This window comes from Micromonospora sp. NPDC048986, from assembly GCF_040649335.1.
Lineage (GTDB): Bacteria > Actinomycetota > Actinomycetes > Mycobacteriales > Micromonosporaceae > Micromonospora > Micromonospora alfalfae.
Genome location: NZ_JBEZFJ010000008.1, coordinates 1 through 56,564 on the forward strand (window position 1 = coordinate 1; position 56,564 = coordinate 56,564).

Annotated in this window: 51 protein-coding genes and 1 rRNA gene (1 of these 52 running past the window's edge); 36 read left to right on the forward strand and 16 right to left on the reverse strand. The window is 71.7% G+C overall.

Annotated elements, in window-relative coordinates; genetic code table 11:
* Positions 1-89: ribosomal RNA gene (rrf, locus tag AB0B94_RS17405) — 5S ribosomal RNA — on the forward strand; the annotation flags it as partial.
* 283 nt (positions 90-372) lie between these two features.
* On the opposite strand, the gene AB0B94_RS17410 is transcribed toward rrf, so the two are convergent.
* Positions 373-1,059, reverse strand: coding sequence for a hypothetical protein (locus AB0B94_RS17410; protein ID WP_357280264.1), 687 nt, complete (start codon positions 1,057-1,059; stop codon positions 373-375).
* 69 nt (positions 1,060-1,128) lie between these two features.
* Here AB0B94_RS17410 and AB0B94_RS17415 point away from each other — a divergent pair, with 69 nt between their 5' ends.
* The 3 genes from AB0B94_RS17415 to AB0B94_RS17425 are packed head-to-tail and all read left to right on the forward strand — an operon-like array spanning position 1,129 to position 5,509.
* Positions 1,129-3,747, forward strand: a complete 2,619-nt coding sequence (locus tag AB0B94_RS17415; RefSeq protein ID WP_357280270.1) for a valine--tRNA ligase — start codon at positions 1,129-1,131, stop codon at positions 3,745-3,747.
* Positions 3,744-5,078, forward strand: a complete 1,335-nt coding sequence (locus AB0B94_RS17420; protein ID WP_357280275.1) for a folylpolyglutamate synthase/dihydrofolate synthase family protein — start codon at positions 3,744-3,746, stop codon at positions 5,076-5,078. The genes AB0B94_RS17415 and AB0B94_RS17420 overlap by 4 nt, the downstream gene beginning before the upstream one ends.
* Complete coding sequence (locus AB0B94_RS17425) at positions 5,075-5,509, forward strand: DUF4233 domain-containing protein (RefSeq protein ID WP_357280280.1); 435 nt, start codon at positions 5,075-5,077, stop codon at positions 5,507-5,509. Before AB0B94_RS17420 ends, AB0B94_RS17425 begins: the two co-directional genes overlap by 4 nt.
* A gap of 38 nt (positions 5,510-5,547) precedes the next feature.
* Here AB0B94_RS17425 and AB0B94_RS17430 read toward each other — a convergent pair whose 3' ends face one another.
* Positions 5,548-7,011: a VOC family protein gene (locus AB0B94_RS17430; protein ID WP_357280286.1), complete on the reverse strand. Its 1,464-nt coding sequence runs from the start codon at positions 7,009-7,011 to the stop codon at positions 5,548-5,550.
* 141 nt (positions 7,012-7,152) lie between these two features.
* On the opposite strand from AB0B94_RS17430, the gene ndk reads away from it, so the two are divergent.
* Positions 7,153-7,578: a nucleoside-diphosphate kinase gene (ndk, locus tag AB0B94_RS17435; RefSeq protein WP_141910817.1), complete on the forward strand. Its 426-nt coding sequence runs from the start codon at positions 7,153-7,155 to the stop codon at positions 7,576-7,578.
* A gap of 36 nt (positions 7,579-7,614) precedes the next feature.
* Here ndk and AB0B94_RS17440 read toward each other — a convergent pair whose 3' ends face one another.
* Positions 7,615-8,490 (reverse strand): RNA polymerase sigma-70 factor, encoded by an 876-nt coding sequence (locus tag AB0B94_RS17440; protein WP_357280290.1) that lies wholly within the window; start codon positions 8,488-8,490, stop codon positions 7,615-7,617.
* Positions 8,487-8,930, reverse strand: coding sequence for a carboxymuconolactone decarboxylase family protein (locus AB0B94_RS17445; RefSeq protein ID WP_357280293.1), 444 nt, complete (start codon positions 8,928-8,930; stop codon positions 8,487-8,489). The genes AB0B94_RS17440 and AB0B94_RS17445 overlap by 4 nt, the downstream gene beginning before the upstream one ends.
* A gap of 210 nt (positions 8,931-9,140) precedes the next feature.
* On the opposite strand from AB0B94_RS17445, the gene AB0B94_RS17450 reads away from it, so the two are divergent.
* Entirely contained in the window at positions 9,141-10,691 is a 1,551-nt protein-coding gene (locus tag AB0B94_RS17450; RefSeq protein ID WP_357280297.1) for an alkaline phosphatase D family protein, read from the forward strand.
* Between the two features lie 320 nt (positions 10,692-11,011).
* Here AB0B94_RS17450 and AB0B94_RS17455 read toward each other — a convergent pair whose 3' ends face one another.
* Entirely contained in the window at positions 11,012-12,031 is a 1,020-nt protein-coding gene (locus tag AB0B94_RS17455) for an ArsR family transcriptional regulator (protein WP_357280302.1), read from the reverse strand.
* Between the two features lie 310 nt (positions 12,032-12,341).
* Between AB0B94_RS17455 and ileS the strand changes: the two genes are divergently transcribed.
* Positions 12,342-15,512 carry an isoleucine--tRNA ligase gene (ileS, locus tag AB0B94_RS17460; RefSeq protein ID WP_357280306.1) on the forward strand — a complete coding sequence of 1,057 codons (3,171 nt, stop codon included), beginning with the start codon at positions 12,342-12,344 and terminating at the stop codon, positions 15,510-15,512.
* A gap of 103 nt (positions 15,513-15,615) precedes the next feature.
* On the forward strand, positions 15,616-16,305 hold the full coding sequence (locus AB0B94_RS17465) for a lysophospholipid acyltransferase family protein (RefSeq protein WP_357280310.1): 690 nt from the start codon (positions 15,616-15,618) through the stop codon (positions 16,303-16,305).
* Positions 16,306-16,389: 84 nt separating this feature from the next.
* Here AB0B94_RS17465 and AB0B94_RS17470 read toward each other — a convergent pair whose 3' ends face one another.
* Positions 16,390-17,649, reverse strand: a complete 1,260-nt coding sequence (locus AB0B94_RS17470) for a hypothetical protein (RefSeq protein WP_357280314.1) — start codon at positions 17,647-17,649, stop codon at positions 16,390-16,392.
* A gap of 107 nt (positions 17,650-17,756) precedes the next feature.
* Here AB0B94_RS17470 and AB0B94_RS17475 point away from each other — a divergent pair, with 107 nt between their 5' ends.
* From AB0B94_RS17475 to AB0B94_RS17525, 11 genes are all read left to right on the forward strand, one after another.
* The gene (locus AB0B94_RS17475) at positions 17,757-19,811 is read left to right on the forward strand and encodes a TIGR03960 family B12-binding radical SAM protein (RefSeq protein WP_357280317.1); all 2,055 of its coding nucleotides are present in this window, start codon (positions 17,757-17,759) and stop codon (positions 19,809-19,811) included.
* Between the two features lie 262 nt (positions 19,812-20,073).
* Positions 20,074-20,514 (forward strand): hypothetical protein, encoded by a 441-nt coding sequence (locus AB0B94_RS17480; protein WP_238670879.1) that lies wholly within the window; start codon positions 20,074-20,076, stop codon positions 20,512-20,514.
* A gap of 10 nt (positions 20,515-20,524) precedes the next feature.
* Entirely contained in the window at positions 20,525-22,006 is a 1,482-nt protein-coding gene (locus tag AB0B94_RS17485) for a hypothetical protein (RefSeq protein ID WP_357280322.1), read from the forward strand.
* A gap of 10 nt (positions 22,007-22,016) precedes the next feature.
* Positions 22,017-23,444 (forward strand): type VII secretion-associated serine protease mycosin, encoded by a 1,428-nt coding sequence (mycP, locus tag AB0B94_RS17490; protein ID WP_357280327.1) that lies wholly within the window; start codon positions 22,017-22,019, stop codon positions 23,442-23,444.
* A 160-nt stretch (positions 23,445-23,604) separates the two neighbouring features.
* Positions 23,605-24,417, forward strand: coding sequence for a TIGR03936 family radical SAM-associated protein (locus tag AB0B94_RS17495; RefSeq protein ID WP_357280330.1), 813 nt, complete (start codon positions 23,605-23,607; stop codon positions 24,415-24,417).
* Between the two features lie 131 nt (positions 24,418-24,548).
* Positions 24,549-27,671: an Rne/Rng family ribonuclease gene (locus tag AB0B94_RS17500; RefSeq protein ID WP_357280335.1), complete on the forward strand. Its 3,123-nt coding sequence runs from the start codon at positions 24,549-24,551 to the stop codon at positions 27,669-27,671.
* 116 nt (positions 27,672-27,787) lie between these two features.
* Complete coding sequence (locus tag AB0B94_RS17505; RefSeq protein WP_357280338.1) at positions 27,788-28,270, forward strand: hypothetical protein; 483 nt, start codon at positions 27,788-27,790, stop codon at positions 28,268-28,270.
* A gap of 166 nt (positions 28,271-28,436) precedes the next feature.
* A complete protein-coding gene (gene rplU / locus AB0B94_RS17510) occupies positions 28,437-28,751 on the forward strand; it encodes a 50S ribosomal protein L21 (protein ID WP_007464063.1) in 315 nt (104 codons plus the stop codon).
* An 11-nt stretch (positions 28,752-28,762) separates the two neighbouring features.
* Positions 28,763-29,017: a 50S ribosomal protein L27 gene (rpmA, locus tag AB0B94_RS17515; RefSeq protein WP_007464062.1), complete on the forward strand. Its 255-nt coding sequence runs from the start codon at positions 28,763-28,765 to the stop codon at positions 29,015-29,017.
* 95 nt (positions 29,018-29,112) lie between these two features.
* A complete protein-coding gene (gene obgE / locus AB0B94_RS17520; RefSeq protein ID WP_357280345.1) occupies positions 29,113-30,579 on the forward strand; it encodes a GTPase ObgE in 1,467 nt (488 codons plus the stop codon).
* Between the two features lie 70 nt (positions 30,580-30,649).
* The gene (locus tag AB0B94_RS17525) at positions 30,650-31,099 is read left to right on the forward strand and encodes a GNAT family N-acetyltransferase (protein ID WP_357280348.1); all 450 of its coding nucleotides are present in this window, start codon (positions 30,650-30,652) and stop codon (positions 31,097-31,099) included.
* 16 nt (positions 31,100-31,115) lie between these two features.
* Here the strand turns inward: AB0B94_RS17525 and AB0B94_RS17530 are convergent, their stop codons facing one another.
* Positions 31,116-31,775, reverse strand: coding sequence for a DUF6766 family protein (locus AB0B94_RS17530; protein WP_357280351.1), 660 nt, complete (start codon positions 31,773-31,775; stop codon positions 31,116-31,118).
* Positions 31,776-31,831: 56 nt separating this feature from the next.
* A complete protein-coding gene (locus tag AB0B94_RS17535) occupies positions 31,832-32,323 on the reverse strand; it encodes a DUF4383 domain-containing protein (protein ID WP_357280356.1) in 492 nt (163 codons plus the stop codon).
* A 229-nt stretch (positions 32,324-32,552) separates the two neighbouring features.
* Here AB0B94_RS17535 and AB0B94_RS17540 point away from each other — a divergent pair, with 229 nt between their 5' ends.
* Genes AB0B94_RS17540 through AB0B94_RS17550 form a run of 3 tightly spaced genes read left to right on the forward strand, consistent with a single transcriptional unit; the run spans position 32,553 to position 34,511 of the window.
* Positions 32,553-33,398 carry a hypothetical protein gene (locus tag AB0B94_RS17540; RefSeq protein ID WP_357280360.1) on the forward strand — a complete coding sequence of 282 codons (846 nt, stop codon included), beginning with the start codon at positions 32,553-32,555 and terminating at the stop codon, positions 33,396-33,398.
* Between the two features lie 31 nt (positions 33,399-33,429).
* Positions 33,430-33,897 carry a phage holin family protein gene (locus tag AB0B94_RS17545; RefSeq protein ID WP_357280365.1) on the forward strand — a complete coding sequence of 156 codons (468 nt, stop codon included), beginning with the start codon at positions 33,430-33,432 and terminating at the stop codon, positions 33,895-33,897.
* On the forward strand, positions 33,894-34,511 hold the full coding sequence (locus tag AB0B94_RS17550; protein WP_357280368.1) for a DUF3618 domain-containing protein: 618 nt from the start codon (positions 33,894-33,896) through the stop codon (positions 34,509-34,511). Before AB0B94_RS17545 ends, AB0B94_RS17550 begins: the two co-directional genes overlap by 4 nt.
* A gap of 105 nt (positions 34,512-34,616) precedes the next feature.
* Here the strand turns inward: AB0B94_RS17550 and AB0B94_RS17555 are convergent, their stop codons facing one another.
* Both AB0B94_RS17555 and AB0B94_RS17560 read right to left on the reverse strand, forming a co-directional pair.
* Entirely contained in the window at positions 34,617-35,600 is a 984-nt protein-coding gene (locus AB0B94_RS17555) for a glycosyltransferase family 2 protein (protein ID WP_357280371.1), read from the reverse strand.
* Between the two features lie 73 nt (positions 35,601-35,673).
* Positions 35,674-36,921 (reverse strand): cytochrome P450, encoded by a 1,248-nt coding sequence (locus AB0B94_RS17560; protein ID WP_357280377.1) that lies wholly within the window; start codon positions 36,919-36,921, stop codon positions 35,674-35,676.
* A gap of 181 nt (positions 36,922-37,102) precedes the next feature.
* Between AB0B94_RS17560 and AB0B94_RS17565 the strand changes: the two genes are divergently transcribed.
* A complete protein-coding gene (locus tag AB0B94_RS17565; RefSeq protein WP_238670895.1) occupies positions 37,103-37,492 on the forward strand; it encodes a hypothetical protein in 390 nt (129 codons plus the stop codon).
* 120 nt (positions 37,493-37,612) lie between these two features.
* On the opposite strand, the gene AB0B94_RS17570 is transcribed toward AB0B94_RS17565, so the two are convergent.
* Positions 37,613-37,831: a DUF397 domain-containing protein gene (locus AB0B94_RS17570; protein WP_124817462.1), complete on the reverse strand. Its 219-nt coding sequence runs from the start codon at positions 37,829-37,831 to the stop codon at positions 37,613-37,615.
* Between the two features lie 69 nt (positions 37,832-37,900).
* Between AB0B94_RS17570 and pepN the strand changes: the two genes are divergently transcribed.
* Positions 37,901-40,417, forward strand: coding sequence for an aminopeptidase N (pepN, locus tag AB0B94_RS17575; RefSeq protein ID WP_357280386.1), 2,517 nt, complete (start codon positions 37,901-37,903; stop codon positions 40,415-40,417).
* A gap of 88 nt (positions 40,418-40,505) precedes the next feature.
* Here pepN and AB0B94_RS17580 read toward each other — a convergent pair whose 3' ends face one another.
* Together AB0B94_RS17580 and AB0B94_RS17585 are read right to left on the reverse strand one after the other, a co-directional pair.
* Positions 40,506-41,711, reverse strand: coding sequence for an NAD(P)/FAD-dependent oxidoreductase (locus AB0B94_RS17580; RefSeq protein ID WP_357280389.1), 1,206 nt, complete (start codon positions 41,709-41,711; stop codon positions 40,506-40,508).
* A gap of 160 nt (positions 41,712-41,871) precedes the next feature.
* A complete protein-coding gene (locus AB0B94_RS17585; RefSeq protein ID WP_357280392.1) occupies positions 41,872-42,615 on the reverse strand; it encodes a PadR family transcriptional regulator in 744 nt (247 codons plus the stop codon).
* A 140-nt stretch (positions 42,616-42,755) separates the two neighbouring features.
* On the opposite strand from AB0B94_RS17585, the gene nadD reads away from it, so the two are divergent.
* From nadD to AB0B94_RS17610, 5 genes are all read left to right on the forward strand, one after another.
* Positions 42,756-43,352 carry a nicotinate-nucleotide adenylyltransferase gene (nadD, locus tag AB0B94_RS17590; RefSeq protein ID WP_030336528.1) on the forward strand — a complete coding sequence of 199 codons (597 nt, stop codon included), beginning with the start codon at positions 42,756-42,758 and terminating at the stop codon, positions 43,350-43,352.
* A gap of 110 nt (positions 43,353-43,462) precedes the next feature.
* On the forward strand, positions 43,463-43,870 hold the full coding sequence (gene rsfS / locus AB0B94_RS17595; protein WP_357280396.1) for a ribosome silencing factor: 408 nt from the start codon (positions 43,463-43,465) through the stop codon (positions 43,868-43,870).
* Positions 43,867-44,526: a histidine phosphatase family protein gene (locus AB0B94_RS17600; protein ID WP_357280399.1), complete on the forward strand. Its 660-nt coding sequence runs from the start codon at positions 43,867-43,869 to the stop codon at positions 44,524-44,526. The genes rsfS and AB0B94_RS17600 overlap by 4 nt, the downstream gene beginning before the upstream one ends.
* Before the next feature lie 48 nt (positions 44,527-44,574).
* Positions 44,575-45,429, forward strand: a complete 855-nt coding sequence (locus AB0B94_RS17605; RefSeq protein WP_357280402.1) for a DegV family protein — start codon at positions 44,575-44,577, stop codon at positions 45,427-45,429.
* Positions 45,430-45,432: 3 nt separating this feature from the next.
* Entirely contained in the window at positions 45,433-46,206 is a 774-nt protein-coding gene (locus AB0B94_RS17610) for an SDR family oxidoreductase (RefSeq protein WP_357280407.1), read from the forward strand.
* A gap of 31 nt (positions 46,207-46,237) precedes the next feature.
* Here AB0B94_RS17610 and AB0B94_RS17615 read toward each other — a convergent pair whose 3' ends face one another.
* On the reverse strand, positions 46,238-46,459 hold the full coding sequence (locus tag AB0B94_RS17615) for a GntR family transcriptional regulator (RefSeq protein WP_091409860.1): 222 nt from the start codon (positions 46,457-46,459) through the stop codon (positions 46,238-46,240).
* 681 nt (positions 46,460-47,140) lie between these two features.
* On the opposite strand from AB0B94_RS17615, the gene AB0B94_RS17620 reads away from it, so the two are divergent.
* The 5 genes from AB0B94_RS17620 to AB0B94_RS17640 all read left to right on the forward strand — a co-directional run bounded on the left by AB0B94_RS17620 (position 47,141) and on the right by AB0B94_RS17640 (position 52,593).
* Positions 47,141-47,515 (forward strand): VOC family protein, encoded by a 375-nt coding sequence (locus AB0B94_RS17620; protein WP_357280412.1) that lies wholly within the window; start codon positions 47,141-47,143, stop codon positions 47,513-47,515.
* A 169-nt stretch (positions 47,516-47,684) separates the two neighbouring features.
* Positions 47,685-48,518: a ComEA family DNA-binding protein gene (locus AB0B94_RS17625; RefSeq protein WP_357280417.1), complete on the forward strand. Its 834-nt coding sequence runs from the start codon at positions 47,685-47,687 to the stop codon at positions 48,516-48,518.
* Positions 48,515-50,917 carry a ComEC/Rec2 family competence protein gene (locus tag AB0B94_RS17630; RefSeq protein ID WP_357280422.1) on the forward strand — a complete coding sequence of 801 codons (2,403 nt, stop codon included), beginning with the start codon at positions 48,515-48,517 and terminating at the stop codon, positions 50,915-50,917. Before AB0B94_RS17625 ends, AB0B94_RS17630 begins: the two co-directional genes overlap by 4 nt.
* 276 nt (positions 50,918-51,193) lie before the next feature.
* Positions 51,194-52,174: a DNA polymerase III subunit delta gene (gene holA, locus AB0B94_RS17635; protein ID WP_357280427.1), complete on the forward strand. Its 981-nt coding sequence runs from the start codon at positions 51,194-51,196 to the stop codon at positions 52,172-52,174.
* Entirely contained in the window at positions 52,171-52,593 is a 423-nt protein-coding gene (locus AB0B94_RS17640) for a hypothetical protein (protein ID WP_357280431.1), read from the forward strand. The genes holA and AB0B94_RS17640 overlap by 4 nt, the downstream gene beginning before the upstream one ends.
* Positions 52,594-52,716: 123 nt before the next feature.
* On the opposite strand, the gene rpsT is transcribed toward AB0B94_RS17640, so the two are convergent.
* A complete protein-coding gene (rpsT, locus tag AB0B94_RS17645) occupies positions 52,717-52,983 on the reverse strand; it encodes a 30S ribosomal protein S20 (RefSeq protein ID WP_030491765.1) in 267 nt (88 codons plus the stop codon).
* Between the two features lie 241 nt (positions 52,984-53,224).
* Positions 53,225-54,211, reverse strand: a complete 987-nt coding sequence (locus AB0B94_RS17650) for a phosphotransferase (RefSeq protein WP_357280434.1) — start codon at positions 54,209-54,211, stop codon at positions 53,225-53,227.
* Between the two features lie 61 nt (positions 54,212-54,272).
* On the opposite strand from AB0B94_RS17650, the gene AB0B94_RS17655 reads away from it, so the two are divergent.
* Together AB0B94_RS17655 and lepA are read left to right on the forward strand one after the other, a co-directional pair.
* A complete protein-coding gene (locus AB0B94_RS17655; protein ID WP_238670909.1) occupies positions 54,273-54,809 on the forward strand; it encodes a DUF4240 domain-containing protein in 537 nt (178 codons plus the stop codon).
* 116 nt (positions 54,810-54,925) lie between these two features.
* Positions 54,926-56,564, forward strand: the 5' portion of a protein-coding gene (gene lepA / locus AB0B94_RS17660) for a translation elongation factor 4 (RefSeq protein WP_357280438.1). It continues 239 nt past the right edge of the window; 1,639 of the gene's 1,878 nt are visible here — the first part of the coding sequence; it begins with the start codon at positions 54,926-54,928; its stop codon lies off the right edge, out of view.

The following is a 56,564-nucleotide window of genomic DNA, read 5'->3' on the forward strand; positions in this document are numbered from 1 at the left end:
CCGGTTACATTCCGAACCCGGAAGCTAAGCCCTCCAGCGCCGATGGTACTGCACTCGTGAGGGTGTGGGAGAGTAGGACGCCGCCGGACAATCTTTCAGAAAGGGCCACCCCCAACACGGGGGTGGCCCTTTCTGCGTTCCCCTGTTCCCGTGGATGATCGCCCCCGTTCCCCTGACCTCCCGGTGGGTTTCACCAGGGCGGCAGGCGAGGTCGGGAACAGGGGGCCCGACGGCAAGGTCACGCTCGATCCTGGTTGTAGTGGTGTCCGTGCCTCGTGAGGCCACTAGAACCAGGATGTTGCGCGATCTTGCTGCCGTGTCAGGCGGCGGACCCGCGGGCCGGTCGTCCAGGTGGGGAACCGCAGTGCCCGGTCAGTCTCGGGTCTGCATACCGTCGCGGAGGTTGCGCAGCAGGCCGCCGGCGTCGCTGACCGACCGGCCCGGGAACATCGCCATCACCACGCTGCCGTGGTCGGCCCAGCCGCACACCGCGAAGTCCCCGCCCTCGCCGCTGGTGCTGCCACACTTCAGCACCCCGCCGAGGTCACCTGCGGGCAGCTCCCGCAGACCGTTCACCGCACCGGTCTCGTCGGACATCAGGCGGAAGAGGCTGTCCAGGTCACGTTCGGGCTGCCAGAGCAGTGTGGTGCCCCCGAAGATGAGCACGGAGCGCTTGTCGTCGGCCGGGTCGCGGTAGACAGTGCCGAAACTGCGGTCCAGTTCGATGTTCGCCGCCAGGCCGCTGCGTAGATAGTCGGCGGTGCTCTTCGCCCGCTCGCTGTCGTCGCGGGTCAGACCAGCCACCCGATCGGGTGACGCCAGTTGGGTGTCCTTCTGCTGCGCCACCCGCCACCCACCGACACCAAGCACGCCGGCGCCGGCGAGACCTACCACCAGGGCGACCGTCCAGCCGATCTTGCGGCGACGTGACCAGCCGCTGGACCGCTCGTCGGGGTCTCCTCCGGAGTCCCGGGTGCTCAGCTGGATCGGCTCTTCGGTCAGCTCGACCGGCTCGCGGCCGCCGTCGCGCGACCGCTCGGTGAGATGTGCGTCGGACATAGCCGACACCGTACGCGAACGGCAGGTGGCGCACGTCAGGTCTGCGGAAGCCCTCCGTAGACTTGTCCGGTGACCGAGAGACTGGATGCCCGACGCCCCGACGCCCCGACCCTTGCCGGCCAGTACCAGCCCGGTGAGGTAGAGCAGCGACGGTACGAGCAGTGGGTAGCCGGCGGGCACTTCCGGGCCTCCGCCGACAGCGACAAGCCCCCCTTCACCATCGTCATCCCGCCGCCGAACGTCACCGGCTCGCTGCACATGGGCCACGCGTTCGAGCACACGCTGATGGACGCGTTGACCCGGCGTAAGCGGATGCAGGGCTTCGAGGCGCTGTGGCTGCCGGGCATGGACCACGCCGGCATCGCCACCCAGAACCTGGTCGAGCGTCAGCTCGCCGCCGAAGGGCTGTCCCGGCACGATCTCGGCCGGGAGAAGTTCGTCGAGCGGGTCTGGCAGTGGAAGGCCGAGTCCGGTGGCGCCATCCTCGGCCAGATGCGTCGCCTCGGTGACTCCGTCGACTGGGACCGCGAGCGCTTCACCATGGACGAGGGCTTGACCCGCGCCGTCCAGACGATCTTCAAGAAGCTGTTCGACGACGGCCTGATCTACCGGGCCAACCGGATCATCAACTGGTGTCCGCGCTGCCTCACCGCGCTCTCCGACATCGAGGTCGAGCACACCGACGACGACGGCGAGCTGATCTCGATCCGCTACAGCGACGAGGTCGTGGTGGCCACCACCCGGGCCGAGACGATGCTCGGCGACACCGCAGTGGCGGTGCACCCCGACGACGAGCGCTACCAGCACCTGATCGGCACCGAGGTCGAGCTGCCGTTGACCGGCCGCCGGATCCCGATCGTCGCCGACGCGCACGTCGACCCGTCCTTCGGCACCGGCATGGTCAAGGTGACGCCGGCCCACGACCCGAACGACTTCGAGATCGGCCAGCGGCACGACCTGCCCGCGCTGACAGTGATGGACGAGCGCGGCGTGATCACCGTGCCCGGCCCGTTCGAGGGGTTGGACCGGTTCGAGGCGCGGCCGGCGATCGTGGCGGCGCTGCGGGAGCAGGGCCGGATCGTCGCCGAGAAGCGCCCGTACGTGCACGCGGTCGGGCACTGCTCGCGGTGCAAGACCACGGTCGAGCCGCGGCTGTCGCTGCAGTGGTTCGTCAACACCGCCCCGCTGGCCCAGGCCGCGGGTGACGCGGTGCGCGACGGCCGGGTGCGCATCGAGCCGGCCGAGCTGGCCAAGCGCTACTTCGCCTGGGTCGACAACATGCACGACTGGTGCATCTCCCGCCAGCTGTGGTGGGGGCACCGCATCCCGGTCTGGTACGGCCCGGCGGGTGAGATCGTCTGCGTCGGCCCCGACGAGGCGCCGCCGAGCGGCGAGGGCTGGCACCAGGACGAGGACGTCCTGGACACCTGGTTCTCCAGCGGCCTGTGGCCGTTCTCCACCCTGGGCTGGCCCGAGCAGACCCCGGACCTGGCGAAGTTCTACCCGACCAGCGTGCTGGTCACCGGGTACGACATCCTGTTCTTCTGGGTCGCCCGGATGATGATGTTCGGCCTCTACGCGATGGACGGCCGGCCGCCCTTCGACGTGGTCGCGCTGCACGGCATGGTCCGTGATCAGTTCGGCAAGAAGATGTCGAAGTCGTTCGGCAACGTGGTCGACCCGTTGGACTGGATCGACAGGTACGGCGCTGACGCCACCCGGTTCACCCTGGCGCGGGGCGCGAACCCCGGCCAGGACGTCCCGGTCAGCGAGGAGTGGTGCCAGGGCTCCCGCAACTTCTGCAACAAGCTCTGGAACGCCACCCGGTTCGCCCTGATGAACGGCGCGCACACCACTGGCGACCTGCCCCCCACCGAGCAGCTCTCCACCGTCGACCGGTGGATCCTGTCCCGGTTGGCGCACGTCACCGCCGAGGTCGACGAGCAGTTCGAGGCGTACGAGTTCGCCAAGGTGTGCGACCTGCTGTACCACTTCGCGTGGGACGACGTCTGTGACTGGTACGTCGAGCTGAGCAAGCCGGTGCTCGCCGAGGGGGGTGAGCGCGCGGAGGCCAGCCGTCGGGTGCTCGGGCACGTGCTCGACCAGTTGCTGCGGCTGCTGCACCCGGTCATCCCGTTCGTCACCGAGGAGCTGTGGCTCGCGTTGACCGGCGGCGAGACGGTGCAGGCCGCCGCCTGGCCGGTGGCCGACCGGTCGCTGGTCGACGACGCCGCCGAGGCCGAGCTGGTCGGCGTGCAGCGGGTGGTCACCGAGATCCGCCGGTTCCGTTCCGACCAGGGGCTGCGGCCCACGCAGCGGGTGGCTGCCCGCCTGGACGGGCTGACCGGCGCGGGAATCGCTGCGCACGAGCCGCTGATCCGCTCGCTGGTCCGGTTGGATCCGGCCGGTGACGACTTCCAGGCCAGTGCCACGTTGGCCATGCCCGGCGCCGTCGGTGTCGCGTTGGACACCCGGGGGTCGATCGACGTGGCCGCCGAGCGGGCCCGGCTGACGAAGGACCGCGCGGCAGCCGAGAAGGAGGTCGCGCAGGCCCGGGCGAAGCTCGACAACCCTGCCTTCATCGGCAAGGCCCCCGAGCCGGTGGTCGCGAAGATCCGCGACCGGCTCGCCACCGCCGAGGCCGACCTGGTCCGGATCGACGCTGCTCTGGAGACACTGCCCTCGTGACCGACCGTACCGAATTCGCCGCCGTCGAGGCCGAGCTGAACGCCCGCGGCTTCACCCGCATGGTCTTCGAGCTGGACCGCATCGAGTCGCTGCTCGACCTGCTCGGCAGCCCGCAGCGGGCGTACCCGGCGATCCACCTGACCGGCACCAACGGCAAGACCTCCACCGCGCGGATGATCGACTCGCTGTTGCGGGCGCACGGGCTGCACACCGGGCGGTACACCAGCCCGCACCTGGAGACCGTCCGGGAGCGGATCAGCCTGGACGGGGAGCCGGTCAGCGAGGAACGGTTCACGTCGGTGTACCGGGAGATCAAACCGCTGGCCGAGCTGGTCGACGCGCGGTCGGACGAGCCGTTGACGTACTTCGACATGACCACCGCGCTGGCGTTCGCCACCTTCGCCGACGCGCCGGTCGACATCGCTGTGGTCGAGGTGGGCCTCGGCGGTGCCGAGGACGCCACCAACGTCCTCCAGGCCGGGGTCTGCGTGATCACCCCGATCGGGCTGGACCACACCGAGTGGCTCGGTGACACGCTCCAGGACATCGCGCTGGCCAAGGCCGGCATCATCCACCCGGGCGCCACGGTGATCTCGGCGGCCCAGGAGGAGGAGGCCGCCGGCCCCCTCCTCGAACGCTGCGCCGAGGTCGGGGCCACCATCGCCCGGGAGGGCGGCGAATTCGGCGTGCTGGGTCGGGCGGTCGCTGTCGGCGGGCAGGTGCTCACCCTCCAGGGGCTGGGTGGCGTGTACGACGACGTGTTCATTCCGCTGCACGGCGCCCACCAGGCGCAGAACGCGGCAATGGCGCTCGCCGCCGTGGAGGCGTTCCTGGGCGCGGGGGCTCGACGTCAACTGGACATCGAGGCGGTCCGGGAGGGCTTCGCCTCGACCAGTTCCCCGGGTCGGCTGGAGCGGGTCCGTAACGCCCCGACCATCCTGCTGGACGGTGCGCACAACCCGCACGGCATGAAGGCCACAGTCACCGCCCTTCAGGAGGAGTTCGCGTTCAGCAAGCTGGTGGCCGTGATCGGCGTACTGGCCGACAAGGACGCGGAAGCGCTGCTGGAGCTGCTGGAGCCGGTGGTCGACCAGGTGGTGGTCACCCGCAACAGCTCGCCACGGGCGATGCCGACGGAGGAACTCGCCGCGTTGGCCGCCGAGATCTTCGGCGATGAGCGGGTGGACTCGGCCGAGGAGATGCCGGATGCCATCGAGTTGGCTGTGGCGTTGGCCGAGGAGGACGTTCCCGGTGAGCTGAGCGGGGTCGGGGTGCTGGTCACGGGGTCCGTGGTGACGGTCGCCGACGCGCGCCGGCTGCTGAAGCGATGACCAGCCCGGAGCGGGACCCGCACCCCACCGAGGACCCGAGCGCCCCGCCGGTCGAGCGGCCGGCGGGGGAGGAGCCCACGGCAGGGCAGCCGCGACGCTCCGGGTTGCGCAACCCGGAGCGGGCGGTACGCGGTCTCGGAGCTGGCACGCTGAGCCTGGAGGCGCTGGTGCTGTTGCTGGCGATCCAGCCGATCCGGGTGGTCGGCGGTGACCTCGGCGGCGCCGCGATCGGTGCGGTGGTGGCACTGGCGGTGGCTGCCGTGGTGCTCGCCGGCATGATGCGTCGGCCCTGGGCCTGGAACGCCGGCACCGTGCTCCAGGGCCTGCTGTTGCTGGGCGGCCTGCTGCACTGGTCGCTGCTCGGGCTGGGCATCATCTTCGCCCTGGTCTGGGCGTACGCGCTGCACGTTCGCCGCGTCATTCTCGGCTGACGCCGGACCCGGCCGGCGCCGTCCGAGGGCGGGCCGGGTCAGGCGTCGGCGCGTTCGCGCCACTGGGTGAGCGCGACGCCGTGGCCATCCGGGTCGCGGAAGGCAGCCGCCCACCCCTCAAGCTTGGTGCCCCTGTTGACCACCCGGGGCGCGTACGTGAAACGGACGCCCGACTCGCGTAACCGCTCGTACGCCGCCTCGATGTCGCTCACCTCAAGGTTGACGTGCACGAGTCGGCGGCTGATGGGGGCGGCCCCGGTCACCTCGCGCAGGACGATCCGGGTCGACCCGGAGGCCAGGACGGCGTTGTGGGCGCCCTGGTCGACCTCGTTGAAGCCGAGCACGTCGCGGTAGAAACCGAGCGACCGGGGCAGGTCGGTGACCAGCAGGGTGAGGCCCACCCCGCTGATCGGCGCGGCCGAGCCGGCGTCGAACCCGAAGATCGCCTGGTCCAGTTCCTCGTCGGTCACTGTCGTGGGTGCCGCCCCGGCCGGGGCGGGATCGTCCAGCGGAAGATCGAGTGGGTCCAGCGGGTCGGTCGCGCCCGGGCCGGACCGCTGCGCGGGCGGCGGGTCGAAGCGCTGCGCGTCGGGCTGCTCGAAGCGCTGGGCGCTGGGAGGGCCGACGGGGTCCTCGGCGGGTGGGGCGGTGGTGCCGCCCTCCTCTGGAGCGTCGAACCGGTCGGCGGCGGGTTCGTCGAAGCGCTCCTCGGCGGGCGGGCGCGGCGCCGGAGTGGTTGCCCGTCGGGGCAGCCCACCGGCCTGCGGCTCGACGACGACGCCCTCCAACACCACCGGGCCGCCCGGGCTCTGGTGCATCACCACGGGCTCGCGCTCCTCGGGCGCGACGCTCGGGTCGTCGCGCCGGACGTCCATCCGCGAAGGGTCGGTGCGCAGCGGGTCACCGACCGGGTCGCGGAACGGGTCACCGACCGGGTCGCGGAAGTCGTCGCGGAGGTCGTCGTCGGGTGCGCGGTCGGCCCACGGCGGCGCGTCCTGCTGGATCAACAGCTCGTCCATCGCCTCCGCGTCGGCGAACTCCGGCGGAAGATCGGCGACGGCAGCGGCGGTCTCGGCATGGGTGAGCACCTCGTCCCAGAGCACCTTGACGTGCCGCTGGTCGTCCAGCGCGACCCGGATCGGCAGGGTCTGGCCCAGCGACGGCCACTTGGAGACCGGCACCCTCGGCTCAATGATCTTCTTGGACCGCGGCGGCAGACCAGGGGCGTCAATCACCAGTTGCAGTTCGCAGCGGCCGAACGCGTACTGGGTGGGTGGTTCGGAGGCGCTGTGCACGTGCCCCACGCCGACGACCCACGTGCGACCGCCGCCGCGTACGGTCGCCAGCGCGATCGCCAGCACCAGCAGGGCGACCCCGAGAGCCACGATGGCCCAACTCGTCATGCCGAGGCCGAACAGGACGACGAACGTGGCCACGGTGCCCAGCACCGCGCCGATCAGCTTGCGTACCGGCGCGATGGGTCGATTCCCGCCATTCGCCACAGTGGACCTCCCGGGGTCAGGACCAGGCTAGGCCGAATCGGCCACCGGGGGAAAGGCCGGCCGCCGCGCCGGCGCCGGGACCGGGTCGCTAGGCTGACCGTACCGATCCCGAGCGTTCAGCGCGTACAGGAGGAACCCAGCGTGTCCAGCAACAGCCCGGATGAGCGCAGCCTCGTTCTGATCAAGCCCGACGCGGTCCGCCGCGGCCTGGTCGGCGAGGTCCTCTCCCGCTTCGAGCGCAAGGGGCTGCGGATCGACGCGATGGCGCACCGGACGATGGATGCCGCGCTCGCCGACGAGCACTACGCCGAGCACGTCGACAAGGCGTTCTACCCGCCGCTGAAGGACTTCATGACCGGCGGCCCGCTGGTCGCTCTGGTGCTCTCTGGCGACCAGGTCATCGACGTGGTCCGCGGGCTGGTCGGCGCCACCGACGGACGCAAGGCCGTCGCCGGCACCATCCGGGGTGACCTGTCGCTGTCCAACCGGGAGAACCTGGTGCACGCCTCCGACTCGACGGACAGCGCCAAGCGCGAGATCGCGCTCTGGTTCCCCGAGCTGGGCTGACGTCCACCGGCCCGGGTCGACCGACGACGCCCGGGTTCAGCCGACCGCCGGCACCTTCGCCGGGTTGCCGACCACGTAGATCCTGGTGATCCGTCCGTCAGCCGCGGCGATGGTCAGCGTGTACCGACTGCCGTCCGCGCGGGTGATCAGCATCGCCGGTTCCCCGTTGAGCTCGACCGGATCCATCGCCACCCGGTGACGCGGGCCGTAGACCCCGGCGTAGAACCGGGCGATCCGGTCCGCGCCGGTGACCGGGTTGAGGGCGGCCCGCACCCGACCGCCGCCGTCGTTCCACGCTGTGACGTCGGCGGCCACCAGGTCGGTGAGCCTCGCCAGGTCACCGTCGCGGGCGGCGGCGAGGAACGCGTCCAGCAGCCGCTCCCGCTCCGGGCGGCTGGCGGTGAACCGACGCTGCTCCTGCCGTACCCGCGCGGTCGCCCGGTGGTACAGCTGCCGACAGTCGGCGACCGACCGGTCCAGGATCTCGGCGATCTCCGCGTACGGCAGGTCGAAGGCCGTGTGCAGGACGTACACCGCCCGTTCCGGCGGGGTGAGCCGTTCCAGGACGTGCAGCAACGCGGTGGAGAGCGAGTCGCGTAGCTCCACCCGGTCCAACGGCCCGAACGGCGATGGCGCGGTCGGCACCGGCTCGGGCAGCCACGTCCCGACGTACGTCTCGCGGGCCGCCTGCCGGGCGCGCAGCCGGTCCACCGCCAGCCGGGTGACCACCCGGGACAGGTACCGGCGCGGCTCCTCGACCCGGGCCCGGTCCACTCCCAGCCAGCGCAGGTACGCCTCCTGGAGCACGTCCTCCGCGTCGTGCAGGCTGCCGAGCAGCCGGTACGCGAGCCCAAGCAGCATCGGCCGGTGCGCCTGGAGCGCGCCGGCCGCCTCTGCTGCCTCGGTCGTCACACCTGCGCCGGGGGCTCCGTGTGCGTCGTCACGGCGATACGATTCCACACGTTGATTGTGGCGATCGCGAGGACCAGATCGGCCAGTTCCTTCTCCGACCAGACCTTCGCGGCGGCGTCCCACACCTCGTCCGACACTCCGTGCTCGCCGAGCCGGGTGACCGCGTCGGTGAGCGCCAGCGCGGTTTGTTCCCGCTCGTCGAAGAGCGACAGCGCCTCCCGCCAAGCGGCCACCGCGAACAGCCGCCGGCTCGACTCGCCGGCGGCGAGGGCGTCGCGGCTGTGCATGTCGACGCAGTACGCGCAGCCGTTCAGCATCGACGCCCGCAGCTTGACCAGCTCCAGCACTGTGTGGTCGACGTTCGCCTGGACGTACTTCTCCAGGCCCGACACGGCCTGGTATCCCTGCGGCGCGACCTCGAAGAGCCTCATTCGTTGCATGACCAACTCCCTGTTCGATCCGACACCGCTACGACGGTCCGACCGGGGCCGGCCGTGACAACCGTCGTGGTGACCCCGGTCACGCGTGGTGGGCCGGCCGCCGGCGATCCGGCCGGACAACAGGCGTTCGGGCGCCGGTCATCCGGGCCGCCGATCGCGGTCATCTCCGCCCGGTAGACCGACGGGGTCAACCCATGACCGGGAGGAACAATGACCGAGCTTGATCGACGTACCCTGCTGCGGGCCGGCCTGGTGGTCGGTGCCGGAGCCGCCGGCGGCGCCCTGCTGGGCGGTGCTGGCGCGAACGCCGCCCCGGCCTGGCGCCCGGCGGCGCGCCCGGTGCTCACCCACGGCGTGCAGAGCGGCGACGTGACAGCGGACTCCGCGCTGGTCTGGACCCGGGCCGACCGGCCGGGCCGGATGTTGGTCGAGGTGAGCCGCCGGCCGGACTTCCGGGGGGCGCGCGAGCTGCGCGGCCCGGTGCTCACGCCGAACGGCGACTTCACCGGGAAAATCCGGCTGCGGGGGCTGCCGGACGCCGAGCGTCTGCACTACCGGGTCCGGGTGGAAAGCCTGGAGCGGCACGGAGTGGTGAGCGAGCCGCTGACCGGGACGTTGACCACGGCGCCGGGCCGGCACCGGCGCAGCGACGTGACGTTCGTCTGGACCGGCGACATCGTCGGGCAGGGCTGGGGGATCGACCCGAACTTCGGTGGGATGTCGATCTTCCGGGCGATGCGGGCGACCCGGCCCGACTTCTATCTGTGCAGCGGTGACACGGTGTACGCCGACGGCCCGCTCGTCGAGTCGGTGACCCTGCCCGACGGGCGGATCTGGCGCAACGTGGTGACGCCGGAGAAGAGCAAGGTCGCCGAGACGCTCACCGAGTACCGGGGGCAGTACGCGTACAACCTGATCGACGAGCATCTGCGGGCGTTCAACGCGGCGGTCCCGCAGATCAACCAGTGGGACGACCACGAGGTCCTCAACAACTGGTACCCCGGTGAGGTTCTGGACGACCCGCGCTACACCGAGCGGCGGGTGGACGTGCTCGCCGCCAGGGCCCGCCAGGCGTTCGGCGAGTGGCTGCCGGTGCCGGACAACGGGCCGCTGTACCGGCGGATCTCGCACGGGCCGCTGCTGGACGTGTTCGTGCTGGACATGCGGACCCACAAGGACCCGAACGACGGCAACACGTACGCCGACCCGAAGCGCGGTCTGCTCGGCCGTGAGCAGCGCGAGTGGCTGATCCGGGAGCTGAAACGGTCCACGGCGACCTGGAAGGTGATCGCCAACGACCTGCCGATCGGCGTGGTGGTGCCGGACGGTCCGGGCGCGCAGGAGGGTGTCGCGCAGGGCGACCCGGGCGCACCGGCCGGGCGTGAGCTGGAGTTCGCCGAGGTGCTGCGGGCCACCCACCGGGCCGGGGTGACCGGCATGGTCTTCCTCACCGCCGACGTGCACTACTCCGCCGCGCACCACTACGACCCGTCCCGGGCTGCGGTCGGCGACTTCACCCCGTTCTGGGAGTTCGTCTCCGGCCCGGCGCACGCCGGGGCGTTCGGCCCGAACGCGCTGGACGGCACGTTCGGGCCGCAGGCGGCCTTCGTGCACGCGCCGCCGGTGGCCAACACGGGCCCGGCGGGGGGCTTCCAGCACTTCGGTGAGGTCACCATCGACGGTGAGTCCGAGGCCCTGACGGTCCACCTGCGCGACCGCGACGGTGCCTCGCTGTGGAGCACCACCCTCCCGGCCCCCTGACCGCAACCCCTCGGTTGATCATGAAGTTGTTGCCACGACACGCCGACGAGGCTGGCGACAACTTCATGGTCAACCGGGTCGGGGCCGGGGTTGGAGGGTGCCCAGCGCCGTTCGGCCCGAGCAGGCCGAACAGCTCCCCGTTGCCAACCGTCAGGTTGACGCCGCGGACTGCCTGAACCTCCCGGCGCTGGGTCGCCACCATCCCGTGCGGCTGCGGTACCTGCGGCACCCCCGACCGCCTCGATCGCGTGTTCGTTCGTGCCCCGCACGCTAGGAGCGACCGGGACTGGCGGGAAACGAATTCGGATCGAGCCGAATGCTCAGGCCGAGGCGCTCGCCGGCTCGTCGCCGATGAGCTGCACCAGTGCCACGCCGGCCGGTTCCAGGCCGTACAGCACCCGTCGGCCCGCCCGACGGCGGTGCACCACACCGGCGGTGAGCAGCGCGGAAAGCTGCTCCGAGACGGTACTCGGGGCCAGCCCCAGGGTGGCCGCGAGGCCGGCGGTGGTCGCCGGCCGGGTCAGCGCCCGCAGCACCTGGGCACGACCTCGGCCGACCAACACCGCCAGCCGATCCGTGGCCGGTGTCGTCCGGGGCTCCGAGCTGGGCCCACCCTCGGCCAGCATCACCGCCCCGCGGGCCTGGTAGGAGACGGCGATGATCTCCGGATGGTCGGTGGCGCAGATGAGTGCTTCCTGCGAGAAGATCAGTGGAATCAGCAGGAGCCGTTGGTCCACCACCGCGAACTGCTGCTCCGACGGCTTCACCAGCGTCAGCACCGGCTTCTCCCAGCGCACCCGCTCGTGCAGGTCGGCCAGCAGCGCGTCCGGACCGTGCGCGGCGAGCGCCCGCGCCCGATGCAGCACCTCCTCGTCCAGCGCCGCTCGCATCGCCGGCCACCACGGCGCGATGGCCGCGTCCCAGTACGCCTCGATGCCGTCGGCGAGCCGATCCAGGGCGGCCCGCCGGTCAGTGACGAACGGGCCGAGCCATCCCGGCAGGTCGTCCGGGTCGTAGTAGCGGGGGATCTGCTCGGCGATCACCTCAGCCGGCGTCGCGCGCAGTTCGGCGAGCTGTTCGGCCAGCGTCGGCGCGGCCGACGTGGGGACCGGGCTGAGAAAGTCCGGTGCGGGTAGGCCGGCGGTCAGCAGCCGGGCCGGCGCGGCCGCCGGCACCTCGTCGAGCACCCGCCGTGCGTGTCGCGCCCAGGCGGTGTACGGCCAGGGCGCCTCTTTCGGATGGCGTTGCAGCACGAACAGGCTGGTCAACACCTCCCAGAGCGGGCTGGTGGCGATCCGGGTGCGGGCCAGCGTCGGCTCGTCCAACTCGATCCGGATCATCCGGACAGCCTAGGGTGCCGGCGCGTGCGTTTACTCCGCGGCGGGTTGGGCGGTGGGTCTTGTATCGTTGGGCACCGTAAGGCGATGACCCGGCCATCACCGGTGAGCCTCCGGAAGAACAGCCGGGCAACCGGCCCAGTAGAACCGGACGGGTGCGGCCCGTCACAGCCGACAATGAGCGGGCGGTCGATCCTGACCGCCAAGCGGGGTGGTACCGCGGGCCACCCGGGAGCGTCGTTCGAGGCGTACCCCGGAAGGTTCGTCCTCGCAGTCCCAGGTTTGAGTGACTGCACGAGGAGAGCGACCCCCGATGGCCTATCCGTTGCACGACCCGACCGCCGCCGGTGTGCCGGCGAGCCCGGACCTGCCCGCGGTCGAGCGCCGGGTGCTGGAGCACTGGACGGCCGACAAGACCTTCGAGGCCAGCATCGAGGCCCGCCCCGCCGGCACGGACGGCAAGAACGAGTACGTCTTCTACGACGGCCCGCCGTTCGCCAACGGCCTGCCGCACTACGGTCACCTCTTCACCGGCTACGTCAAGGACGTGGTGCCGCGCTACCAGACCATGCGCGGCCGGCACGTGGAGCGGCGCTTCGGCTGGGACTGCCACGGCCTGCCCGCCGAGGTGGTGGCCGAGAAGCAGCTCGGCATCACCAGCAAGGCGGAGATCATCGACCTGGGCGTGGACCGGTTCAACGAGGCCTGCCGTACCTCGGTGCTGGAGTTCACCCAGGACTGGGAGCGGTACATCAACCGGCAGGCCCGCTGGGTCGACTTCACGAACGACTACAAGACCCTCGACCTGGACTACATGGAAAGCGTCATGTGGGCCTTCAAGACCCTGCACGACAAGGGTCTGATCTACGAGGGCTTCCGGGTGCTGGCGTACTGCTGGCGCTGTGAGACGCCGCTGTCGAACACCGAGACCCGGATGGACGACGTCTACCGGGACCGGCACGACCCCACCCTGTCGGTGTGGTTCGAGCTGACCGCCGACGAGTCCGCGCCGGAGCTGGTGCGCGGGCCGGTCAAGCTGGGCGTCTGGACCACCACGCCGTGGACCCTGCCGTCGAACCTGGCGCTCGCCGTCGGGCCCGACATCGAGTACGCGGTGCTCGAACGCGACGGCGACCGCTACCTGGTGGGGGCGGCGCGACTGGCCGCGTACGCCAAGGAGCTGGAGGGCTACGAGCAGGTCGGCACGGTGTACGGCCGGGACCTGGCCGGACGCCGCTACACGCCGCTGTTCGACTTCCTCGTCGAGCAGGCCGGGGAGAACGCCTACCAGGTGCTCGGCGCGGAGTTCGTCACCACCGAGGACGGCACCGGGATCGTGCACCTGGCCCCGGCCTTCGGTGAGGACGACCAGAACGTCTGCAACGCCGCCGGCATCCCCACCATCGTCACTGTGGACGACCACACCCGGTTCACCGCCCTGGTCCCGCCGTACCAGGGTGAGCAGGTCTTCGACGTCAACAAGCCGGTGATCCGGGAGCTGAAGGACCGGGGGGTGGTGCTCAAGCAGGACACCTACACCCACTCGTACCCGCACTGCTGGCGTTGCGACACCCCGCTGGTCTACAAGGCGGTGTCGTCGTGGTTCGTCGCGGTGACGAAGTTCCGGGACCGGATGGTCGAGCTGAACCAGGAGATCAACTGGACGCCCGGCCACATCAAGGACGGCTCGTTCGGCAAGTGGCTGGCCAACGCCCGGGACTGGTCGATCAGTCGGAACCGGTTCTGGGGCTCGCCGATCCCGGCGTGGAAGTCCGACGACCCGAACTACCCGCGCCTGGACGTCTACGGCTCGCTTGCCGACATCGAGCGGGACTTCGGCGTACGCCTGACCGACCTGCACCGGCCGGCGGTGGACGACCTGGTCCGCCCCAACCCGGACGACCCGACCGGGCAGTCGATGATGCGTCGGGTGCCGGAGGTGCTGGACTGCTGGTTCGAGTCCGGATCGATGCCGTTCGCCCAGGTGCACTACCCGTTCGAGAACGCCGACTGGTTCGAGCACCACTACCCGGGTGACTTCATCGTCGAGTACATCGGGCAGACCCGCGGCTGGTTCTACACCATGCACGTGCTGGCCACCGCGCTGTTCGACCGGCCGGCGTTCCGCAACTGCCTGAGCCACGGCATCCTGCTCGGCTCCGACGGGCGCAAGATGTCCAAGAGCCTGCGCAACTACCCGGACGTCTACCACGTCTTCGACGCGTACGGCTCGGACGCGATGCGCTGGATGCTGATGTCCTCGCCGGTGCTGCGCGGTGGGGACATGGCGGTCACCGAAGCGGGCATCCGCGACGCCGTCCGGCAGGTGCTGCTGCCGCTGTGGAACGTGTGGTACTTCTTCACGCTCTACGCCAACGCCGACGGGTACCAGGCCCGGCGGCGTACCGACTCCACCCACCTGCTCGACCGGTACGTGCTGGCGAAGACGAACGAGCTGGTGTCCACCGTCGGCGCGCAGATGGACGCGTACGACATCTCCGGTGCCTGCGCCACTGTCCGGTCCTACCTGGACGCGTTGACCAACTGGTACGTGCGCCGGTCCCGGGACCGGTTCTGGTCAGGTGACGCCAACGCCTTCGACACCCTGTCGACGGTGCTGGAGACCCTCTGCCGGGTGGTGGCGCCGCTCGCGCCGCTGACCGCGGAGGAGATCTGGCGTGGCCTGACCGGGGAGCGTTCGGTGCACCTGACCGACTGGCCGGAGGCGAGCGAGTTCCCGGCCGACCACGACCTGGTCGCCGCGATGGACAACGTGCGAGCGGTCGCCTCGGCGGCGCTGTCGCTGCGCAAGGCCAAGGGGCTGCGGGTGCGGCTGCCGCTGTCGAAGCTGACGGTGGCCTCGCCGGTCGCGGAGCAGCTGCGGCCGTTCGCCGACCTGGTCGCCGACGAGGTCAACGTGAAGACTGTGGAGTTCAGCGCGGAACTGTCCGCGTACTGCGAGCAGGTGTTGACAGTGGTGCCCCGGGCGCTCGGCCCCCGGGTCGGCAAGCAGGTGCAGCAGGTGATCAAGGCGGTCAAGGCCGGCGAGTGGGAGCTGGTCGACGGCGTCCCGGTGGCCGCCGGCGTCACCCTCGCCGAGGGTGAGTACGAGTTGCGCCTGGTCGCCGCCGACGCCGAGCACTCCGCGCCGCTGCCCGGCGGCGAGGGCGTGGTGGTGCTGGACACCGACGTCACAGCGGAGCTGGCCGCCGAGGGGCTGGCCCGCGACGTGGTGCGGGTGGTGCAGCAGGCCCGCCGGGACGCCGACCTGGACGTCTCGGACCGGATCGTGGTGTCGGTGTCGGCGTCCGACGAGGTACGCGCGGCGGTGTCCGCGTACGTCGACTTTGTCTCCGCGGAGGTGCTGGCCGACTCGGTCGACTTCGTCGAGGGTCCGGACGGCTCCGCCGCCGAGGGCCTGGAGGGCTTCGCTGGCGAGGTCGGCGATGGTGAGCGGGTAACGGTGGTCGTCCGCCGGGTATAACGGACCATCGCCAGGGTGCGGGCGCCACCACCTCCGTCCGGGAGGTGTGGAGGCGTCCGCTACCGTGACACCGCCTGTTCGCACCTGATCTGCCGGAGGACCAGTGCCCCTGCTCTACACCATCGGCAAGCTCACCGTGGCGCCCACGCTGCGGTTGGCGTTCCGCCCGACCGTGGAGGGGCTGGAACACGTGCCGGAGACCGGTGGCGCGGTCTTCGCCGGCAACCACCTCTCGGTGGCCGACGAGTTGTTCCTCGGCACTGTCGTGCCCCGGCACCTGGCGTTCTGGGCCAAGTCGGAATATTTCAAGGGCGCCGGCGTGAAGGGTGCGATCTCCAAGTTCGTCCTCACCGGCTTGGGCGCGATCCCGGTCGAGCGGGCCGGTGGCCGGGCGGCGCTGTCCGCGTTCGACGCGGCGATCCCGGCGCTCAAGGGCGGTGACCTGGTGGTGGTCTACCCGGAGGGCACCCGCTCGCCGGACGGCAAGCTCTACCGGGGGCGGACCGGCGCGGCTCGGCTGGCGATCTCGGCCGGTGTGCCGATCATCCCGGTCGGCATGATCGGCACGGACAAGGCGCAGCCGATCGGTGCCCGGGTGCCCCGGCCGGGCACTGCCAAGATCACGGTTCGATTCGGCAAGCCGCTGGACTTCACCGGCCGACCGGACGACCGCACTTCGCTGCGGCAGATGACCGACGAGATGATGAGTGAGATCCAGAAGCTCACCGGCCAGGAGTACGTGCCCCGCTACGCCCCGCCGCGCGCCCAGCCGGACCCGACCCGCGACGCCTGACCCCGCCGGGCGCACCCGGCCCGGCCGCGCGGCCCGAACGCCCGAATGCGGATGGCCGCACCCCGGCCTGGCCGGGGTGCGGCCTCAGCCCCGCTCGGGCTGGACGATCTGGGCGCGCAGGGTGCCCAGCAGGTCGGCACTGTCGGCGACGGAGAGTCGGGTGAACACACCGGTGGCGATGCTGCCGTGGTCGACCGACGTGCAGACGACAACGGCACTGCCGTCGGCGTTACCCACAGCGCACCGTTCGTGCCGGCCCCGCACACCGGTGTCCACGCTCTCCGGGGCAGCCAACGCGTACCGCTTGGTGAGCCGGCTGATCTCGGCCTCCGCGTCCGACTCCGGGCTCAGCCGGAAGCCGGTGCCGCCGAAGACGGTCACCCGCTTGCCGCTCGTCGTGGCGTAGACGCCGGCGAACGTGTCCTCGGCCAGCCAGTGCTCCTTGCGTACCTCGTTCTCCAACTTCTGCGCGGCCTCGGTGCTGCGGCTGTCCTGCCGCAGGCTGAGGTCGTCCACCTGGACGGGCAGGGCCGCGCGTGCCGGGTACTGGGCCGAGATCGGGAACCCGTAGTAGGCGGGGCAGCCACAACAGCAGGCCAGGCTGAGCAGCAGCAGCCACGGCCAGCGGCGTCGTCGGCGGACCGGTACCGGCACGTACCCCTTGGGGGCCTGCCACCCGGGCGGCGGCGCTGGCGGTGGCGCGGTGGATCGCCGGCCCCGGCGCTGCTTCGGCACCTTCGGCGGCGCGGGTGGCGACATCGGCCGGGCCGGCACCACGGGTCCGATGGCCCGGGGTGCGCTCGGGGCGGCCGGCGGCGGCACCGGGTGCGGCCCGGCCGGGGCAGCGGGGGGCCCGGACCACTGCCTGGTGTCCCTCGCTGGGGCCGGGGGAGCGGGCGGCCCGGACCACTGCCTGGTGTCCGGCGGCGACGGATACGACATCGTGGGGGGCAGCGGGGGCAGTTCGGCGGAGGGCAGATCCCAGCCGCCGGTGTCCACGCCGGCCCACGGGTCGACCGGAGTCTGGTGCTCCGGCGGCCCGACGGCCACCGGCGGGGGAGGGGTTGGCTCGGCCGACTCGCCCCAGGCGGGTCGGCGAGGCAGCGGCGGTGGCACCGGGGCCGAACCGCTCCACCTGGGCGCCGGGACCTCCGCGGTCGCGGCAGGCTCCGGCTGGTCCGGGGGTTCCGGCTGGTCCGAGGGTTCCGGCTGGTCCGGGGGTTCCGGCTGGTCCGAGGGTACGGGTGGGGAGGTCGGCTCGTCGGCGACCGCCGGGTCCCGCTCCGGCTCAGCGCCCGGGTTGCTCCCGTCGGCCGGCCGTGCTCCCGGCTGGGGCTCCGGCATCGCGGCAATCTCCTCTCGCGCCGAACCGAGGTTAATACCGTGCCGCCACCATCGCCGATCGGGCGTGCGCGCGATCCCCGCCGGACGAACGCGTACCCTTGGGCATCATGAGTGCCCCGTCCACGACGCCGCGCGCGGCCGCGACCAACTCTCGCGACGACTCCAGCTCGGCCCGTCAGACGCCGCGCCGCGACCTGGAGCCGTCGGTCTGGCCCCAGCTCGAGCCGCTGCTACCCCAGATCTCCAAGCCCATCCAGTACGTCGGCGGCGAGTTGGGTGCGGTCACGAAGGAGTGGGACGCGGCGACCGTGCGCTGGGCGCTGATGTATCCCGACGCCTACGAGGTGGGCCTGCCCAACCAGGGCGTGCAGATCCTCTACGAGGTGCTCAACGAGCTGCCCGACACCCTCGCCGAGCGGACGTACGCGGTCTGGCCGGACCTGGAGACGCTGATGCGCACGCACGGCGTGCCGCAGTTCACCGTCGACGCGCACCGGGCGGTGCGCGGGTTCGACGTGTTCGGCATCTCCTTCTCCACCGAGCTGGGTTACACGAACATGCTCACCGCGATCGACCTGGCCGGCATTCCGATGCTGGCCGCCGACCGCACCGACGCCGACCCGGTGATCGTGGCCGGTGGGCACGCCGCGTTCAACCCGGAGCCGATCGCCGACTTCATCGACGCCGCTGTGCTCGGCGACGGCGAGGAGGCGGTCCTGGAGATCACCGCGATCGTCCGGGAGTGGAAGGCCGAGGGCTCCCCGGGCGGCCGCGACGAGCTGCTGCTGCGGCTGGCCCGCACCGAGAGCGTCTACGTGCCGCGCTTCTACGACGTCGACTACCTGCCGGACGGCCGGATCCAGCGGGTCGTACCGAACCGGGCGGACGTGCCGTTCCGGGTGCACAAGCGCACGACGATGGACCTGGACGCCTGGCCGTACCCGAAGAAGCCCCTCGTTCCGCTGGCCGAGACGGTGCACGAGCGGTACGCGGTGGAGATCTTCCGGGGCTGCACCCGGGGTTGCCGGTTCTGCCAGGCCGGGATGATCACCCGTCCGGTGCGGGAACGGTCGATCACCACCGTCGCGCAGATGGTCCGCGAGGGCCTGGAGTTCTCCGGCTTCTCCGAGGTCGGCCTGCTGTCGCTCTCCTCGGCGGACCACTCCGAGATCGGCGACATGTGCTCGGGCCTCGCCCAGCAGTACGAGGGCACCAACGTCTCGCTGTCGCTGCCCTCGACCCGGGTGGACGCCTTCAACATCGACCTCGCGCAGGAGCTGTCCCGCAACGGGCGGCGCACCGGTCTGACCTTCGCCCCGGAGGGCGGGTCGGAGCGGATCCGCAAGGTCATCAACAAGATGGTGTCGAAGGAAGACCTGATCCGTACCGTCGTCACCGCGTACACCAACGGCTGGCGGCAGGTGAAGCTCTACTTCATGTGTGGCCTGCCCACCGAGACCGACGAGGACGTCCTCGAGATCGCCGAGATGGCCCACGAGGTGATCCGGGCCGGCCGGGCCGCGACCGGCTCCAAGGACATCCGCTGTACGGTCTCCATCGGCGGGTTCGTGCCGAAGCCGCACACCCCGTTCCAGTGGGCCGCGATGGACCGTCCGGAGGTCATCGACCACCGGCTCAAGATCCTCAAGCAGGCCATCAACGCGGACCGCTCGCTGGGTCGGGCCATCGGCTACCGGTACCACGACGGCGAGCCGTCGCTCATCGAAGGGCTGCTCTCCAGGGGTGACCGCCGTGTCGGTTCGGTCATCCGCAAGGTCTGGGAGAACGGCGGCCGGTTCGACGGGTGGAGCGAGCACTTCTCGTATCAGCGCTGGGTGGACGCGGCGGCCGAGACGCTGCCCGCCTTCGGGGTGGACCTCGACTGGTACACCACCCGTCAGCGCGACGAGCTGGAGGTCCTGCCCTGGGACCACCTCGACTCGGGCCTGGACAAGGACTGGCTCTGGCAGGACTGGCAGGATTCGTTCAGCGAGTTCGAGCAGGACGACTGCCGGTGGACGCCCTGCTTCGACTGCGGCGTCTGCCCATCGATGGACACCGAGATCCAGATCGGCCCCACCGGCAAGAAGCTGCTGCCGCTCACCCCGCTGGGCGGCAACGGCATGAAGGTCCCGTCGGGCCACTCGCACTCGCACCCCTGACCGGGTTGCCCGCGGGCAGCGCCGGCTGGCGGTGACCCACCACCCTCCACATCCGACATGTCACCCAACGGGTCCGCGTCTCGCGGGCCCGTTGGCGTTGTCCGGGGGCCTGCCGCGCTGCGGCCGGACACCGGACCTTCCGTGATATCGGCCGCCATCTGTACCACGTGCTGGTGGCTGGGGCTGCCCCGACTAGGTCAGACTCGATACGCTGCGTCTGACATGGACCGACCCGGCGGGTCGGGGACGGGGGAGGAATCGCATGGGGAGCATCCCGCCGCCGAGCATCGGCGATCTGCAAGTCAGCGTCGAGGACCTGGACGCCGCCGCCACGTACGTCGAGCGGCTCAGGCAGTACATCGACGACACCATCAAGTACGAGATGGAACGCATCAAGGAGCGGATGAAGGGCGACAGCAACAACGCCCAGACCGTCCCTAACGGCACCCCGTTCGGCGCGTACGAGGATGCCCGCATGCAGTGGCGGGCCCTGGAAACCTCCACGGCGAACATGGAAGCGCACCTCACGACGCTCTCCCAGAAGCTCGCCGCGCTGAAGGAGGGCACCGAGGATATCGCCAAGGCGTTCCGCGACACCGAGGCGCGCAACGGCGCCAACGGCAAGGAGATCGAGCGGCTGCTGGAGTCGGCGGCGCCGCCGCCCACCGCCAGCGGCGCACCCACCTACCCGTACACGGCCTGAGGGGGACGTCATGGCTGGAGGAACCTGGGAGCGGTGCGTCCGCGAGGTGACGCTCTCCGCGGACCCGGAAACGGTCGGATCGGTCGGAGCGGGCTGGAGCAACCTCTCCAGCGGCCTGCAACAACTGCGCGACGCGCTCGTCGGGCGCTCGTTCGTCGGCCCGATCGCGACGGGCCAGGAACGCCCGCACGTCGGCGGTCTGCCCGGGATGCTCGCCGGTTGGAAGGGCAGCGGTGGTGACGCGTACCGCGAGCACCTGGGCAAGATCGGCAAGCAGATCGAGGATCTGATCACCGACGCGACGAACGTCAGTGGCGCGTTGACGCGGATCGAGGGCGACATCCGCAAGTCGGTCTCCACGATCCCGATCCCACTGATGGACGACTTCGGGTTCAACGAGTGGAGCCTGCCCAACGGCACCGAGCTCGACGATGCCCGCGACGGCGAGAGTTCGTCGGGGTTCCTCGCCGCGCTCCGCAAGGACTACCAGAGCAACCCCGGCTCGTACGCCGACGGCGCGTTCCGTGACAAGGCCGACGACCTGGAAGCGACGATGAAGGTCGACGGCCAGGCCGGTGACCAGAAGCGGGGCGGCTGGTGGGACACCGGAGCCCACCTGGACAACTGGTACCGGGACAATCAGAACGCGGCGAACAGCGCGATGGCCCCGCTGCCCCAGGCGGTCTACACGGAGCGCCCCAAGCTCACCGTCAACGGCCCGGATGCCGGAACCGAGGTCAACGACATCACCCGTGACACCCGGGTTCCGCCAACGGGGCGACCCGACACCGGTGGTGGCGACTTCGGCGGGAAGCCCGACATCGGTGGTGGCGGCCCCACGATCGGCAGCAGGCCGCCCGGCATCGGCGACACTGGCGGTCCGACGTCCACGGTGGACCCGTTCTCCCCGACCAAGCCCGGTGGGATCGGCGATGGCTCGCCCACCGGCGGCACCGGCCAGCTCACACCCCCGTCGACGGGCTCCAGCTACCCGGGTTACTCGGACGGCGATGCCGGCTACAGCAGCGGTCTGGCTGGCGCCACCCCGGGTGGCGTCGGTGGCTTGGGTGGTGGCATCGGCGGCGGCGGGGTAGGCAGCGCCGGTCTCGGTGGCGCCGGCGGTGGGTTCGGAGGCGGTGCCGGCGTCGGCTCGGCCGGTGGGATCGGTGCCGGCGGTGGCCTGGGCGGCGGTGCCGGGATCGGCGTGGGCGGCATCCCCGGCATGGTGGGTGGCGGCAACGGAAAGCTGCCGCCGATGACGAGCGCGGCGAACGCCTTGCGTACCGCCCAGGCCGCCGGCGGCGCCGGGATGGCGGGCGGCGCGCGTGGTGCGGGCGTCGGCGGCGCCGGAATGATGGGCGGCGGCATGATGGGCGGCGCGGGCGGCGCCGGGCACGGCGGTGGTACCGGCTCCGAGCACTCGTCGTGGTTGACTGAGGATGACGATCCGTGGGGTCCTGGTGACGGGGCGTCCCCGGGTGTCCTTCGATGAGGATGGACGGATGAGGGTGAACGTCGGAAGCCTCCGGTCTGTGACCGCCTGCCTGTTGGCGGGGCTCCTGGTGGTGGGGGCCGCTCAACCGGCGGCAGCCGCGCCCCGGCGGGCCGAGCAGTGGTATCTGGACGAGTTCCGGATCGACCAGGTGCACAAGATCTCGACCGGGCGGGGCGTGGTCGTGGCCGTGCTCGACAGTGGCGTCGAGGCCAGCCATCCGGACCTGCGCGGTCAGGTGCTTGCCGGTGGTCGTAGCTACGGCACCTCCGGCGACGGCCGGTCCGACGACGACGGACACGGCACGCACATAGCCGGCATCATCGCGGCGAAATCCAGCGGCGACGGGGTGGTCGGCATCGCCCCCGGTGTGAAGATCCTGCCCATCAAGATGCGCAAGGACGACGGGGTCTACAGCGGCGCGGGGATCGCCCGGGGCATCCGGATGGCCGTCGACGGCGGCGCCAAGGTGATCAACATTTCCATTAGTGGCCCGGGCCTCGCCAAACCGGTGGAGCGGGACGCGATCAAGTACGCGTTGGACCGTGACGTCGTGGTGATCGCCTCCGCCGGTAACACCGCCAAGGGCCACGTCGCGGTCGGAACCCCGGCCAACACCCCCGGTGTGGTCGCGGTGACCGGGACGACAAAGGGCGGAGCCTTCTGGTCCGGCTCCGTCCAGGGGCCGGAGGCGGTGGTCGCCGCTCCCGGCGACAGCGTCTACAACGTCACGAACGAGGGTGGCTACGGCTGGGGTGACGGCACCTCCGACTCCGGTGCGATCGTCTCCGGTCTGGCCGCGCTGATCCGGTCGAAGTATCCGGATCTCAAGGCTCCGAGCGTGATCAACCGGATCATCCGGACCGCGCGGGACGCGGGCCCGTCCGGCCGAGATCCGCAGTACGGCTTCGGGGTGATCGACCCGATGAAGGCGCTGACCGCGAACGTGCCGGCGGTCACCGCCAACCCGCTGCTCGACCCGGCCGCGGCGCCGGTCGACCCGGGCTCGACTGCCCGTGCCGCCGGCCCGGACGAGGAGTTCGACGTCACCCAGCACGGCGATCGCGGCGGCCCGACCGACCAGCAGGTCATGGTGGTGGGCATCGGGATCGCCGTGGTGCTGGTGTTGCTGTTGGGGCTGGCGGTGTTCCTCATCTGGAACCGCCGGCGGTACCGGCGGGAGGCGGCCCGGGCCGCCGACATCCCGGACGAGGCGTTGGACCAGGCGCTCTCTGGTGCCTACCCGTCGCCGGGCGCGGGTTACGCCCCGACGTCCGGCTACCCGCCAGCCCCCGGGTACGCCCCATCCGCCGGGTACGCCGCTCCCCCCCCCGGCCAGGGCCCGCCCTCCGGCTACGGCCCGCCTCCCGGTTACGCACCGCCTCCCGGTTACGGCCCGCCGGGCGGCCCGCCGCCCGCCCCGCCGCAGGAGCGGTAACCGGTCCTGATCGTGGTGGCCGGCTGGTGACTCTTGCGGGTCACCAGCCGGCCATCGGGCTTCTCCGGCCGGTGGTCACGACCCGTACGACCATTTCGCACCCGTCTGTCGGGCCAATCGGCCCGCCCCGGCTGCGTACCGTCACGAGCCCTGCGCCAGGATGGGCGGACACGCAGGTACACCCGAGGAGCCCACGATCGCCAGAAAGCCTCAACCCGAGGGCGGCCAGGCACCGGTCGTCCAGCGCGTCCGCATCCGGTACGCCAAGCGTGGACCGCTGCGATTCACCTCGCACCGGGACTTCGCCCGGGCGTTCGAGCGCGCGCTACGCCGGGCCGCCGTGCCGGTCGCCTTCTCCCAGGGTTTCCACCCGCACCCGAAGATCTCCTACGCCAGCGCCGCGCCCACCGGGGTGGCGAGCGAGGCGGAGTACCTGGAAATCGCCCTTCAGGCGGCCGTCGACCCGGCGGCCTTGCGCGCCGCGTTGGACGCCGCGCTCTCGCCGGGGCTGGACGTCCTGGACGCCGTGATCGCCGAAGGGGGCAACCTGCCGGACCGGATCGAGGCGTCGCACTGGCACATCGAGTTGCCTGAGGTCGACACGGCGGTGCTGCGCGCTGCGGTGGACGCCTTCGTGGCGGCCGAGGAGGTGCTGGTCGAGCGGATGACCAAGCAGGGTCGACGCACTTTCGACGCCCGAGCCGCGGTGATATCGATCGATGTCCAACTGCCTTCGCCGACGCCTTCCGGGGCACCGGCCGTACCGTGTGCGATACTCGAACTGGTCGTGCGGCAGGTCACCCCGTCCGTACGGCCCGATGACGTCCTTTCCGGCCTCCGCGTGGTGGCCGACCTGGAGCCGCCGGTTTCGCCGAGGGTGACCCGGCTGGCTCAGGGCACGTTGACCGCGCAGGGTGCGATCGTGGATCCGTTGGATGCGGACCGCGACGGGGCAGCCATCGTTGGGCACTGACCGACGGTCGGTGTTCTGGCAGGCAGACTTCGGCGGTCGCGCACCACGCGCGCCCGGCGGAAACACTTTTGCGGCGACCCTGCGTGGCAGCGCTCACCCGCGCCCGGGCTAGCCAGAACTGGAGAACGTCCATGCTCGAGAACGAGCCCGAGGGCGGCGAACGGACCGGTTCACAGCCGGCCGGTGCAACCGCCGACCAGAGCACCACGGCCGACGGTGCCGCCGTCGAGACCTCCACCACGGCCGTCGGTTCGGCCCCGGTGGAACCGGCCGGCGCGGAGAGCGCTCCCGCTGAGGCCGCCGAACCGGCCGCGCCAGCGCGGCGCACCCGGGCGACCCGTCGTCGGGCCGCCCCGCTCAACCAGCCGGAGCAGACCGACGCCCCGATCGAGGCGCCCACCGGTGGCGCCGGCAACGTCGAGTCGCCGCAGGCGGAGGTCTTCGCCCCGGTCTCCGGCGACCTGGACGTCGCACCGAAGACTCCCCGGCGCCGCCGCAAGGCCACCCCCGTCGAGACGACAGCCGAGGAGCCGTTGGTCGCCGCCTCCGCGGAGGCGGCCTCGGCCGAGGTGGTGCCGCCGGTCAAGGTGACCCGTACCCGGCGCAAGAAGGCCACACCGGCTGCCGTCGAACAGCCGCCCGCCACCGAACAGCCGACCGCCGCCGACGAGTCGCCCGCGGTCGAGGAGCCGGTCGTCGAGGAGCCGGACGTCGCCGAGGAGCCGGCGGAGTCCGACCTGCGCGAGGCCGAGGCCGAGTTGAACGACTCCCCGGCCCTTCCGAGCACGTCCGCCGCCGAGCTGGCCTGGAGCAGCGGCGCGCAGGAGCGCTCCGGCGAGGTGTCACCTGGTGTGGCCGTCTCCGGTGTGACGGATGAGCCGAACGAGCCGGCCGAGGTCGAGCCGGAGCAGCCGCGTACCCGTCGTCGGCGCGCTGCGCTCTCCGCGCCCACAGTGCTGTTCATGGCACCCCAGCCGGACGCCGTGCCGGTGACCCGACCGGTGGAGCCCGCCGCGGCGACCGAGGAGCCGGCCGTCGAGGAAGCCGCCGAGCCGTCCCGCCGCCGTCGGCGTGGTCGCCGCGAGGTCGAGCCGGTGGAGCCGATCGAGGCCATCGAGGCCGAAGAGGAGCCGACCGAGGAGGCCGACGAGGCCGCCGAGGCGGATGAGGACGACGAGGACAGCGCCGCCGCGCGCCGTCGCCGCCGACGTGGTCGCCGGGGCCGGGGCCGGGGCAAGGGCGGGGCCGACGACGCCGAGGACGAGGAGTCCGAGGAGGCGGCGCAGGCCGACGAGGAAGAGACCGCCGAGGCCGAAGCCGAGGGCGACGAGGACGAGGAGTCCGAGGGCGGGGACGGCCTGACCCGTCGTCGTCGCCGCCGTCGCCGTCGTGGCGCCGGTGACACCGAGGGCGCGGCGGACGACGGCGTGCCGACAGTGGTGAAGATCCGCGAGCCGCGCCGGACCGTCGACGAGGTGCAGGGTGTGTCCGGCTCGACCCGGCTGGAGGCCAAGCGCCAGCGTCGCCGGGACGGTCGGGAGCAGCGCCGTACCCGCCCGCCGATCCTCAGCGAGTCGGAGTTCCTGGCGCGCCGGGAGGCCGTCGACCGGGTGATGGCGGTCCGCCAGCGCGGTGACCGCACCCAGATCGCCGTCCTGGAGGACGGCGTGCTGGTCGAGCACTACGTGACCCGCAACTCCTCCGGGACGATGGCCGGCAACGTCTACCTCGGCAAGGTGCAGAACGTGCTGCCGAGCATGGAGGCCGCGTTCGTCGACGTCGGTCGGGGCCGTAATGCCGTGCTGTACGCCGGTGAGGTCAACTGGGACACCTCCGGGCTGGAGGGGCGGGCCCGCTCGATCGAGCAGGCGCTGCGCTCCGGCGACTCGGTGCTGGTCCAGGTCACCAAGGACCCGATCGGGCACAAGGGCGCACGGCTGACCAGCCACATCGCGCTCTCGGGTCGGCACCTGGTCTACGTGCCCAACGGCAACGCCTCCGGGATCAGCCGCAAGCTGCCGGACAACGAGCGCAAGCGGCTGCGCGACGTGCTCAAGAAGCTGGTCCCGGACGGCGCGGGCGTGATCGTCCGGACGGCCGCCGAGGGCGCCACCGAGGACGAGTTGGCCCGCGACGTCAAGCGGCTCCAGGCGCAGTGGGAGGACATCCAGGCCAAGGCCGCCGAGGGTGGCGCTCCGGTGCTGCTCTACGGGGAGCCCGACCTGGTCATCCGGGTGGTCCGGGACCTGTTCAACGAGGACTTCCGCGAGCTGGTGATCGAGGGCGAGCAGTCGTACGACATGGTCGAGTCGTACCTGTCGCACGTCTCCCCGGACCTGGTCGACCGGGTGCGCCGGCACGTCGGCACGAGCGACGTCTTCGCCGAGTACCGGATCGACGAGCAGATCATCAAGGGCCTGGACCGCAAGGTCTTCCTGCCCTCCGGCGGCTCGCTGGTGATCGACCGCACCGAGGCGATGACTGTCGTCGACGTCAACACCGGCAAGTACACCGGTTCCGGGGGCAACCTGGAGGAGACCGTCACCCGCAACAACCTGGAGGCGGCGGAGGAGATCGTCCGTCAGCTCCGGCTGCGGGACATCGGCGGCATCGTGGTGATCGACTTCATCGACATGGTGCTGGAGTCGAACCGTGAACTGGTGCTGCGCCGACTCACTGAGTGCCTGGGCCGGGACCGCACCAAGCACCAGGTCACCGAGATCACGTCGCTCGGCCTGGTGCAGATGACCCGTAAGCGGATCGGCGCGGGTCTGCTGGAGGCGTTCAGCGAGACCTGCGAGTGCTGCAAGGGCCGAGGCGTCATCATCCACACCGAGCCGGTGCCGGAGAAGCCGCGTCCCGCCGGTGCGGGGGAGAAGGTCAAGGCGGTCGCCTCAGCGGTGGCTCCCGCTCCGGCAGCCGAGCAGGGTGCCACCTCGTCCCGCCGCCGGGCGCGCAAGAACGCCCCGGCCGCGGCCGAGCGGACCGCGGTCGAGGTCGTCGACACCGACACCGCTGCCGAGCCGGGCGCCGACTACCAGGACACCATGGGCTACGACCTGTCCCGCTACGAGTCGGACACCGCCGCCGCGCCGGCGATCTCCGATGCTCAGCAGGGTGAGTCGGCTCGGCTGGCCGCGGCGGACGACCCGGACGCGCTCGCTGACGGTGAGGGCGACGAGGAAACCACCGAGGGCGGTGGCGGTCGTCGCCGGTCGCGTCGCGGTGGCACCCGTCGGCGGACCCGCCCCTGAGCGCCTGACCGGCCACGTGTTTGACGAGGTCCCTCTCCCGGCAAAGTGACGGGGGAGGGACCTCGCCGTTGTGGCCACCCGGCCCTCGATCGGCTGTCCCAGGTCAGGAGAAGAAGATGCGCCGTCTGCTCGCGGTCACCGCGCTGCTCGCCATGCTCTCCGTCGCGGCCGGCTGCTCCACCGGTGGGACCGCCGAGGGCGGTGGCTCGGCGGCCGCCGGCACCCCTGCCGGCCCGACCGGTATGCCGGCCAGCGGCGGTGTGGCGGGCGGCAACGCCACCCAGGTCTGCGCCGCCGCGCAGGAGGCCAGCACCACTGCTGTTCGGACCTACGTGGCTGAGCTGGGTCGGCTGCTCGCGGCGGTGGGCGCCGGGGACAGCCGCACGGCCGAGGCCGCCCGGGGACGGGCCGAGGCGGCGCTGGCGGGCTGGCGGACCGTGCTGCGGGAGCAGTCGGAGCGGACCGACGATCCGCAGCTCAAGACGCTGCTCACCGACCTCGGCACCGAGGTTTCCGCGCTCGGTGCCGACGTCGAGTCGATCGACGAGACCGAACTCGACCGGCTCCAGCAGCGCCTCGACCAGCTCTGCGCGCGCTGACCAGGGCGGGCCGGTTTGGGGTCCGGGCCAGCGATGGCGTACTCTTGCCTGCGGCCCACCTTTGGTGTGCCGAGTTCCCGTGTGCCCGCGCCGCCGTGCACTGCTACCCGGCGAGCCGCTGCGGGAACGACCGCCAGCAGCCTCAACGACAGGGAGTCCGCCTCCGATGTACGCGATCGTCAAGACCGGCGGCAAGCAGTACAAGGTCGCCGAGGGCGACGTGATCGAGGTCGAGAAGCTCACCGGTGCCCCCGGTGACGCGGTGAAGCTCACCGCGGTGCTCCTCGTCGACGGTGACGACCTGGTGACCGACGCGGCGAAGCTTGCCGAGGTCGCGGTGTCCGGCGAAATCGCCGCGCACACCAAGGGCCCGAAGATCCGGATCCACAAGTTCAAGAACAAGACTGGCTACCACAAGCGCCAGGGTCACCGCCAGCCGTTGACCCAGGTCAAGGTGACCGGCATCTCCAGCGGGAAGTAGGTCGTCCTCCAATGGCTCACAAAAAGGGTGCGTCCAGCTCGCGTAACGGTCGTGACTCCGCGGCCCAGCGACTCGGCGTGAAGCGCTTCGGTGGTCAGGTCGTCAGCGCCGGTGAGATCATCATCCGGCAGCGTGGCACCAAGTTCCACCCCGGTGACCTGGTCGGCCGTGGCGGCGACGACACGCTGTTCGCGCTGTCCGCCGGTGCGGTCCTGTTCGGCACCAAGCGCGGTCGCAAGACCGTCAGCATCGTTCCGCAGCAGTAGTTCTCGGGCTAAGCGGGCCGCGGACCTCCGGGTCCCGGCCCGCTTAGCCTTTTTCGCGAAGTGCGAGGTTGGACCTCGCTGGAAGGATTGACGCCGTGGCAACGTTCGTTGACCGGGTCGTTCTGCATCTGCAGGCCGGCGATGGCGGGCACGGTTGTGTCTCGATCCACCGCGAGAAGTTCAAGCCCTTCGGTGGACCGGACGGCGGCAACGGTGGGCACGGGGGCAGCGTGTCCCTGGTGGTCGACCCGCAGGTGACCACGCTGCTCGACTTCCACTTCCACCCGCACGTCAAGGCCGACAACGGCAAGGGCGGCGCTGGCTCGAACCGGGACGGGGCCAACGGCCGTAACCTGGTGCTCAAGGTGCCCAACGGCACAGTGGTGCAGACCTCCGATGGCACAGTGCTGGCCGACATGGTCGGCGCCGGCACCACGTTCGAGGTCGCCCGCGGTGGGCGCGGCGGGCGGGGCAACGCCTCGTTGGCCAACGCCAAGCGCAAGGCGCCCGGCTTCGCGGAGCTGGGGGAGCCCGGCGACCAACTGGACATCGTGCTGGAGCTGAAGAGCGTCGCCGATGTGGGCCTGGTGGGCTTCCCGTCCGCCGGCAAGTCGTCGCTGATCTCGGTGATCTCCGCCGCGAAGCCGAAGATCGCCGACTACCCGTTCACCACCCTGGTGCCCAACCTCGGCGTGGTCCGGATGGACAACCACACCTTCACCGTGGCGGACGTGCCGGGCCTGATCCCCGGCGCGGCCACCGGCAAGGGCCTGGGCCTGGAGTTCCTGCGGCACATCGAGCGCTGCGCGGTGCTGGTGCACGTCATCGACTCGGCGACGCTGGAGCCCGGCCGTGACCCGGTGGCCGACATCGACGCCATCGAGGCCGAGCTGAGCCAGTACGGCGGTCTGGCCGACCGCCCACGGCTGGTCGCCGTCAACAAGGTAGACGTGCCGGACGGCCGGGACCTCGCCGAGATCGTGCGCCCCGACCTGGAGGAGCGCGGTTACCAGGTGTTCGAGGTCTCCGCGGCCACCCGGGAAGGGCTCAAGGAGCTGACCTACGCGATGGCCGAGCTTGTCGACGCGGAGCGTAAGGCCGCCCCGCCCGCCGAGCCGACCCGGATCGTCATCCGCCCGATCGCCGTGGACGACGACGGTTTCACCATCACCGCCGAGGCGGACGGCTCGTTCACGGTGCGCGGCGTGCGGCCGGAGCGCTGGGTCAAGCAGACCAACTTCGACAACGACGAGGCGGTCGGCTACCTGGCTGACCGGCTGGCCCGGCTCGGGGTGGAGGACAAGCTGGCCAAGGCCGGCGCGCAGCCCGGTGATCTGGTCCGGATCGGCGTGCGCGAGTTCGACTGGCAGCCGACCCTCTTCGCCGGTGTGGACTTCGTACCCGGCAACCGGGGCACCGATGTCCGCCTGGAGGAGAAGTCGAACCGGGCCTCCGCCGCGGATCGGCTCGCCGCCCGGAAGGCTCGCCGGGTGCGGTCGGCCGACGATCTGGGCGCGGACGCGTCCGACGACGACATCGACGACGAGGACGACGCCGAGTAGTTCGTTGCGCTCCGTGGTGGGGTTGATTTCCGGAAACCTCCCCGAAATCCACGCCTCCTAGCGTGGGGTGATGCTGATCGAGTCCCGGCCTGGCACCGACCCGGAGATCGCCGCCATGGTCATCGCGCAGCAGCGTGAGCTGCGCGAGGCCGATGGTGGGTTGGACGGGCAGGTCTTCGTTCCCCATGACGACGTCCGCTACCTGGCGGTGGTGGTGAACGGTCGGGCGGTCGCCTGTGGTGGGCTCCAGGCGCTCGATGCCGAGACCGGCGAGGTCAAGCGGATGTACGTCCGACCCGCGTACCGGGGGCGGGGGATCGCTCGTCAGTTGCTCGCCGCGCTGGAGGAGTGCGCGTTCCGGCAGGGGCATTCGGTGGTGTGCCTGGAGACGGGCACCTACCTGCCGGCCGCGATCGCGCTGTACACCTCGTGCGGCTACCAGCAGGTCCCGGTCTACGGCGAGTACGTGTGCAACCCGTACAGCGTCTGTTTCGCCAAGCGGTTGCCGGTCGCGGCCTGACGGCCGCGTCGCCGGTTCAGGCGCCGGTGCTGGCGTGTTCGACGGTCACCGGCTTCGACTCCGGCGAGGCGTGCTGGCGCAGCACGATGCTCAGCAGGATCAGCGCACCGACCGCGAGGAACTCGCTCTGCCAGTTCTGCATGGACTGGAACCAGAAGTCGCTGGTGCCGAGGAACTCCCACGCTCCGATCGGCGGCGCGCCGCTCTGCAGCGCCTGCTCCTGGTTGTAGGCGGCGGTGCCGCCGAGCAGGTGACCGACGAACGAACCGGCGAAGATCAGCAGCAGCGCGAGGGAGAGGCTGTTGCGGTAGATCACCAGCGGCAGGCCGCCGACGCGCACCGGCCAGGGTGACTGCGGGGTCGCCCGGCGCTCGTCGTCCTCCGGGCGGTCGGTCTGGTCCATTGGCTTCGACTCGGCCGAGCCCCGCTGCACCAGGTACGCGGTGAGCAGCACGTACCCGCCCATCTGGAGGAACTCCGACTCCCAGTTCTCGAAGACCGCCTCGGCGAAGTGCCCGGTGGTCAGGTACGCCGGCCAGCTCAGCGGCGCGGCCCCGAACTCGGTCAGCTCCTCGTTGTGGGTCTGCCAACCGAAGACGCTCTGCAACACCAGGAAGACCAGGAACGCCCCCAGCATGGCGATGGCCAGGGCGTTGTCACGCAGCCAACGAGGCATGATCACACCTCCTTCGCGGATCGATTACCCCAGCGGGCGCGACCACGAAACCCAGGTCAGTGCCGGTCGGCGGGGCTGTCCAGGCGTCCGCCGGTGCCGGCCTGGTTCGACAGCAGCAGCCCGAGCGCGAGCATCCCGAAGCCGAGCGCGAGGTGCAGCCAGTTGTCGGCGTCGTTGACCGGCAGGATGTTCGCCCCGCCCTCCGGGTTGACCGCCTCGATCCCCAGGCCGTACAGCCACAGAGCGAGGTAGATCGCGCCACCGGCGGCCAGGAAGACGCGGGCGCCGGCGACGCTGCGGGCCAGCACCAGGCCGGCCAGCCCGAAGAGCAGGTGCACCGCGTTGTGCAGGATCGACACCTGGAACAGCCCGAGCAGGCGGGCGTCCGAGTGGTGCCCGGCGAACCGCAGCTCGCCGTAGTCGGTGGTGATGCCGGGGATGAAGCCGAGGACGCCGATCAGCAGGAAGACCCCGGCCACGACCAGCGCGGCCAGCTGGACCCGGGGTCGGGGACCGGCCGCTCGGCCGCCTCGTGCGTCTCGTGCCATCGCTGCCCCCTCCGTGGATCTGCCGGCCTCGCGAACCTCACTGTCCGCAGCGGCGACGTGACGCAGCCCGACGATCCTCCATTTTGAAGACCAACCGGTGGGCCGCGCAGATAAATGCACGAAGAGGTATGGAAGCCAGAACGCAGGGTAGGTGAATGGTCAGCGGCCGCGGCAACGCGCCGCATCCCCCCAGCACAACCGCTACGACTTTCTGAGCGGAAGGGAAATCATGACTTACGATCTTTCACCTACGTCTTCCACGTACGGGCAGCAGTCGACCAACGGCGGTGGCGTCCGCGACCAGGCGCGCCAGGTCGGGTCGGAGGCCGCGCAGGCCGGTGGCGCGGTCGCCCAGACCGCCAAGGAGCAGGGCACCGAGGTCGGCCGTGAGGCGGCCCGGCAGGCCCGCAACCTGTACGGCGAGGCCCGCAGCCAGCTCGCCAGCCAGACCGGTGAGCAGCAGCGCCGAGCCGCCGGTGGGCTGCGTTCGCTGGCCGACGAGATGCGCTCGATGGCCGAGCAGGGTGGCCAGGCCGGCCCGGTGACCGAGCTGGCCCGCCAGGCGGCCGACCGGGTGCAGGGTGTCGCCGGCTGGCTTGAGCAGCGTGAGCCCGGCGACCTGGTCACCGAGGTACGCGACTACGCGCGGCGTAACCCGGGCACCTTCCTGGTCGGCGCGGCGGTGCTCGGTGTGCTGGCCGGCCGGCTGACCCGTGGCATCTCGGCCGCTGGTGACGACTCCGGCAACGGTTCCTCGACCTTCCGGGGCGCCGGGGCGTACGACCCGGAGCAGACCGCCGTGATCCCGACGCCGCCGCCGGCCCCCCGCGCGGTGCCGGACGCCGTCCCGCCGGGCGGCTACCTCGACCCGACCCCCGGCACGCACACCCCGCCGACGTCCGGTGGCTACGCCGACCAGACGCCCGGTACCTACGCCGACCCGGCGCCCGGCGGCTCCGTCGAGCCCGGCCGGGGCGACTACCCGGAGCACTCCGGCACCGGCCAGCCGCTGCCGCCGGTGACCCAGACCGACCCGCTGCCGGGCGTGCCGTCCAGCGGCAGCCCTCGCCCGTGAGCCGCCGAGTCGTCCGAAGGGAGGCGACGGCATGAGCATGCCGACGCAGGGGTCCGGACTGGACTCCGGTTACCACCCCGACGCGGGTGCCCCGCACACCGCCTCGGAGGTGAAGAGCAGCTCGCTGGGTGACCTGATGCGTCAGGTCACCACCGACCTGTCGACGCTGATGCGTCAGGAGGTCGAGCTGGCCAAGGCCGAGATCCGGCAGGAGGGCAAGAAGGCCGGCAAGGCCGCGGGCCTCTTCGGCGGTGCCGGCTTCGGCGGCTACATGGTGGCCCTCTTCGTGTCCATCGCCATCTGGCAGTTCCTGGACAACGTCATGGACTCCGGCCTGGCCGCGCTGATCGTGGCCGTGATCTGGGCCGTGGTCGCCGCGGTCCTCTACTCGATGGCCAAGAAGAACGCCCAGCACGTACGCGGGCTCAAGCAGACCAACGACAGCGTGCAGCGGATCCCCGACGCGCTCAAGCCGCACCCGGAGGGAGTCACCCGATGAGCACCGATCCCGATCAGATCCGCCGCGAGATCGAAGCCACCCGTAACAGCCTCAGCTCCGATGTGGACGCGCTGGCGTACAAGGTCAGCCCCAGCCGCATCGTCGACGACCGCAAGCAGCGGGCCCGCTCCGCTCTGCAGAATGTGAGGGACAAGGTCATGGGAACCGCGTCTGACCTCGGCCACGGCACCGGCCAGGCCGCCCACTCGGTGGGTGACCGCGCCTCGTCGGCGGCCTCCAGCGTCAGCGACGCCGCGCACTCGGCGGCGGCCACTGTCAGCGACGCCGCGCACAGCGCGCCGCGGGTGATCCGGCAGAAGTCCCAGGGCAACCCTCTCGCCGCCGGCCTGATCGCGTTCGGGGTCGGCTGGCTGGCCTCGTCGCTGATCCCGGCCTCCCGCCGCGAGCAGCAGGCCGCAACCCAGGTGAAGGCCAAGGTCAGCGAGCACAGCGGGGCGGTGAAGGAGAAGCTGGGCGAGGTGGCCAGCGAGCTGCGCGAGCCGGCCCAGCAGGCCGCCGAGTCGGTGAAGTCCACCGCTCAGGACGCCGTGCACGCGGTCAAGGACGACACGAAGTCCGCCGCCCACCACGTCAAGGACCACGCCACCCCCTGACCCACCCCCAGCCAGCACGGCAGCTCGCGGTCACCCTCCGGTGCCCGCGAGCTGTCGCGTTGAGGTCAGCGCCGATCTTGCGGTTTCGGCCGGATTTCTGTGGGTCTACCGACGGTTCTGTCCCAACCGGAAGTGCAAGATCGCGGGGAGCCGTGGGTTGCGCGGGGCGGGGTTGGCGGCTCGGCGGATCCGGGTGTCGCCGTAGCGGACGCCGCCCAGCAGGAGGCGTTGGGCGACCGCAAGCCAGCCGCACACACCGCGTTCCAGCAGCCAGAGTGGGGCCGCCAGCGCCGTGGCCGGCGGGAACACCCGGGTGCCACCGGCGCGGCGGCGACCCGCCTCGGCCAGGGCGACGACACCGGCCACCGCGCCGAGCACCAGCCTGGGCCGGCGCGACGCGACAGCCACCGCCAGTGCTGGCAACACCGCGAGCACGGCCAGCAGGCGGGCCGGTTGAGCCAGATCGTCGTACGCCTGACGGACCCGTTGACCGCGGAAGTGCGCGGCGTCCGGAGGCAGCCGGCGGACGTACAGCCAGGCCGGGGCGGCCTCGGTGCCGCCGTACCCGCGCACCGTGCGGATCAGCTCCAGGTTCTCGAAGAGCACGTCCGGGTCGTAACCGCCCATGGCGAGGAAGGTGCTGCGCCGCACGGCGAGAGTGCCCGGGTAGTCCGCCCCGAGCGCCCGGTTGAGCAGCGTGCGGCCGGTGTCCCACCAGGCGTGCCAGGGCAGCGGGTCGAAGTAGTTCTGCGGTCGTACCAGGTCGGCCCGGTCCAGCAGCCGGTGTACCGCGCTCAGCGCGGCCTCGTCGTACCGGACGTCGTCGTCGGCGATCACCACGTCCTCGTGGCCGGCCGCGCGGACGCCGGTGTGTACGCCCAGCACCTTGCCGTTGAGCCCACGCTCGCAGGGATCCGGTGAAAGGTGCCGGACCAGCCCTCGCCACGCCTCGGCGTGCCGGGCGAACAGGGGCGCAGGGGAGCCGTCGACCACGAGCACCTCCACCCGGTGACCGAGCCAGCGCAGGTAGTCGGTCAGCTCGGCCAGGCCGGTGTCGGTGTGCCAGCGCAGCGGCAGCACGTACGTCATCGGTAGGCGCGCCGGTGGGGCTTCGGTCGGCCGTGTCGCTTCGTCACCTCGACCACGCACGATCATCGTCCGCTCAGGCGGTGTGGCGGACGTTGGTGAGGGTCAGCCCGAGGGGCGGCAGCGCGGGCATCCGGTGCAGATCCAGGGCCAGGTTCTGGACGGGAACGTCGTAGCGCATGCTGGTGACGAGGTTGGTGACCGCCCGCTTCATCAGGTCGATGGTGATCCACTCACCGGCGCAGCGGTGCCCGGCCCAGTGGTCGCCGCCGCCCTGTGGGATCAGCGCGAACGGGTCGACCCGGCGGCCGGCGAACCGCTCCGGGCGAAACAGCTCCGGTTGCGGCCAGAGCCTCGGGTGGTGGTTGGTGCCGTAGAGGTCGAGCAGCACCCGCCGGCCGCGCGGAAAGTGGTGGCCCTGCCAGTCGAAGGACCGCCGGACCCGGGCCGCCGCGATCGGAAAGAACGGGTAGTAGCGGCGTACCTCCTGGACGAACTGCTCGGTGGCCTCGTCGTCGTCACGGACCCGGTCCCGCCAGGACGGGTGGTCGTGCAGGGCCACCGCGGCGAAGGTCATGTACTGGTCGATGGCGACCACCGGGCGTAGCACGTTGAGCAGTTCCACCGCCGCGATCCGCCGGGGGAGGAGGTTGCCGCGCCCGTCCCGGTGTTCGGCGATCACCGCCAGGGCGCTACCGGTCGGCGCCGGAGCGAGACCGACCCGGGTCCGTTCGATGAGGTCGGCGAGCCAGCGTTCGGCGCGGTACCGGGCCAGCCGTCCCCGCCAGTGCCGGGGGCCCAGCACGGCCGGCGCCTCGATCATGGCGTGCAGCTCGACGGCGCGGCGCTCTACCTGCGACGCGGGCAGCGGCACCCCGGCCCAGGCGAAGACCACCCGGGTCAGCATTCGGCCCAGCTCGTCGTAGAGCGACACCGGGCCGGCGCTCTCCCAGGCGGCAACCCGGGTCCGCCACTCGTCGTCGAAGAGCTGACCCAGTCGCTGGATCGCCGACGGTGTCATGATCGACATGAACATGGCCTTGCGGTCGGAGTGCTCGGGCCCGTCCAACCCCTGCACCCCGCCCCGCCCGGTCAGGGTTCGCTGCACACGCAGCGGCATCGCGGTGGCCCGTTGGAAGCGGTCGTTGTCGTAGAACAGCTCCGCCGCCGGCCGGCCGCGCAGGCAGATGGTCGGGGCGAGCAGGATCCGGGTCTTGAAGACGTCGCTGCCGTACCGCTCACAGCGCTCGCCGATGAACCGGTAACCCGCGCGGAGCAGCGCGAACGTGCTGTCCGGGCTGCGATCCGCCGGCATTGTCGCCATCGGGTCTCCTCACGCGGGTGCGGCTGGTGGCTGTTTGCCGCTGCGCTTACCCCCGTCCTCGCCGCTGAACCCCGCCCGGCTGGCCCCTCCCAGGGGCGGCGGAACCTGGTTTGCTGCTAGGGCGTGTTTCGGACCGCCACTTCCGGAACAGGCCCGAGTGGGACGAGCACGGGGAGGGCGAATGCGCGACAACAGATCGCCGCACTGGCGGCAGCGGCGAGCGGCCGGGGCACTGGGGGCGGGCCGCGACGGGCGGTCACTGATCGGGCCGCCGCGGCGGCCCACTCGTCCGCACCGGTTCTTCACGGTGCACCTGGGCTTCACCGCGCCGGGCCCGGCCGAGGCGCGCGAGCTGGCCGTGGCGTACGCGGAGGCGCTGAGCCTGCTCCGCTCGGAGGTGGCACTCGGTGCGGCGGCCCTGTCACCGGCGGACGCCTGGCAGCGGGCCGAGCGACTGTTCTGCGGCGCGGTCGGCCCGGACGGCGAACGCTGCGTCGACGTGACCGACCATCCGGGTTTCCACCACGCCCCGGGCCCGGGTGGCCTCGGCTGGGGCGACGGCGATGGTTGACGACCGGCCCCGGTTGGCCGATCCGGGAGTGCCCAGGCCAACCCGCCGGCGTCGCCGTGCCGGTGTCCCGACCTCGGGCACCGGCACGGCGATTCACCACCGACGGGTCGGCGGGCACTGTCAGTCCAGGTCGAATTCGCCGTCCTGCGCGCCGGCCACGAAGGCGTCCCACTCGGCCTGGGTGAAGACCAGCACCGGCCCGTTCGGCTCGGCCGAGTTGCGCATCCCGATCAGGTCGTCGACGAAGGCGACCTCGACGGCACTGTCGGAGGTGTCCCCCTCGGCCCGCTGCCAGACCGCCCGAGAGAGGTCGAAGTCGCCCTTGGGGTGCTGCGCCATGGTTCTTTCCTCCAGTGCCGAGGGTCGTGTGGTGACCGGGTGCCGATCCCCATCGGGCAGGATAAGCGGATGCCGAGCCTGACCCGTGTAGAGGCGACCGCGCGTGGCGCGGCGATTACTGTCGAGTCCTATCAGGTGGACCTCGACCTGACCGGTGACGGCGACGTGTTCCGCTCCCGCGTCGAGATCCGGTTCCGGGCCACCGCCGGCGCCGCCACCTTCGCCGAGGTCAAGCCCGCCAAACTGCGCGGTGTACGCCTCAACGACAGCGACCTGGACCCCGGCCTGCTCACCGACAACCGGCTGCCGCTCGACGACCTGGCCGAGGAGAACACGCTCATCGTCGAGGCCGAGATGGCGTACTCCAAGACGGGGGAGGGGATGCACCGCTTCGTCGACCCGGCCGACGGCGAGACGTACCTCTACGCCGAGTCCTTCCTCGATAACGCGCCGCGCATCTTCGCCGCCTTCGACCAGCCCGACCTCAAGGCCCCGATCACCCTCTCGGTCACCGCGCCGCCGCAGTGGATCGTCGCCGGCAACGCCGAGCTGGCCGCCAACCCGGCCCCCGGGCGCTGGGAGTTCGCCCCGAGCGAGCCCCTGGCCACGTACTTCTTCTCGCTGATCGCCGGGCCGTACCACGTCCGGCGGGCCGAGCACGACGGCATACCACTGGGCATCTACTGCCGCCGGTCGCTCGCCGAGCACCTGGACGCCGACGCCGACGAGATCTTCACCATCACCCGGCAGTGCCTGGACCGGTTCCACCAGCTCTTCACCGAACGCTACCCGTTCGGCAAGTACGACCAGGCGTTCGTGCCCGAGTTCAACAGCGGCGCGATGGAGAACCCTGGCCTTGTCACCTTCCGCGACGACTACGTGTTCCGTTCGGCGGTCACCGACACCCAGCGCGGGCAGCGGGCCGGCACCATCGCCCACGAGATGGCCCACATGTGGTTCGGTGACCTGGTCACCATGCGCTGGTGGGACGACCTGTGGTTGAACGAGTCCTTCGCCGAGTACCTCGGCACCCGGGTCACCGCGGAGGCGACCCGCTTCGATCAGGCCTGGACCACCTTCGCCATGCGCCGCAAGGCCTGGGGCTACGCCGCCGATCAGCGGCCCTCCACCCACCCGATCGCCCCGCAGGAGGTCGTCGACGCCGAGGCGGGCCTGCTCAACTTCGACGGCATCTCGTACGCCAAGGGCGCCAGCGTGCTGCGGCAGCTTGTCGCGTGGCTCGGCGACGAGGCGTTCCTCGCCGGCCTGAACGCGCACTTCGCCGCACACCGCTTCGGCAACGCCACCCTCGCCGACCTGCTGGGCAGCCTCTCCGCCAGCAGCGGGAGGGACCTGTCCGACTGGGCCCAGCTGTGGTTGCGCCGCCCGCAGGTCAACACGCTGCGTGCCGAGGTCGCAGTGGACGCGGACGGTCGCTACAGCGAGGTCGCAGTGGTGCAGACCGCACCCGAGTCGCACCCGGTGCTGCGCCCACACCGCATCGGCGTGGGCCGCTACTCGCTGGACGGCACCGGGCGGCGCGACGAGGCGGACATCGACCCGAACGCCGACGGGGGCCGCACCGTTCTCGGTGCGTTGACCGGCGAGCCGGCGGCCCGGTTGTTGCTGCTCAACGACGGTGACCTCACCTTCGCGAAGGTGCGCCTCGACCCGGCGTCGGTGGACGCCGTCCCGCAGGTGCTGCCCGCTCTGACCGACCCGCTGGCCCGGGCGGTGCTCTGGCGCGAGGCACTGGACGCGACGACCGACGGCGAGCGGCCGGTGACCGGCCTTGTCGACCTGATGGCCGCCGCGCTGCCCGCCGAGACCGAGGTGATCATCGCGGAGGACGTGCTGACGCTCAGCCGGTCCCTGGTCGACCGCTACCTCGACCCCCTGACCCGCTCCACGGCGCTGGCCAGGGTCGCGGGGACGTGCCAGCGGCTGCTCGACGGCGCACCGGCCGGGGAGTCGTTGCAGCTCGCCGCCGCGCGGGGTTGGATCGCCGCGACCACCGACGCGGATCTGCTCGTCGGTTGGCTCGCCGGCCGGGACGTGCCGGCCGGTCTGACTGTCGACGCGGAGCTGCGCTGGGCGGTGCTGCGTCGCCTTGTGGTGCTGGGCGCCGCCGGCGAGGCGGAGATCGCCATCGAGGCCGACGCCGACAACAGCTCCACTGGCGCTGAGCGGGCCGCCCACTGCCGGGCGGCAGTGCCCGACCCGGCGGCGAAGCAGGCGACCTGGGAGATCATCGTGCGGGGCACCGAGCTGTCCGGTCGGTTGCTGGAGGCGACCGCCGAGGGGTTCTGGCAACCCGAGCAGTCCGACCTGACCGGCGGGTACGTCGATCGGTACTTCGCGGAGATGCCGGACGCCGCGCACCGGCGTACCCCGTGGACGGCCGACCGGGTGGCCGCCCTGGCGTTCCCCCGCTACGCCGTGGCGCAGCCCACCCGGGAGGCGGCCGCGGCGTTGCTGGCCCGCGACGACGTGACCCCCGGCCTGCGCCGGGTGGTGACCGACGCCGACGACGACCTGCGTCGCGCGTTGGTCGCCCGGACGGCGGTGGCAGCCGCCTCGGCCTGAGCGCTGAGCAGCGCGGCCTCACGAGGCGGGGTGGCCGGCGCTGGCTGGCCGCTGCGGGGTGGCTGGCCGGCCACCCCGCAGCCACCGCTCAGCGCAGGGCGGGCTCCGCGGTGACCGGCGCGTCCCAGTCGATGACGTAGCGCTGCTCGTCGGCGACGGTCTTCTCCGGGTCCAGCACCGTGCGCACCATCAGCGGCATCAGCAACGGCATCAGCGTCCGCGCGACAGCACCGGGGGCCTTCGCGTGGTTGATCCGGGCTGCACGGGCGGCGACCTTCTCCACCCGGCTACGACGCAGCCGCACGTACGCGCCGAACGCCGCCTGGACGTCCGGCAGGTCGCGCAGGCAGCGGGCGAGTTGCACCCCGCTCTCGATGGCCAACGACGCGCCCTGCCCCGAACTGTTCGACGGCGCGTGCGCCGCGTCGCCGACCAGCACCATCCGGCCCCGATGCCAGTGCGGCACCGGCGGCATGATCTGCAACGACCCGACCACCTGGAGGTCGTCGGCGTTGCTGGTAGCCACCAACTCCCGGCCCGGATCGTCGTCGCCGTAGGTGGCGCGCAGCGTCTCGAGCCACTGCTCCGACGGCACCGCCCGGGCCTCGACGAGGCTCATCGGCCGCTGCTGCGGCAGGTTGGCCCCCCACCGGGTGCCGCCGCCGGGCTCTGGCCAGTACAGGTAGTAGCCGCGCCGGCCGAACGCGAACGTCATGGTGCCCGGTTCGGCGTCCACCTCGTGCCGGGCGACCGCCTCGAAGCCGAGCAGCCCGGTGAACCGGGGACCGGGTGCGGCCGGGTCGATGAGACCCCGGACCGTGGAGCGGATCCCGTCCGCGCCGACGAGGATGTCGGCGGTCGCGGTGCTGCCGTCCGCGAAGCGTGCGATCACGCCGTCGCCGGTCTGCTCGGCGTCGACAAGCCGCTTGCCGTACGCGAACGGCACGCCCTCGGCGAATGCCCGGTCGTGCAGCACCTGGTACAGCTCGGCCCGGTGCACCACGTGCAGCGGCGGCACCCCGGTCAGCGTGGGCATGGCGATGCGGCGCCGGCCGACGGCCAGGGCGCTGCTGCCGATCGGTGTGGCGATCGCTGTCACCGCCTCGTGCGCGCCGATCGAACGCAGAGCCGCCACGCCGTTGGGCGCGAGGGCGAGGGTTCCGCCGATGCCGCTGGCAGTGGTCGGGTACGCCTCGTAGACGGTTGCGGTGATGCCGGCGCGGCGCAGCGCGAGCGCTGTCACCGGCCCGGCGATGCCACCGCCGATGACGATGGCCGTTCGTACCGTGGTCATGCTCTCTCTCCCTGGTTTGGTCGTCCGTGCGCGGGCGCGCGGACCTGGGAGGGAGCCCGGTTATCCTCGTGGTTGCCGCTTCGGGCCGGGTGCCTTCCCAGGCGTCGGTTCGGGGTCAGGGCCCCGGTGAGGTGTTGGCGCACCTCGCCGGGGCCGCTCGTCAGCCGGTGGTGTCGGCTCTCCGGCTGAAGCTGTCGGGGCGTTCGGCGCTGTCGGGGTTGGCCTCCGGGTTGTCGGTGGTCGGGGTGTCGGAGCTGGCCGTCGGGGTGCTGCCTCTCGCGGCCAACTCGGTCAGTTCGGCAGGCATCTCGCCGGTCTCGTGGAAGGCCCGCCAGGTGTCCAGCCCGGGGTAGCTCCCCGAGGTCAGCTCCGCGAGCAGTGCCCGCAGCCAGGCGGCTTCGGCGTCCCGGATGGCGAGGTCGTACTCCGACTCCACCAGGAACAGTCGCGGGATCTCCCGCAGGTGCGTGTCGAGCGTCTCGCGGTCCTGGCGGATCGCGGTCTCCAGCAGGTCGAGTCGTTGCCGCAGCAGGCCGGTGGCCTCGTCGGGGTGCAGCGCGGCGAGCACCGACAACCCGGCCCGGAAACGGGGATGCTCCGCCATCGGGGTGGAGACCAGCTCGCGGGCCCAGTCGACCAGCTCCGCCCGCCCCGCGTCGGTGATCCGGTAGACGGTGCGTTCCGGGCGTCGGCCCTCGCGCACGTTTTCCACTGCCGCAATGAGGTGGTGTTTGTCCAGGTTGCCGATCACCGTGTAGAAGGACCCCCACTTGAACTCCATGTCCTGGTCCTTGCCCCAGGCCCGCAGTGCGGTGGCGATCTCGTAGGGGTGCATCGGCCGCTGGACCAGGGCGGACAGCACGGCCAGCGCCAGCAGGTTGCCGACCTTGCGCCGCTTCGGCACGATGACCCTCCTCGCTCGTCAACGGTTACTCGTCAACGAATATACGCCGACGTGTGGAACGTGGCGACCCCTGAGTGGGGTGACGGACGGCGGTGCCGGGCCGGGACGGTCGGCCACGACGCTCGGCCTACGATCACTGGGTGGAGGAAGATATCCGGCGGATCGGGATCATGGGTGGCACCTTCGACCCGATCCACCACGGGCACCTCGTCGCGGCCAGCGAGGTGGCGGACCGGTTCGGCCTGGACGAGGTGGTCTTCGTCCCCACCGGTCAGCCGTGGCAGAAGGCTGACGAGCCGGTCAGCCCGGCCGAGGACCGGTACCTGATGACAGTGATCGCCACCGCCTCCAACCCCCGCTTCCAGGTCAGCCGGGTCGACATCGACCGTAGTGGGCCGACCTACACCGTCGACACGCTGCGTGACCTTCAGGCCGAGTACGGCCCGAAGGTGCAGTTGTTCTTCATCACCGGCGCGGACGCCCTGCAGCGCATCCTGTCCTGGAAGGACCTGGACGAGATCTTCGAGTTGGCCCATTTCATCGGCGTGACCCGGCCCGGTTTCCCGCTGAGCGACAAGCACCTGCCGGCGGACACCGTCAGCCTGATCCAGGTGCCCGCGATGTCCATCTCGTCGACCGATTGTCGCGCTCGGGTCGCCCGAGGCGAGCCGGTCTGGTACCTGGTGCCCGACGGTGTGGTGCAGTACATCGCCAAGCGGAGCCTGTATCAGCGCTGAGTGCACCCGTTATGCCCAGGTTCGTGGCGTTAACCGACCGAAACTGGACGATCGGAGTGCCGGCGGGTATGAGACGCTTGGAGGATCGCACGCTTGATCGAAGGAGAACGGTGACAGTTTCCGAACGCGCTCACGAGCTGGCTATCGCGGCCGCCCAGGCCGCCGCCGACAAGAAGGCGCAGGACATCACGATCATCGACGTCGGCGACCAGCTCGCCATCACCGACGCGTTCGTGCTCGCCGCCGCCCCCAACGAGCGTCAGGTGCTGGCCATCGTCGACGCCATCGAGGAGAGCCTGCTGGAGCTGCCGGAGAAGGCGAAGCCGGTGCGGCGCGAGGGCGAGCGTGGTGGCCGTTGGGTGCTGCTCGACTACGTCGACGTCGTGGTGCACGTCCAGCACACCGAGGAGCGCGAGTTCTACGGGCTCGACCGCCTCTGGAAGGACTGCCCCACCATCCCGTTCGTCGATCGCGACCTGGTCGAGGCCGACGCCAGCGGGTCCGTCGCCGCCGAATGACCCGACTGATCGTCTGGCGGCACGGCAACACCGACTGGAACGCCGCCAACCGTGTCCAGGGGCAGACCGACGTACCCCTCAACGAGCTGGGGCGCGACCAGGCCCGCGCCGCCGCGCCGTTGCTCGCGGCGCTGCGGCCCGACGCCATCGTGGCCAGCGACCTGAGCCGCGCCGCGGAGACCGCCGCCGCGCTCGCCGCGCTGACGGGCCTGCCGGTCCGCACCGACGCCCGGCTGCGCGAGCGGCACTTCGGCAAGTGGCAGGGTCTGCACCTCACCGAGGTCGCCGAGCGATTTCCCGACGAGTACGCGCGCTGGCGGGCCGGCGACCCGGACCCGGGCGCGGATCTGGAGCCCCTGCACGACCTCGGCGTGCGCGTCGGCGCGGCGCTGCTGGAAGCGGCCGAGGCGGCAGCCGGCGGCACCGTGGTGATCGCCACTCACGGCGGTGGCTCCCGGCAGGGCATCGGTCACCTGCTCGGTTGGGACGCCGGTGTGCTGCGCTCCATCGGCTCGTTGGCCAACTGCCACTGGAGTGAGCTACGGCACGACGACCGTGCACCTGACATCGGGCGTCCGCAGGACGTCAGTGGCTGGCAGTTGCGGGCGCACAACGTCGGCCTGATCACCGCCCCGGTCGCCGTCGACGCGGTCTGAGCACTCGCGCCTCGGCGTTAGCGCCCTCGATCGGCTAGCGTGCCGGGCATGCCCGTCGCGGTTGTCATCGACTCCACCGCCTACCTTCCGCCCGAGCTGGTGCAGGCGCACCGGCTGACCGTCGTGCCGTTGACCGTCGTGCTCAACGGCGCGGAAGGGCTGGAGGGGGTGGAGACCCAGCCGGCCGACGCGACAGTGGCGCTGAGCGCCCGCCGGGTCACCGCGACCACCTCCCGCCCGGCCCCCGAGCAGTTCGCCCGGACATACCGTCGACTGCTCGACGCCGGCGCCGACGGGATCGTCTCGGTGCACATCTCCGCCGCGCTGTCCGGCACCGTGGAGGCCGCCCGGCTCGCCGCCGCCGACCTGGATGGCCGGGTCGAGGTCGTGGACAGCCGCTCGGCGGGCATGGGGCTGGGCTTTCCGGCCATCGCCGCCGCCACCGCCGCCGAGGGCGGCGCCGACCTTGCCGCGGTACGCGACGCGGCGCTCGCCGCCATCGCCCGCACCACAGTCTGGTTCTACGTCGACACGCTGGAGTTCCTTCGCCGGGGTGGCCGGATCAACGCGGCCGAGGCGTTGCTCGGCACCGCGCTGTCCGTCAAGCCGATCATGCACATGCCGGACGGGGCGATAGTGCTGCGAGAGAAGGTCCGCACCGCCAGCCGGGGCGTGGCCCGTCTCGTGGACCTGGCCGTCGAGTCGGCCGACGGCGACGACGTCGATCTCGGGGTGCACCACCTTGCCGCGCCGCAACGGGCCGAGGCGCTGCGCGCCGCGCTGACCGAGCGGTTCGGTGACCGGCTGCACGACACGTACGTCTCCGAGGCGGGTGCCGTCGTCGCCGCGCACGCCGGACCGGGCCTGGCCTGCGTGGTCGTCCACCGCCGACCGGAGGGCTGAGCCGTGCACACGTCGTGCGTGGTGACCGGAGGCGGTCGCGGTGTCGGCCGGGCCGTGGTGGAACGGCTGGTGGCGACCGGCGCCACCATCGTCGTACTGGAACGCGACGCCGACGCGGTCGACTGGTTGACCGACCATCCGGCCGCCGATCGGCTCGTCGCGGTGGTCGGCGACGCGGCCGACGAACAGGTGGCCGAGCGCGCCGCCGAGCTGGCGGACCGCGCCGCACCGATGACCGGCTGGGTGAACAACGCGGCGGTGTTCCGCGACGCCACACTGCACTCCGCATCGGCCGACACAGTGCTGGAGCTGATCGGGTTGAACCTGCGCCCAGCCGTGGTCGGCGCCGCGGTCGCCGTCCGCCGCTTCCTGGCCCGCGCCGCCGGCGGCGCGATCGTCAACCTCTCGTCGCACCAGGCCCGTCGACCGGTGTCCGGTGCCCTGCCGTACGCGACGGCGAAGGCCGCCGTGGAAGGGCTGACCCGGGCATTGGCCGTCGAGTACGGCCGGCACGGCATCCGGGCCAACGCGGTAGCGCTCGGCTCGATCGCCACCGAACGGCACGCCGAATTCCTCGCCACGCAGGAGCCCACCCAGGCCCAGTGGATCGACGCCGAGCTGACCCGGCTGCACCCGGTGGGCCGCATCGGGCGGGCCGAGGAGGTGGCCGAGGCGGTCGCGTACCTGCTGTCGCCCGCGGCGAGCTTCGTCAACGGGGTGACGCTGCCGGTGGACGGCGGACGGGCCGTACTCGGCCTCGACCCAGAGGCCCGCTGACCGCCCGTACGCGCGGATGTCGCGATCGACGCTAGCTGTCGGCGACGAAGACGCCCTGCCCCTGCTGACCGTAGATCAGGTTCCGCTCGTGCAGTTCCTTGACGGCTCGATAGGCCGTGGAGCGTGCCACGTTGTAGAGCTCGCCGATCTCGGACACCGACGGCAGTTGTTGGCCAGGCGAGTATTCGCCTGAGCGGATCTTCTGCTCGATGTCGTCCGCCACGCGGCGGTAGTGCGGTGGTCTCGTCGGCATGAGCGGCTCTCCCGGACTTCAGCGGAGATCATGTTTCCAGTACGGGTGCGATCGAGACAAGGCGGCAACGCAGCAAAGTGGAGATAGTGAGAACTTGACTACACTGAGACAGTGGATACAGTGAGACAGTGACCGGGTGCTCCTGGACTTCAGCACTCCCGAGGTATCCGGTCTCCCGCCCTGAGGGAGCGCCTCGCAAGGCTTCGGCCCCCAGGGCGGGCTACTTCGGATCACGCGGAGGCGCCGAACATGCCAATCGATGAACCGGTGTCCACGGCGACGGAGCTGTTCATGGCCACGCGGGTGCTGGATGCTCATTGGACCCGGGCGCTCGACCGGCCGTGGCGGACGGGCGGATGCATGGAGTGCCAAGGACGGAGCGAGTGCCGACAACTCGATTGGGCGTTGGCGGTCATGGCGGAAGTCGCCTCGATCATGCTCCAGAAGCGGTGAATGATCCTGCCCGCGCCGCTGTGTTAGCCTCCGTGCGCGCCCCAGATGGGCCTACCCCCCGGAGGTTCTGGCTACTTCAGCCACCACGCCGAGATCGATGCGATGTACGCGTCTCTCGTGCGGGATCCGGGGCGCCGGTGCCCTCGGGGTTTTGTCATCTGCGTGGCTGGGTGAAGGCTGTGGGCCTCCGGTCGGGTCTTCGGATCGACCGGGAAGAAGACGGTACCGATGACAGTCACGTTCAACCACACCATCATCGCCAGCAAGGACAAGAGCGCCTCGGCCGCGTTCTACCGGGAGCTGTTCGAGCTGCCGGAGGCGCCTTCGTGGGGACCGTTCGCCAACGTCCAACTGGACGAGGGGGTGCTGCTCCAGTTCGCCGAACCGCCGGTGGACATCCAGATGCAGCACTACGCGTTCCTCGTCGACGACGAGCTGTTCGTGCGGTGCCTGACGTTCGTCGAGGGGCGCGGCATCACGTACTGGGCCGACCCGCAGTTGAAGCGGGAAAGGGAGACCAACACCGAGCACGGCGGGCGGGGCTTCTACTTCTTCGACCCGGCGGGCCACGCCATCGAGATCATCACCCGGCCGTACCTGTAGCAGGCCCGTCGGCCGGTCGGGCGCGGTTGCCCCACCGGCCGTCAGCCCTGCTGTCGAGCGCGCATAGCAGATCGGCGCATGATCAGGGCGTTGTCCACAGTGGCAGTGGTTGTCCACAGGGCGGCGTCGGCACCTGCCACCGTCCCGGCCGTCGCCATAGCGTCGCGCTGTGTCGCACGACGAGGAGACAGAGGTACGCCAGCGCCTGCGCCGGCTGACGGAGGCGGCTGCCGCACCGCCGCCCCGGCCGGGGGCGCCGCTCGTGGGCGTACCCCCGTCGTCCCTGGTCGGCGCGCCGCCCGCGGATGCGCTGCCCCGGTCCGCCGCGTTGGTAGCGGAGTCGGGGTCGGACGGCCTCGCGCTCCCACCCGAGGCACGGTTGCCCGGGCCGGGGGCGTTCGACCCGGGGCGGCGAGGTGTGCGGGCGTTGGCGGTGGTCGCCGTGGTGGTGGTAGTGGGTGCGGCAGGTTGGGCCTGGCAGGCCCGGCCGCGGTCGGAGCCGGTCGCCCCGCTGGCCAGCGAGACCGCGTCGGCCGCGCCGGTGGGTGACCCGAGCGTGTCCAGCTCCGCCGAGTTGGTGGTGGCGGTCGCGGGCAAGGTCCGAAAACCCGGTTTGGTACGCCTGCCGGCCGGGTCCCGTCTCGCGGACGCGGTGCAGGCGGCCGGCGGCGCGCTCCCGGGGGTCGACGTGGCGCTGCTCAACCCCGCCCGCAAGGTCACCGATGGCGAGCTGATCGTGGTCGGGGTGACGCCACCGCCGGTGCCGGGCGGTGCGGCCGGGCCTGCGGCGGGCGGTGCGGCTCCCGTCACCGGTCCGCTGAACCTCAACACCGCGACGCTGGCGCAGCTCGACGCGCTGCCCGGGGTGGGGCCGGTGCTCGCCCAACGGATCCTCACCCACCGAGACCAGCACGGCGGGTTCAAGTCCGTTGGCGACCTACGCCAGGTCGACGGGATCGGCGATGCCCGCTACGAGCAGCTCAAGGACCTGGTGACGGTGTGAGCGGGTTCTCCGTAACCGCTGACCCACCGGTCGACGGGGCTCAGCCCGGGCCGCCGGATCTGCGACTGGCTGGGCTCGCCGTGGCGGCCTGGCTCACCGCGCTCGCCGGCCTGCACCTTGGCAGCCGTGCCACGCTGCTGGTGGCCGGCACGGCGGCCGGTCTGACGGCGACAGGTGCTGGGCACCTGCTCCGCCGCCTCGGCCGTCCCCGAGCCGTGGTGCGGCGCTACGGGTGGGTGGCAGTGGCGGTCGGCCTCGGAGTGGTGTGCGGTGGTGCGGCCACCGCCGCCCGGCTCGCCGTTCGCGACGCGCCGCTGATCCGTGCCCTCGCCGAGCAACGCGCTCCGGTCACCGCCGACCTGGTCGTCCGGGACGATCCGCGCCCGATCCGGGGCGGCGGGCGGCCGGAGATGCTGCTGGTGTCGTCCGAGTTGGTCCGGCTCACCGGCCCGGATGGTCGACGGATCCACGCGTCGGTGCGGCTGCTCGTCCTGGCAACCGACCCGGCGTGGCGGGGCCTGCTCCCCGGGCAGCGCCTCACCGTCGACGGCCGACTCGGCGTTCCGCGCGGCGGCGATCTCACCGCGGCGGTGCTCAGCACCAACGACCCACCGAAACGGCACGGCGCGCCGTCCTGGGCGCAGCGCGCCGCTGGGACACTGCGTACCGGCCTGCAACGGGCCTGCGCGCCGCTGCCCGACGACCCCGGTGGGCTGCTGCCCGGTCTGGTGGTGGGCGACACCAGCCGCCTGCCACCCGCCGTCGAGGCGGACTTCCAGGCCACCGGGATGACCCACCTCAATGCGGTCTCCGGCTCCAACGTCGCGATCGTGGTGGGTGCGGTGTTGTTGCTGGCCCGGTGGTCGCGAGCTGGCCCATGGCTCGCCGCCGCGCTGTGTGGGGTGGCACTGGTGGGCTTCGTCATCCTGGTCCGGCCGTCGCCGAGCGTCGTACGGGCAGCCACGATGGGAGCGATCGGGCTCGCCGCGCTCGCCGCCGGTCGACCCCGGGCGGCGCTGCCCGCGCTGGCCGCCGCCGTGACCGTGCTGGTGCTCGTCGACCCCGAGTTGGCCGGGGACCCAGGGTTCGCCCTCTCCGTGCTGGCCACCGGTGGCCTGCTGCTGCTCGCGCCGCGTTGGCGGGACGGGTTGCGTCGGCGAGGCGTTCCGCCCGGGCTGGCCGAAGCGCTGGCCGTGCCGGCGGCTGCCCAACTTGCCTGCGGCCCGGTCGTCGCCGGGATCTCCGGCACGGTGAGCCTGGTGGCGGTGCCGGCGAACCTGCTGGCGGTGCCGGCCATCGCGCCGGCGACAGTGCTGGGCGTGCTGGCGGCAATGATGTCGCCGATCTGGCCGGCCGGCGCCGAGTTCGTCGCGTGGCTGGCGAGTTGGCCGGCCTGGTGGCTGGTGGTCATCGCCCGTCAGGGTGCTCGACTGCCAGGTGGCACCCTTGCGTGGCCGGGTGGGGTGCCCGGTGCCCTGCTGCTGACCGGGCTGACCGTCGCGCTGCTGATCGCGGTGCGCCAGCCACTCGTACGCCGGCTGGTGGCGGTGGTTGGGGTAGCCGCCCTGCTGGGTGCCCTGCCGGTTCGGCTGCTGGCCGCCGGCTGGCCGCCCGCGGGGTGGGTGGTGGTGGCCTGCGCGGTGGGGCAGGGCGACGCCCTGGTGCTCCCGGTCGACCCCGGTCGGGCCGTGGTGGTGGACGCCGGGCCGGAGCCGGGTCCGGTGGACGGCTGCCTGCGTCGGCTCGGCGTACGGGAGGTGCCTCTGCTGGTGATCAGTCACTTCCACGCGGACCACGTGGGCGGAGTGGCCGGGGTGTTCCGGGGGCGGCGGGTGGGTGCCGTGCTGACGCCTTCGTCCACCGACCCGGAGAGCGGACGGGACCTGGTTCGGGCGGCGGCCACCGGCGGGCGGGCCGCGCTGCTGACCACAGTTGCCGGAGCTCGGCACCCCGTGGGCGGGGTCGACCTGCTGGTGCTCGGCCCGCCGTACCCACTGGCCGGGACCAGGTCCGACCCGAACAACAACTCGCTGGTGCTGCGCGCCACGGTGGCCGGGGTGCGGATCCTGCTGGCCGGTGACGCGGAGACCGAGGAGCAGCACGCGATGGTGGCGCGGGCGGCCCCCGGCCAGTTACGAGCTGACGTGTTGAAGGTCGCGCACCACGGATCGGCGTACCAGGACCGGAGCTTCCTCGACGCGGTGCGGCCGACGGTGGCGCTCGTGCCGGTGGGCACCGGCAACACCTACGGGCACCCGAGTCCGGGGCTGCTCGCCCACCTGGGCCGGGGCGGCGTGCGGGTGCTGCGCACCGACACGGACGGCGACGTGGCGGCGGTCCGAACGGGCGGCGGTCTGGCGGTAGCCCGACGAGGTGTGCCCGCCGGCCAGCAGCCCTGACCCCGGGCCGGCAGCCCTGACCCCGGGCCGGCGGCCGGACCCGCGCTGTCCGTCCGGCCGCTGATCGACTCGGGATCGCTGACCTCGGGGTGTAGCGGCGGTCCAAGACCGCGCTTTCCGTGACCCCCGTGTGAATCAAGAACGGGCTTCCGAATAATCGGGTGACTTGCGGATTAAGCGGGGAATTGAGTTGGATGTCTGGATTTGCGCTGTGTGCGGGCTGCGCCGATCAAGCAGCGAATGAGCAGGCACGATCCCGCCGCAGGCCGTGCGAATATGGGCGGCGTGACCCCCGCCAGCCTCGCCCCCATTCTGCTCGTCCTCGGTGACGAGGAACTGCTCGCCACGCGCGCGGTCACCGAAGCTGTCGCGAAGGTTCGCAGTGTCGACCCCGAGGTGGACGTCCGCGAGTACCAGGCCAGTGCGCTGACCGTCGGTGAGGTCGCCGAGATGCTCAGCCCCTCGCTGTTCGGCGGGCGGCGGCTGCTGATCCTGCGTTCCGGCCAGGACGCCCGCAAGGACCTGGTCGCCGCGCTGTTGGCGTACGCCAAGAATCCCGACCCGGAGGTGCAGCTGCTGGTGCTGCACCTGGGCGGCGCCAAGGGCAAGGCGTTCGCCGACGGTCTACGGGCGGCCGGCGCGACTGTGGTCCCGGCCGCCAAGCTCAAGGGGCACCGCGACCGGGTGGCCTTCGTCCGCGACGAGATCCGCCGGGCCGGCGGAAAGTGCACCGACGACGCCGCCGAGGCGCTCATCGCGGCGGTCGGCAACGACCTGCGTGAGCTGGCCGCCGCCTGCTCTCAACTGGTCGCCGACACCGATGGGCGGATCAGCGCCGAGGCGGTCTCCCGTTACTACCGGGGCCGGGTCGAGGTGACCGGTTTCACGGTGGCGGACGCCACGATGGTCGGCGACGTGCCGGCGGCGCTCGAGGCACTGCGCTGGGCCCTGCACGTCGGGGTCGATCCGGTGCCCATCGCCGACGCCCTGGCCGACGGGGTGCGCACGGTGGCCCGGGTGGCGTCGGCCGGGCGGGGTAGCCCGTACCAGCTCGCCAGCAGCCTCGGAATGCCCGCCTGGAAGATCGAGCGGGCGCAGCGGCAGGGGCGGGGCTGGACGCCGGAGGGCCTGGTCCGGGCGATGCAGGTCGCCGCCGCGTGCAACGCGGCCGTCAAGGGCGGCTCCGACGACAGGGCGTACGCCCTGGAGCGTGCGGTCTTCTCGGTCGCGGCGGCCCGGCAGGGCAGCACCAGGTGACGGGGGCGAACCGCCCAGCGTGGGCCACCATTCCCGTGGACGAGGCGCGTTACCGACCGCTCTACGCCCGGCTCCTCGGCCTGCGGTTCGTCAACCCCGGCGGCGTGCTGTGCTTCCTCTTCTTCGAGGGTGCCATCGCCCTGGCGGTGCTGCTCGCCCTCGCCGAGTTGGTCAGCTGGTGGGCGGTGCTGGTGCTGCCGGTCGTGGTGGCCGCCATGGTGAAGCTCAACGACATGGTGGCCGCGATCGTGGTCCGCTCCGCCGCGCTCGTGCCCGAGCAGGAACGGGATCGGTTTCGCCGGCAGATGGAACCGGTGGTCGGCCGAGCCCGGGTGGAGTGGGTCTCGCACAGCCTTCCCGGCGTGGTGATCACCGCCGACCCGGTGCCACCGCCCCGACGGGCCAACCCGTCAGACTGAGCGCCGACCTCGTCGGGGCCGGGCACAGAACGGCCTGCGCGGATAACACTGCCGGCCTCTGGACACACGGAAACCCCGGGCCTGGGGCCCGGGGTTTTCCGAATCAGTCTGACGGTGAAGTCGTCAGGCGGAGAGCGACACCACGCGCTTCGCGATCGCGGACTTGCGGTTCGCGGCCTGGTTGGAGTGGATCACGCCCTTGCTGACGGCCTTGTCCAGCTTGCGCGAGGCGTCCAGCATGAGCGCGGTCGCCTTCTCGACGTCACCGGCCTCGGCAGCCTCGTGGAACTTCCGGACGGCGGTCTTCAGCGACGACTTGACCGACTTGTTGCGCAGCCGGGCCTTCTCGTTCTGCCGGTTGCGCTTGATCTGGGACTTGATGTTCGCCACGCGACAGCCTCGTCTTGATAGCTCGGGTTGGTCAGCTTATTGCGCGTGATGACGAACGTGCGTCATCGCTGCGCGAAGAGCCAGGTTACCAGGTCGCCGGGGACGAGCCAAAACGGCTCGGCCTTCGCGCGGACGGACCCGGCCCGTCGGGGACCAGGTTACGCCCTCGAACACGGCGGCGGCTCACCGCCGGCCCGGCGGCAGGCCGGTTCGCGTCGCCGGGAGTCCAGGCGGGTTCGCGTCACCGCCAGCCCTGGCGGCGGGCCAGCCAGTCGAGCGACTGCTCGCCGCTCCACCGCTGGTGGGCGGGCAGGTGCGGCGAGGCCGTCGGCGGTGCCGCCGCAGCTCCGGTGAGGTAGTAGCCGGCCAACGCGGCCAGGGTCGCGTCCAGCGCGTCCGGGGGCGCGCCGGCGGTGGCCGGGTGCGCGGCGAAGAGCCGGTCCGCGTCCAGCCCGCTGGCATACGCGGTGAGCAGCAGGCCGGCCAGGTCGAACCAGGCCGGCCCGGAGCAGACCCAGGTCCAGTCGCAGAACCAGGCTCGGCCGTCCGGGCCGATCAGCACGTTGTCGACCCGCAGGTCGCCGTGGATCAGGCCGGTCGCGCCGGCCGCGTACCGGGGGAGGAGGGATTCCAACTCCACCAGCTCGGGCAGCCGGTCGAGCAGCGGCGCGGGCAGTGGTGGGGTCGGCTCCCGACCGGCGGCGACCTCCTCCCACCAGAGGATGTCCGACCGGGCCAGGTCGGCCAGGCGCGGCAGGCCGAGCGCTGTCAACTCGGCCGGCGGGTAGGCCAGGGCGGCGGCGACCTGCGCGTACCCGGCGAGGGTGGCGTCCAACTCGGCGGGCATCCAGGGCAGGTGCGGGGTGTGCCCGTCGACCGCGTCGGTGCAGAGCACGAACCAGCCGGCCGCGGAGAGGGTCCACCGGGGGCGGGGCGCGTTCAGGTCGGCCGGCAGCCGGTCGAGGATCGCGGCCTCTCGGGCGTACCAGTCGACCAGATGCGGTTGTTCGGCGGCGGGTGCGGCCTTGACGAAGGCCCGACCACCGTCGGCGGTGTCGAGCACCGCGGCGAACCCGCGGGTGAAGCCCGCGCCCGCGACCCGCGCGGTGACCACCGGCGCGCCGAGCCGTTCGGCGACCGCGGCCCGCAGCGCCGCCGGCAACGCCGGCCACGACGGGCGCAGGGCGCTCGCGTGGTACGGCACCGGCGGCAGCGGGGGAGGGGACACCCCACCATGCTGCCCCGGGGTACGTGCGCGACGCACGGCGACACTGCCAGACTGCCAAGTCATGAGGACCGAGGACTTCTGGCAGCTGATCGACGAGGCGCGGGCCGGCGGCGGTGGTGAGCCCGGCCCGGTCGCCGCGCGGGCCGTGGCGTTGCTCGCCGAGCGCGACCCGGAGGACATCATCGGGTACGCGCGACACCAGACGCGGGTGCTGGCCGCCTCGCACAAGGCGGATCTGTGGGGCGCGGCGTACCTGATCAACGGTGGTGCCTCGGCCGACGGCTTCGAACACTTCCGGGGCTGGCTGATGGCTCAGGGGCGGGCGGTCTTCGCCCGCGCGGTCGCCGAACCGGACTCGCTGGCCGAACTGCCCCAGGTGCGGGCGGCCTCGCTCAGCGGCGAGGAGTTCTCCGCTGAGCAGATGCTCTCGGTGCCGTGGGACGCGTACCGCAAGGCCACCGCGACCGAGCTGCCGGCGGACCGCGACCCGGTGCGGACGCCCGATCTCAACGACTTCTGGGACTTCGACGACGAGGACGAGGCGCGTCGCCGGCTGCCCCGGCTGGCCGCGCTCTTCGTCGAGCCGCCGATGGAGTGAGGGGTCCTCGGGCCGTTGCATCGCCCGCGCAGTGGGCGCACCCCGGCGGCGTGGGAACATAGAGGGGGTCGGCGGCGCGCCGGCCTGTTCACGTCAGCCGACCAGAACGGACCGCTGTGCCACCGAAGCTCGATCCCGGCGCGAACGCCCCTGGTGCCACCGACCCCGGTCGCATCCGGAACTTCGGCATCATCGCCCACATCGACCACGGGAAGTCGACCCTGGCCGACCGGATGTTGCAGCTCACCGGCGTGGTCGACCCGCGGCAGATGCGCGCGCAGTACCTGGACCGGATGGACATCGAGCGCGAGCGCGGCATCACCATCAAGAGCCAGGCGGTCCGCATGCCGTGGACCATCCGCGAGGGTGAGCGGGCTGGTGAGCAAGCGGTGCTCAACATGATCGACACCCCGGGGCACGTGGACTTCACCTACGAGGTGTCCCGGTCGTTGGCCGCCTGCGAGGGTGCCGTGCTGCTGGTCGACGCCGCGCAGGGCATCGAGGCGCAGACCCTGGCCAACCTCTACCTGGCTCTCGAGAACGACCTGCGCATCATCCCCGTGCTCAACAAGATCGACCTGCCGGCGGCGCAGCCGGAGAAGTACGCCGAGGAGTTGGCCCACCTGATCGGCGGTGATCCCGCCGACTGCATCCGGGTCTCCGGCAAGACCGGCGAGGGCGTTCCGTACCTGCTCGACGAGATCGTCCGGCAGTTCGTCCCACCGGTCGGTGACGCCGCGGCGCCCGCCCGGGCGATGATCTTCGATTCGGTGTACGACGTCTACCGCGGTGTCGTCACGTACGTCCGGGTCATCGACGGCCGGATCAGCGCCCGCGACCGGATCAAGATGATGTCCACCGGCGCGGTGCACGAGTTGCTGGAGATCGGCGTCATCTCACCCGAGATGGTCAAGGCCGAGGCGCTCGGCGTCGGCGAGGTCGGCTACCTGATCACCGGTGTGAAGGACGTCCGGCAGTCCCGGGTCGGTGACACGGTGACCATCAACAGCCGACCGGCGGCCGAGGCGTTGGGTGGCTACAAGGACCCGAAGCCGATGGTCTACTCCGGCCTCTACCCGATCGACGGGTCCGACTACCCCAACCTGCGTGAGGCGTTGGACAAGCTCAAGCTCAACGACGCCGCGCTGGACTACGAGCCGGAGACCTCCGGCGCGCTCGGGTTCGGCTTCCGCTGCGGCTTCCTCGGCCTGCTCCACCTGGAGATCATCCGGGAGCGGTTGGAGCGCGAGTACAACCTCGACCTCATCTCCACCGCGCCCAACGTCGTCTACCGGGCGATCACGGACGACGGCGAGGAGATCGTCGTCACCAACCCGAGCGAGTACCCCACCGGCAAGATCGCCGAGGTGTACGAGCCGGTGGTCCGGGCCACAGTGCTGACGCCCAACGACTACGTGGGCGCCGTCATGGAACTCTGCCAGGGCCGGCGCGGCACCCTGCTGGGCATGGACTACCTCTCCGCCGACCGGGTGGAGCTGCGCTACACGCTGCCCCTGGCGGAGATCATCTACGACTTCTTCGACCAGCTGAAGAGCCGTACCAAGGGCTACGCCTCACTCGACTACGAGCCCTCCGGCGAGCAGGCCTCCGACCTGGTCAAGGTGGACATCCTCCTGCACGGCGAGCCGGTGGACGCGTTCAGCGCCATCGTGCACAAGGACAAGGCGTACAACTACGGCGTCACCATCGCCGCCAAGCTGCGCACCCTGATCCCGCGCCAGCAGTTCGAGGTAC

What these genes read in the sequence shown, in the direction of transcription:
- AB0B94_RS17580 (WP_357280389.1), bottom strand. Translation starts at nt 41,711, where the DNA reads ATGACCACGGTACGAACGGCCATCGTCATCGGCGGTGGCATCGCCGGG.
- AB0B94_RS17475 (WP_357280317.1), top strand. Translation starts at nt 17,757, where the DNA reads ATGAGTGCCCCGTCCACGACGCCGCGCGCGGCCGCGACCAACTCTCGC.
- AB0B94_RS17455 (WP_357280302.1), bottom strand. Translation starts at nt 12,031, where the DNA reads ATGATCCGGATCGAGTTGGACGAGCCGACGCTGGCCCGCACCCGGATC.
- AB0B94_RS17560 (WP_357280377.1), bottom strand. Translation starts at nt 36,921, where the DNA reads ATGGCGACAATGCCGGCGGATCGCAGCCCGGACAGCACGTTCGCGCTG.
- AB0B94_RS17450 (WP_357280297.1), top strand. Translation starts at nt 9,141, where the DNA reads ATGACCGAGCTTGATCGACGTACCCTGCTGCGGGCCGGCCTGGTGGTC.
- AB0B94_RS17535 (WP_357280356.1), bottom strand. Translation starts at nt 32,323, where the DNA reads ATGGCACGAGACGCACGAGGCGGCCGAGCGGCCGGTCCCCGACCCCGG.
- AB0B94_RS17565 (WP_238670895.1), top strand. Translation starts at nt 37,103, where the DNA reads ATGCGCGACAACAGATCGCCGCACTGGCGGCAGCGGCGAGCGGCCGGG.
- ileS (WP_357280306.1), top strand. Translation starts at nt 12,342, where the DNA reads ATGGCCTATCCGTTGCACGACCCGACCGCCGCCGGTGTGCCGGCGAGC.
- holA (WP_357280427.1), top strand. Translation starts at nt 51,194, where the DNA reads ATGGGCGGCGTGACCCCCGCCAGCCTCGCCCCCATTCTGCTCGTCCTC.
- AB0B94_RS17445 (WP_357280293.1), bottom strand. Translation starts at nt 8,930, where the DNA reads ATGCAACGAATGAGGCTCTTCGAGGTCGCGCCGCAGGGATACCAGGCC.
- AB0B94_RS17570 (WP_124817462.1), bottom strand. Translation starts at nt 37,831, where the DNA reads ATGGCGCAGCACCCCAAGGGCGACTTCGACCTCTCTCGGGCGGTCTGG.
- AB0B94_RS17545 (WP_357280365.1), top strand. Translation starts at nt 33,430, where the DNA reads ATGAGCATGCCGACGCAGGGGTCCGGACTGGACTCCGGTTACCACCCC.
- mycP (WP_357280327.1), top strand. Translation starts at nt 22,017, where the DNA reads ATGAGGGTGAACGTCGGAAGCCTCCGGTCTGTGACCGCCTGCCTGTTG.
- AB0B94_RS17550 (WP_357280368.1), top strand. Translation starts at nt 33,894, where the DNA reads ATGAGCACCGATCCCGATCAGATCCGCCGCGAGATCGAAGCCACCCGT.
- AB0B94_RS17495 (WP_357280330.1), top strand. Translation starts at nt 23,605, where the DNA reads ATGGGCGGACACGCAGGTACACCCGAGGAGCCCACGATCGCCAGAAAG.
- AB0B94_RS17530 (WP_357280351.1), bottom strand. Translation starts at nt 31,775, where the DNA reads ATGCCTCGTTGGCTGCGTGACAACGCCCTGGCCATCGCCATGCTGGGG.
- rpmA (WP_007464062.1), top strand. Translation starts at nt 28,763, where the DNA reads ATGGCTCACAAAAAGGGTGCGTCCAGCTCGCGTAACGGTCGTGACTCC.
- AB0B94_RS17470 (WP_357280314.1), bottom strand. Translation starts at nt 17,649, where the DNA reads ATGCCGGAGCCCCAGCCGGGAGCACGGCCGGCCGACGGGAGCAACCCG.
- AB0B94_RS17555 (WP_357280371.1), bottom strand. Translation starts at nt 35,600, where the DNA reads ATGACGTACGTGCTGCCGCTGCGCTGGCACACCGACACCGGCCTGGCC.
- AB0B94_RS17655 (WP_238670909.1), top strand. Translation starts at nt 54,273, where the DNA reads ATGAGGACCGAGGACTTCTGGCAGCTGATCGACGAGGCGCGGGCCGGC.
- AB0B94_RS17540 (WP_357280360.1), top strand. Translation starts at nt 32,553, where the DNA reads ATGACTTACGATCTTTCACCTACGTCTTCCACGTACGGGCAGCAGTCG.
- AB0B94_RS17615 (WP_091409860.1), bottom strand. Translation starts at nt 46,459, where the DNA reads ATGCCGACGAGACCACCGCACTACCGCCGCGTGGCGGACGACATCGAG.
- AB0B94_RS17620 (WP_357280412.1), top strand. Translation starts at nt 47,141, where the DNA reads ATGACAGTCACGTTCAACCACACCATCATCGCCAGCAAGGACAAGAGC.
- AB0B94_RS17500 (WP_357280335.1), top strand. Translation starts at nt 24,549, where the DNA reads ATGCTCGAGAACGAGCCCGAGGGCGGCGAACGGACCGGTTCACAGCCG.
- AB0B94_RS17410 (WP_357280264.1), bottom strand. Translation starts at nt 1,059, where the DNA reads ATGTCCGACGCACATCTCACCGAGCGGTCGCGCGACGGCGGCCGCGAG.
- AB0B94_RS17600 (WP_357280399.1), top strand. Translation starts at nt 43,867, where the DNA reads ATGACCCGACTGATCGTCTGGCGGCACGGCAACACCGACTGGAACGCC.
- pepN (WP_357280386.1), top strand. Translation starts at nt 37,901, where the DNA reads ATGCCGAGCCTGACCCGTGTAGAGGCGACCGCGCGTGGCGCGGCGATT.
- AB0B94_RS17485 (WP_357280322.1), top strand. Translation starts at nt 20,525, where the DNA reads ATGGCTGGAGGAACCTGGGAGCGGTGCGTCCGCGAGGTGACGCTCTCC.
- rplU (WP_007464063.1), top strand. Translation starts at nt 28,437, where the DNA reads ATGTACGCGATCGTCAAGACCGGCGGCAAGCAGTACAAGGTCGCCGAG.
- AB0B94_RS17480 (WP_238670879.1), top strand. Translation starts at nt 20,074, where the DNA reads ATGGGGAGCATCCCGCCGCCGAGCATCGGCGATCTGCAAGTCAGCGTC.
- AB0B94_RS17425 (WP_357280280.1), top strand. Translation starts at nt 5,075, where the DNA reads ATGACCAGCCCGGAGCGGGACCCGCACCCCACCGAGGACCCGAGCGCC.
- AB0B94_RS17525 (WP_357280348.1), top strand. Translation starts at nt 30,650, where the DNA reads ATGCTGATCGAGTCCCGGCCTGGCACCGACCCGGAGATCGCCGCCATG.
- AB0B94_RS17505 (WP_357280338.1), top strand. Translation starts at nt 27,788, where the DNA reads ATGCGCCGTCTGCTCGCGGTCACCGCGCTGCTCGCCATGCTCTCCGTC.
- AB0B94_RS17605 (WP_357280402.1), top strand. Translation starts at nt 44,575, where the DNA reads ATGCCCGTCGCGGTTGTCATCGACTCCACCGCCTACCTTCCGCCCGAG.